Genomic DNA, 57520 nt, shown 5'->3' on the forward strand with positions numbered 1-57520 from the left:
TTGCCCTGCGCACGCCAAACCGCCCGGCACTGCTGGCGCTGTCCCGTCAGGGCGTGCCGCAACTGCGCAGCCACAGCGAAAATCTGTCGGAACGGGGCGCTTACGTGATCCGCCAATTTGGCGAAGGCCGCGACGTGACTCTGCTGGCGACGGGAACCGAGGTCGCGTTGGCGGTCGAGGCGGCAGAGGCGTTGCACGCCGGGGGTGTGAGTGTCGCCGATGTGTCGATGCCCTGTTGGTCGGTCTTCGACCGCCAGACCGCCGAGTATCGCGCCGAGGTGCTGGGCAGCGCGCCCCGGCTGGCGGTCGAGGCGGCCAGCGCCTTTGGCTGGCGCGCTACACCGGGACCGAGGACAATGTGATCGGCATGCCGGGCTTTGGGGCCTCCGCCCCGGCGGAACGGCTGTATTCCGAGTACGGCATCACCGCAGACGCGGTGGTCGCAAAGGCCAAGAGCCTGATCTGATGCCCCTCCGGCAGGTAGTCCTCAAAACTGCCTGCCGCCAATCGGCATCACGCGCCGGCCCTTTGGGACAGTGCAAACGGCATTGCTCTTGTCACGTGCCGGCAAGGCCATTCAGCAACACGGTGGTGGGGCATTGCATCGGTCAAATGTGCCGGTCCGAGCCAGGAGAAAGGCCTCGACGTCCGAGAGCCCTGCTTTTTCCGCTCTGACGAGGCGCCAGTACCGTGATGACGTCGATGGATGGCAACCGGCTGCACCGATCCGCAGTGGAGCTGCAGGCGAGCCGTGTTTCACCAGTCCTTGGAACCCGGAACGATCCACGGGTCATATTCAAGGTCCACTGGCGGCAACGACGTTCGGCAGTTGTTGCACCTGCCAGCGGTCGAGGTCCTTCTGGTAGCCATCAAGGTCGTCGTATGGAACGAGGCTTGGATGCAGGCGGGCGGTATCGTCGCGATCGGGGCCGTAGCGCCAACCGCCCATCAACCGGTCGATGCTCCAGGAGTCATGTTCCGCGCGGGCAAGCGGTTCGAGGTTGTCTCGGACCAGGGCCTCCAGATCACCTGCGCGCGGACCATCGTTGAGTTTGCCCGACAGGCCAAGCGCCTCCAGCTTTGTCTTGCTGTGATCGGCTGCTCGCCGGTTGGCGTTGCGAAAGGTCTCGTCGAGGTCCTCCCACGGCGCGCTCTGTTTCGCGTAGGCCGTGTAGGCCTCGTGAAAGGCGCGGGCGGCACGGTCGAGGCTGCCCAGCAGCATCGTCGCGGTCAGGACGGGTCGGCGCGGTGCGCTTTCGACACCGGCACGCAGCAGGGTCTCGGCCACTTCGGTTTCATGGGCGCGTTCGATCCAGATCGGCGCCCGCGTCACGCGGCCCTGATCCATCGCGCTTTCCAGTGTCAGCGACCGCGTCAGGTCGCCGGAATCGCCGGAGGCGAGGAAAACGCCCGTCAGAGGCGTGCTCTCGGACAGGGTCCGGAGCTGCTCCATCGGGGGGAGGGTCGCGCCGGGACGCCAATCGCACACCGTCCAGTCGATGTAGTCCCGGACCGGGCCAAGCAGGTCGCCGATCTGCGCGTTTGTGCGATCCGGTTCGCGGGAAAAGACCGTGAGCCGGGGGGGCAACAGGCCGGGCACGGGCGAGACCTTCACCAATTGCTCCGACAGGGCCGAAAGCGAGTCGCTCCAGCCGAGGAACACCCAGTGCAGCCTTTCGTGCCCGGCGCGAATGGCATCGAGAAACAGATGGCGCTCGTGGAAAAAGGTCCGCGCGGCCAGCTCTTCGACGTTGAAGGGTTCGAAACGGAAACGCCGGGACGAGGCGAACAACCCCTGACGCACGATCAACTGGCGTTTCAGGCGGCGGCTGGTCACGCGCAGGAAGACGCGGGTCGGTGTCCCGGGGTCGATGTCGCGGTCAAGGCGTGTCGGTTCAAAGCCGCGGAAGGTTTCGACGATGCGCAACAGTTCGAGGTCGGAGGCAAAGACGACAATGGCCCGCGCCGCCATCATGCGGATGTTCTGCCAGCTGCGGCGCTCGTAGATGTCCCCTGTCATCACAATTGTGCCGCGTCCCAGCAGCCGCCGGACCCTTGCAGCATCTTCGCCGGGCGGCAACATGATGGCCATGGGCGCGCCCTCGGCCCGCAGATCGCGCGCCAGTTCAATGGCGTAGGTGTCCCAGCCGACAATCACCGTATGGTCCTTCAGCTGTCTCGCCTGAATCGCTGTCACGATTGGACGCCAAAGCCGTTCGGACAGGGTCACGGCGTAGCCAGCCAGTGCCAATGGAGCCAGCAGGCGCGCCACGCCGACCATCCAGACCGCAAGCGTACTGCCTTGGGTGGCGAGGTCCTCCGGTCCTTCGAGGATGAAGAGCCTGGCGGTCGAATAGGCCGCATCGGAGACAAGCAGGGCAACGTGGCCCGGCCCCTGAGCGGTGTCAAAGGGCGCAAGCAGGAGGTATCCGGCGAACCCCAACGCTGCGGTGACGAGCAGGCAGACCTGTGTCAGGGATACAAAGAACCGGCGGTCCCTGTCGCGTAAACTCATGTCGTCTTCCTTTTCGTTGCCAGGTTGCGAACGCCGGGGTCACGCCCGGAGGAGGGCGCGGTTCATTGCCCGAACTCGCCGCGGAATTCCGCAATCAGCGGCGCACTGCGGCCCATGAAGTCGAAGGCATCGAAGTCGTTCAGCAAGGATGCCCGCGTGCCGGGATCGGCGACGAGGGCGCGGTACAGAGCGCGGGCTTCCTCGTCACGTCCAAGAAAGGCCAGCGCATGTGCCCGCGCGCGTTGGATCCAGTCTGCATCCGGCTGCAATGCAATGGCCTCTGCAGCGGCGGCTTCTGCCTCCGCGTCACGTCCGATCAGGACGCCATAGGTGGCGCGTTGCCCCAGCAGCTCCGCCAGCATTGCATCGGGGTATGCCTCGGCGGAACCTTCCTCGCGAACCTGCTTGGCCAGGGTGGCGGCCTCACCATACAGCGAGAAGGCTTTCGAGAGGTCGCCGCGCGTTCCCTCCAGTTGGGCACTGTCGGTCAGGATCGCCACCAGATCGCGCTTGCCGGTGATGTCGCCCGCATCGCTGACTGTATCGCTTCCGGTGGCCGCGCGGGCGAGGGCCTCTGCCTCGGCCAATGCGGCACGCGCGGCCTCGACATCGTCGAGCGCCAACTGGACGGCGGCAAGGCGCGACAGTCCGGCAATCAGGTCACGCGCGTCATCATCGCCGCTAGTGCGCAGGCGATCCACCAGATCAAAGAGGACGTCCAGCGCCCCCTCGAAATCGCCATAGGCCACGCGCGCGCTGCTGGCCGTCATCTGCACCGATGCCAGTGCCTCGGGGTCGGAAACGCTGCGTGCGGTGTCCTCTGCCTCGTCCAGCATCCGCGCTGCGGTGACCTTGTCGCCGCTCAGTCCCATCGTGCGCCCGATCCGCAGCAGCGCCGATTGCAACGCGGTTTGCGCCGCCTCATCCGATGGATCAGCCGCAGCGAGGGCGCGCCGCTGCTCCAGCTCGGCTTCGAACGCAGAAAGCGCCAGGTCGGTTGTGTCCAGACGCAGAAGGGAGGTGGCGTAACTCGAATAAGCGGCCGCCAGATCGCGTCGCCGCACAGGGTTATCCGGGTCTGCGGCCTGCAGTCGTTCCCGGATGGCAACACTCTCGGCGCGGGCATCGCGGGCTGCCGTCGGGTTGTCCGCTTCTGCGGCCAGAACAGCGATGCGATCATGCGCCAAGGCAAGCTCGTGTTGCCAGCGCAGGTTGTCCGGTGCCAGTTGCACCAGCGCCAGCCGCACGTTCAGGGCGCGCTGCGCCGCATCGAGGGCCCCGGTGCCGTCGCTCATCGACTGCAACGCGGCACCGACCCGTTCCAGAGATGCCGCCAGATCGCGTTGCCAGTCCGCATTCGAAGGATCGAGCGCGACGAGGTCTTCGCGCAGGGTCAGTCCACGCCGGAAGGCGGCCAGCGCGGCCTCGGTCTCTCCCATCTCCTGCCGGATATCTCCGAGCGCGTTCAGCGCCACCGACACGTCGCGCGTCCAGATCGTGTTTTGCGGATCCAGCTCCGAAAGCTCTTGGCGGATCGCCAGGCTGCGTTCGAAGTGTTCCGCCGCCGCGTCCAGATCGTCAGAGGCAAACGCAAGGTCGCCGGCCTTGTTCAGGGCGATGGCAAGGTCGCGTTGCCACAGGGTATTGCCCGGATTGGCCTCCGCAAGCGTGCGCGTGATCTCCAGTTGACGGGCAAAGACCGTCCGCGCGGCGTCGATATCGGCCATGGACCGCAGCAGGTCGCCCATGCGACCAAGCGTGACGGCGAGGTCACGTTGCCGGCTGGTGCTGTCCGGGTCTCCGGCAAGGATCGACGTCCGCAGATCGAGCGCCGCGTCAAGCTGAGCGCGCGCCTCGTCCGTGCGCCCCAGCCGCTGTTGCACGTCGGCGAGATTTTCCATGGAACGGGCAAGGTCTCGCTGCCAATCAATATTGGCGGCATCGCGGGCGGCGATGCGGCGGTTGATCTCCAGAGCCTCGGCCAGCGTGGCATTCGCCGCCTCCAGAGCACCAGTCGCGCCCTGAACCTCGCCCAGTCGATTGAGCCAGCTGGACAGGTCGCGCTGCAATTGCACCGTGTCCGGCTCCGACACCAGAAGCGCCCGCACGATTGAGACGCTCTCCTCGTAGTAGGCTTGCGCCTGGGACAGATCTCCAAGGCCCCGGTTGACGTCGCCGAGCCGTGCCAGCGACACGGCGAGGTCCCTTTGCCATTCGAGGTTGCCGGGGTCGCTTTGCAGCAGGCGGCGATTGATGGTCAGGCCCTGAACATAGGCGTCCCGGGCGCCCGCCAGATCGCCCTGTGCCTCGGCGATGCCGCCAAGTTGATCGAGCGACACCAGCAAGCCGCGCTGCAATTCCGTGTTGCTGGGGGCGTCCGCGGTCAGAGCCATGGTCAGATCGAGGCTTTCGGCATAGGCGCTCTTTGCACCGTCGAGATCGCCAAGTTCTTCCAGCAGCCCGCCGTACAGGCCCAGCGACACCGCAAGATCGTGGCGCGTGTCAATCGACTCCGGCTCGCGGCGGACAGAGGCGCGGCTCAGCGCGACGGTCTCTTCGTAGGTGGAGCGTGCGCCCGAAAGGTCGCCGGTCCGCTGTTGCAATGCGCCAAGCCGGTCGAGCGCCGCCGACATGCCGCGCCGCCACCGCACATCGCCGGGGTTGAGGCTGGACAGCTTGCGCCAACCGGCCAGGCTTTGGGCGTAATTGTCGCGCGCCGTGTCGAGGTCACCCCGAGTCTCGGCAATCGTCGCCAGCCGGTCCAGCGCAAGGGCCTCGTCGCGCTGGTAGGTCTGGTTTGTCGGGTCAGAGGCCACAAGCGCAGAGGCGATGGCAAGCGCTTCGGCATAGGCTGTCTGGGCGGCATCCATATCGCCCTGGGACCGGCGCACATCGCCTTGCATCGTCAGCCGCACCGCCGTGCGTCCGCGCAATTCGTCGTCTTCGGCAAAGCCCTCGGCCAGCGCGGTCTGCAGCGTTTCCACCTCCGAGAGGATCGCCTCGCGCACCGCCAGCGGCAACGCATAGTCCTGAAAGCTTTCGACGATGCCGTAGGACATCGAGTCGGCCACCGTGACCGCGGTGCGCAGCGCCTTTTCGGATTGCGCCTGTGCCCGCAGCGCGATGCCCCTTTGCACCCAGGCAAAACTGCCAAGGGCGGCAACGACCAGCAGGGCCGCGACCGAGGCACCGGCCAGCAGCCGCTGCTGCCGGTTCGACGCGCGGCGGCTCTCGAAAATGAACTGCCGTTGCAGATCGGTCGGGCGCGGTGCCGTCGCCGGTTGTTCAAGAAGCCAGAGCTCCGCGTGTTCCAGATCCTGACCCCGCAGCGGCTGCGCACCCAGCCGCGCGGCCTTGTGCCAGCGGTCCGCCATCTCTGCCAGACGGGTGTGTTCACGCACCCACGCGATGTCGAGGTTCGCCCCGTCCCGAACCCGCTCCAGACTGCGCTGGAAGTCGTCTTCCGGCGTCAGGAAAATGTAATTCAGCTTGGCCAGCGTTTCCGGCACCGATTGCGGATCGACCTGATTGATGACGATCGGGATGATGCGTTTGTTCAGCTCGTTGGCCAGCGACAGTTCCCATGCGCAGACGTCCGATGCCAGCGACGCCGGGCTGATCGCAAAGAGGAACACGTCGGACTCGCGGATCAGAAGCTCCAGCCGGGGCTTCCATTCCTCTGTCGGCAAGATGTCCTCTGTGTCGCGAAAGACCCGCAGGTTCGGGAATTCCGCAAGCCCGGTGCAAATGCGTTCAACCCAAAGGCGGTCCAGCCTTGCATAGGAAACGAAGACCTTTGTCTTGCTGTCGTCCCGGTCGGCGGGTGTGGGTTTCGAACCTGTCACGGCAGAGGTTTCCCGGACATCGCGTTGTCGGACTTGGGCAGGGGAGGGCGGTCGTCCTCTGGGACGTCTTCTGGGTCCGCCATCATGGCAAGAAGTGTCTGGATCTGCTGGCGGTCGAGCTCCTTCACCTGCTCGCTCAGCATCTCGTATGGAACGAGGTCCGGATGGCGTTTGCGGCGGTTGTCCCGCGTCTCGCCGTGGCGCCAGCCGTTGACCACACGGTCGGCGAACCACGATTTGTGTTCTGCCTCGGACAGCGCCTCCAGAAGCGCCGGATCGGGGTCGGGGCGGGCCACCTTGCCCGACAGTGCCGCTTCGACGCTGCCCCGGATTCCCATCGCTTCGAGTTTTGTCTTGGCCCCGTCCGCGGCGCGCCGGTTCGAGGCACGGAAGTTTTCCGGCAGCGTCAGCCATTCGGTCTGCTCTTCCTCGGGGCTCTTGGCAGGTGCCCCCATCGATTCCGCATAGGCGGCGTGGAACCGGCGCGCGATGCGGTCGAACACGTCCGACAAGGCTTCGGTCGAGAAGAACTCGGGCGAGGGGGCGAGGCAGCTGATATCAAGCCCGCCCGGCGCCAGTTGCCTGCGCATCCAGCCAACATTCTCTGCGGTCGGTTGCATCAACAGATACAGCGGTTCCCAGCCCAGCCGGTCGCAGCTGTCCATCACCTCCAACGTCACCCGGCGTTTGTGGCGACCCAGCGCATCCGAGACATAGAACAGGCTCGGCGGTGCATCCGCAAGCACCTGCTCCTGCGCTGAAAACCACGGTGCGTTCGGCGTCCAGTCGACGAAACGCAGGTCGACAAGCTCGTTCAGCGCGGCGAACCTTTGCGCGAACAGCCGCTCCGCCTCGTCGGCCTCGTGCGAAAAGACGGTCAAAAGCGGCCGGTCCAATCCCGGACACCAGCCGATCTTGACGAATTGCAGCATCAGAGCCAGGGCGTCCTCTCCAAAGCCGAGGCAGCACAGGTGGACACGATCAAGCCCGGCTTCGAGGTGCTGTGCAAAGACGTCATGCGTCCGAAAGAACACCCGCGCCGCCAGTTCCGAGGCATTGAAGGCCTGAAAGCCGGTGCCGTCGTCCGTCGCGCTGAAGGCCACATGCGTCAACCGCAGCAGTTCGTCCCCGATGTGGACAAAGCGCAGCGCCGTTTCCACGCCGTCAAAGAGGTCCGAGGCCGAGGCCTCAACGTTGACGCCGTCATCCTGATCCAGCAGCAAAAGCGCCCTTGGCTGCAGGCTCTGCCGCGCGGTCACGGCGAGAAAGTCGTTTTCGTTCAGAACAATGGTTCGTGTCGCCTTGTCCAGAACACGCGGCGCCTTGGCATCCGCGCCGCGCGGCGGCAGCACCTGTACGGTCCACCAATCCTGCCGATGGTTGCGTTCACGCAGGGCGTCGGCCACCGGCGAGGCGCCGTAAATCAGGTCAAAGCGCGACAGCCGCCGCAGCCTCCAGAGGATGTAACCCGGGCGCCATATCTCGCTGAACCGCGAAAAGAAGGCCCACAGCAGGGTGGCCGGTGCCGTGAACCGTGCGATGTTCAGCAGGATGGCAGCGGGGATGCCGTAGGGGCCTTGCGGCCGGATCTCCACCGGGGCGACACCCGCGAACAGTTTGAAGGTGAAAAACACGCCGTCGAGCGAGGATTGCACGACCTGCCACGGACTGCCCGCTTGTGGCAACCAGATCAGCAGGTAGGCGGTGTAACCGAAAACAAAGCTGAGCACGGCCAGCAGAAGCGACCAGTTGCCGGCCATCGCGCGCTTCAGGGATATGCTCCGGTTGCCGCGCTCTCGTTCGGGCCGGTGTGCCGAGATCTCGCCTTGATTTCCTGCGCTCACCGCCGTGGCTCGGACGTCGAACAACCGGTGCCGCCGCCACAGGACGCGACCGTCGCGGACCCCGCCCGCACACGCGACGCCCCGATCGACCGGCGCGTGTTGTCCGATTGCTGGCTGTCCTCGGTTTCGCGTGTCGGTGCGGGCACACCGAGGATCGGGTCATCTGCAGGATCGGTAATCAGGCTGTTGCGCGGCATGTCGAGCTTGCGCAACCGCGCCACCGCCTCGGCCTGGGACATCTCGCCATCCGCGACTTTGGCTTGCAGGCGCACTTTCAGATCGACCTGGGCTTGTTGTTCATCCGTGGGCGGCAAGGCCGGACGGAACTCGGCCAACAGTACGGCGTCCTGCAAAGGAGACGGACCTGAAGCCAGAGATTGTCCGTGAAGGAGGCCATTGGCTGCGACCAATGCCGCAGCGAGCAAAATGCATGACGTGAGAAGTGTCTTCATTTCAATCAAATACCTTACGGACCCGAGGTCGGACTGTAACCAGCCCCCGGTGGCCTTTCAAGGACGTTGCGGCTGCGAATGTCCGGCACTGTCCACAAGCGGCCTGCGGCAAAGGCGGGGCTGCACCTGTCCGGGGCGATCCGCGACGCGCCGCCGTGAAACCGCCTGAGCCATCAAGGGTCGCAACGGCTCTTCATAGGATGGGCCGTGCCTTGGTTTCGTCTCGCGACAGGCTGACTAGGCCTTGGCCAATGCCAATGCGTCCTCCAGCGTCTCGCGGTCTCCGATATGGTTGGCCAACAAGAGGATCAAGCGCGCGTTGTAAGCTGCGCTGTCCTCGTCGCTCAGCCCCTCGTGCGCCGCAATGAGCGCTGCGTAGAAGTCGTCAGGGGCGGCGATGTTGGGTTGCGTGTTCAGCTTGCTGTTCCGTGTCATGGCTCAGTCCTTTGCGCAGGCGTGACGCAGGGCGGCGTGAAAGGCGGTCTCGTCGAAACGTTCCCAGCGCGCCACCACATGCTGATCGGGTCGAACAAGGTAGACGGCGCGCGTCGCCTCTCCCAGATAGCGGGCAGTCAGCGCGCCGCTTGCATCGTCCGAGGCGCTCAGCGCGACACGGCTGACGGTGATACCATCGAGGTTCAGTTCATCCGGCGCCTCTGCGTCGATCGTCAGCAGGGTGAAACGGCCACCGAGCTGACCAAGCAGGTAGCCCTCTCCGACAGGGGCGTCCGGGCAGGGCGATCCGGGGCGCGTCCGGGCAGGACCACCGGGCAAGGCATCGACACCCGTCAGGGACAGGCCGTCATAGGTGCACGGCATACTCAGGCGGCCGGAGTTGACCAGCGGACGGGCAAAGGCATGGTGCTCCGCAAGATCCAGCACCGCGTTGCGGAAGATATGCGAAATCTTGGATTTCGGCGTAATGAAGTCGGTGGAGCGGGTGGAATTGAGGATGTTCTCGTCGGCACCAAAGGCGCGTTCCTCGTGGTAGCTGTCCAGCAGGCGCTCGGGCGCCCGTCCCGACAGGACAAGGCCCATCTTCCACCCGAGGTTGTCGACGTCCTGCATCCCGCTGTTGGCCCCGCGCGCGCCGAAGGGGCTGACCTGATGCGCCGCGTCGCCGGCAAAGATCACCCGTCCATGGCGGAACTGCTTCATCCGGCGGCACTGGAAGGTGTAGATCGAGGTCCAGACGATCTCGTACTCTACCCCCGGCAGCATGGCGTCGAGTCGGCGGCGGACGTTCTCTTCCTTCAACTCCTCCTTGCGGTCGACATTCCAGCCGATCTGGAAATCGATGCGCCATTCGCCGTCGGGCTGCTTGTGCAGCAGGGTCGACGCACCGGATTTGAAATGCGGCTCGAACCAGAACCAGCGTTCGGTCGGGAAGCTCTCGTTCAGCATCTTGATGTCGGCAATGAGGAAACTGTCCTCGAAGACGCGGCCCTCGAAATCCAGCCCCATCATCCTGCGCAGGGGCGAGGAGGCCCCGTCGCAGCCGATCAGCCAGTCGGCCTCGAGCGTGTAGGGGCCATCGGGGGTGTTGACGGTGAGGGAGACGTGGTCGTCCCGCACCTCGACCGAATCCACGTGGTTCTTGCCCCGGATCTCGATGGGTGCGCCCTCGGCCTGCGCCGCGCGGACGCGTTCGACGAGGAAGCGTTCAAAATAGGGCTGTTGCAGGTTGATGAAGGCGGGGAACTTGTGGCCGTCCTCCGGCAAAAGGTTGAATTCGTAAACCTGCCGTGCGTCGTGAAAGACCTTGCCGACGTTCCAGACGACGCCTTTGCCCAGCATGGCCTCGCCCGCGCCGTAGCGGTCGGCGATTTCAAGGCAACGCTTGGCAAAGCAGATGGCGCGCGAGCCCTGTCCGATGCCCTCGTGATCGTCGAGCACCACGCAGGGGATGCCCTGCAGCCCGAGGTCGAGCGCCGTCGCGATGCCGATGGGGCCACCGCCCATGATGACTACAGGATGACGGACGGGCTGGTCCGCATCCTGATCGGCTGCGCGTTCGTAGGGGTAAAGCTTGAAGGCAAGCGGGTAGCGGTCGATCAGCGACATGGTATCCTCCCGGTCGGGGGCTGCGCCCCCGGTTTCCTCCCTGGGGGTACGCCCCCTTGGCACGTCTTTCGCCTTGCCGCGCAGCCCCGTCGGGACGGCGCGCAGGCCGGGGCGGAAGAGCTTTCGACGAAAGCTCTTCACAGGGAAAGGGTCTTCGTCGAAGACCCTTTCGGCGCTCAGCCTTGCAGCGCGGCCCACATGTCCTTGTCGCGCTGCGCGGTCCAGACGCGCGGGGTGTCGATGCCGCGGGCCTCGTCATAGGCGCGGGCGACGTTGAACGGCAGGCAGTGTTCGTAGATCGCGTAGTCCTTGAACTTCGGGTCGCATTCGGCGCGGCAGGCGTCCCACGCCTCTTTCAGCGTGCCGCCGCGGGCGACGACCTTTGCGATCGGCTTGTAGGTCGAGTTGACGAAGTCGGCGGTGGCGGCGATGGCCTTGGCCACCATCTCCTCGCCCACCAGCGCATCGCCGCGGCCCGGTGCGATGGCCTTCGGCTCATAGGCCGCGATGTTCATCAGCGTCTCTTCCCAATCGCCGAAGTGCCCGTCGCCGCAGTAGCAGGCGGAGTGGTATTCGACGATATCGCCGGTGAACATGACCTCTTGGTCGGGCACCCAGATCACCGCGTCTCCGGCGGTATGCGCGCGGCCCAGCGTCATGATGTCGACGCGGCGTTTGCCGAGGTAGACCGTCATGCGGTCGGAGAAGGTGGTGGTCGGACGGGTCAGGCCGGGGATTTCCTCGTGGCCCTGGAACAGGCGCGGGAAGCGGTCGAACTCGCTGTCCCAGTCCTCCTGCCCACGCTCCTCGACCATGGCGGCGGCGACGTCCGACATGATGATCTCGCGCGCGCCATAGGCGGAGGCGCCCAGCACGCGCACCGCGTGGTAATGCGTCAGCACGAGGTGGCTGATCGGCTTGTCCGTCACCGACCGCACGCAGTCGATGACCTTGCGGGCAAGGCGCGGGGTGGCCTGCGCCTCGACGATCATCACGCTGTCGTCGCCGATAATGACGCCGGTGTTGGGATCACCCTCGGCGGTGAAGGCGTAGAGGCCTTCGCCCACTTCGGTGAAGCTGATTTTCTTTTCCGCCATGTCGCCGGCGGAGGCAAAGGCCTTGGTCATGTCGCGTTTCCTTATCGTCGGCCGCGCCCGTTCGCTGGCGCGGAAAGTTGAGTATTTGCGAAGCAGAGAAACAGCTTAGCGTTTGTATGGGTCGTCGAGCGCGGGCAGCACCTTGCCCGTGCAGGCGCCAAAGCCCACGCGGTAGCCATCCCCCAGTGCAGCGCCGCGCAGGGTCAGCGTATCGCCGTCCTCAAGGAAGCTGCGCGTCTCGCCGGTGTCGAGCGTGACCGGCTCCTTGCCGCCCCAGGTGATTTCCAGCAGCGCGCCGCGCTGTGCCTTTTCCGGGCCGGAGATCGTGCCGGAGCCGAGCATGTCGCCGGTCGACATGGGGCAGCCAGAGGTCGTGTGATGTGCCAGCTGCTGCGCCGAGGAGTAGTACATCTCGCGGTAGTTGGTCCGCGAAATTACCGTTTCTGCCTTGCCCTCGGGGGCCAGCCCGACCTCCAGCGCGATGTCATACAGCATGGGCCCCGGTTCCTTCAGGTAGTCCAGCAACGGCCGCTCACGCGCGGGCGTGTCGCAGCGGAAGGGCTCCAGCGCTGCCTTTGGCACGATCCATGGGCTGATCGTCGTGGCCGTCGCCTTGGACTGGAATGGCCCGAGCGGTTGATACTCCCAGGCCTGGATGTCGCGCGCCGACCAGTCGTTCAAAAGCACGTAGCCAAAGATCATCTCGTCGGCCTCGGCCACCGTGACCGGACCTTCGGACGGCACACCCACGATGGCTCCCATCTCCAGTTCCAGGTCGAAGCGCTTGCAGGGCGCAAAAACCGGCAATTCGGCATCCGGCGCTTTCAGCTGGCCCCAGGGGCGGCGCACGTCCGTGCCCGACACCACAACCGAGGACGCCCGCCCGTTGTAGCCAACCGGGATCGACAACCAGTTCGGCGGCAGCGCGTTCTCCGGCCCCCGGAACATGGTGCCGACGTTGGTGGCATGGTGCTTGCCAGCGTAGAAATCGGTATATTCTGCGACCGTGAAAGGCATCATCATCTCGGTGCCCGCCATGGGGACGAGGTAGTCGACCAGCCCCGGTGCATCCGCTGCGCCTTCTGCCAGCATCTCCGTGACCGTGGCCCGGAACGCCGCCCAAGCCGCCGGTCCGAGCGACATGAACTCCGTCCAGTCACCGTAGAAGAAGATTTCTTCCTCGTCCTCCATCTGGATCAGCCCGTCCTGCTCCAGACGGGTCACGTCGAGGATCATGTCCCCGATGGCCACACCGCAATGCGGCTCGCCGTCCTCGCTGCGGAAACTTCCGCAGGGCAGGTTGTTCAGGGGGAAATCACAGTCGGGGGCATTCGCCGCCTCGACCCAGCTGCGCATCAGGGGCATGGGAACTCCGCTCTTCGTGCTTCTTCTTGGTCCAAATCCTCCGGGGTCCGGGGCAGCGCCCCGGTCCGGCTGCGAACGCAGGACAGACCTACTTCTTCCCGGGCGTGCCGTCGAACTTCTTCTCGAGGCTGTCCCAGCAGTCGATGTAATCGTCCTGCAGCGGCGCCTCCTGACCGGCAAAGCGGGTCAGGTGTTGCGGGAACCGCGTCTCGAACATGAAGGACATGGTGTTGTCCAGCTTCTCGGCCTTCAGGTCGGCGTTGGACGCGCCTTCGAACGCGTTCCGGTCCGGTCCGTGCGGCAACATCATGTTGTGCAGCGACATGCCCCCGGGGACGAACCCCTGCGGCTTCGCATCGTACTGGCCGTAGATGTTGCCCATCAGCTCGGACATGATGTTCTTGTGATACCACGGCGGACGGAAGGTGTTCTCGGCCACCATCCAGCGCTCGCGGAACAGCACGAAGTCGATGTTCGCCGTACCGGGATGCCCCGAGGGCGCGGTCAGAACGGTAAAGATCGACGGATCGGGGTGGTCGAACAGGATCGCCCCGACCGGGCAATAGGTGCGCAGGTCATATTTGTACGGCGCGTAGTTGCCGTGCCAGGCCACCACGTCCAACGGTGATTGGCCGATCTGCGTCTCGTGGAACTGGCCGCACCACTTCACCGTCAGCGTCGAGGGCACCTCGCGGTCCTCGTAGGCCGCCACGGGGGCCTTGAAGTCGCGCGGGTTGGCCATGCAGTTGGCCCCGATCGGACCACGCCCGGGAAGCTCGAACTTCTGGCCGTAGTTCTCGCAGACAAAGCCGCGACACGGTCCTTCCAGAACCTCGACCCGATAGACGAGACCGCGCGGGATAATCGCGATTTCCTTTGGTTCGATGTCGATCACGCCGAGCTCGGTGCAGAACCGCAGGCGGCCTTCTTGCGGGACCACAAGCAACTCGCTGTCCGCGCTGAAGAAATAGCTGTCCACCATGCTCTCGGTCACGAGGTAGATATGCGACGCCATGCCGACCTGGGTGTTCACATCCCCCGCCGTGGTCATGGTGCGCATGCCGGTCAGCCAGGTCAGCCCCTCCTCGGTATAGGGCACCGGGTCCCAGCGGTACTGGCCCAGCGAGGTCACATCCGGCACGACATTGGGCGCAGACTGCCAATACGGCAGGTCGATGCGGGTATACCGCGTGGAATGCTTGACCGACGGGCGGATGCGATAACACCACGTGCGTTCCGGCGGGTTGGCGGTAAAGGCGGTGCCGGACAGCTGCTCGCCATAGAGGCCGTAGTTGCATTTCTGTGGGCTGTTCATCCCCTGCGGCAAGGCGTCCCGCAGCGCCTCCGTCTCGAAATCATTGCCAAACCCGGGCATGTAGCCCTCGTGTGTCCCCACCGTATGCGGCGCGCGGATCATGCCTGCGGGCAATTCGTGACGTGTCATGCGTCGGCCTCCCTCCGGACGGTTGCATCGGATTCGCAACAGGCAACAGTATTCGTTGCACATGCAATGAAGTCAAGGCGGAGGATGAGACCACGGCGTTGCAAACTGCGATGCCGCCCTGCATGTTGGATCGTACGACCGCCGGGAGTTCGACGTGACCACAGCCACCAATGCCTTCTCCGTACAGACGGCGGCGCGGTCGTGATGCTGTCTGCACGGCTGCGTATGCGCCACTTCCGGACGTTCCTCGCGCTGTGGGAGCATGGCTCGCTCACCGCCGCCGCAAAGGCGATGAACACGGCGCAGCCCGCTCTGTCGCGCAGCCTGCGCGAGATGGAGGCCGAGATCGGCGTGCCGCTGTTCGAACGCACCTCGCGCGGCATGACGCCCACCCCCGAGGGTGCTGTCCTGCACCGGCATCTGACCGCCGGGATGGCACAGATCGAAAGCGGCGTGGCGCAGGCCAGCGGCGCGCGGCAGGCCGAGACCCTGGCGCTGGGCATGTTGCCCAATGCCGCGCGGCTGCTGGTGCCCGCCGCGCTGAAGCGGTTCAAGCGCGATTTCCCGGACGTGACGGTCAGCATCTACTGGGCCAGCGTACCGGAGCTGATCGACCTGCTGCGCCGGGGACAGGTGGATTTCCTCGCCAGCCGCCTCGTGTCCATCGAACAGCTGGCAGGCGTGTTGTTCGAACATCTCTACGATGAACCGCTGATCTTTGCCGCGCGGGCCGGGCACCCGTTGGCCGCCGCAGAACAGGTCTCGCTGGCCGAGATCGACGCCTACACGGTGGTCGTGCCCTTGTCCGGCACCATCATTCGCACCGAACTCGACCGGTTCCTCTTCGCGCGCGGCGCGCAGATTTTCCGCAACCGCGTAGAGACCGTCTCGTTTGAATTTGCCCGCGCCTATATGGCGATGGAGGACGCGGTGCTCTTTCTGCCGCGCGGTTCGATCCTGACAGAGCTGCAAAGCGGCGCGGCGGTGCAACTGGCGCTGCCGGTGGACGATCTGACCGGCTCGGTTGGTCTGTCCTACATTGCCGACCGCCCGCTGTCCGAAGCGGCGCGCCGGCTGGCGGACCACCTGCGCGCGGTCGCCGCCGAGATCCGCCAGCCATAACAAATCCGGTATATCTCAGACCGATTCATTATTTCCCGGCCTCCCTCCCGCGTGTCATGTTTGGGTCAACGTCGTGGCCGGAAGAGGAGCCCCCACGGCGGAACGGCCCCGACAGAGCGCGGACAACCGCGCCTTGGGGCGAGGGGAGGGATCAGACCATGGCAAAACCAAAGAACATCCTGTTCATCATGTTCGACCAGCTGCGCTGGGATTACCTGTCCTGCTACGGCCACCCGCATCTGCACACGCCGAACATCGACCGTCTGGCATCCCGGGGTGTCCGCTTTGACCGCGCGACGATCCAATCGCCACTGTGCGGGCCATCCCGCATGTCGACCTACACCGGGCGGTATGTCTCCAGCCACGGCGCGTGCTGGAACAATGTCCCGCTAAACGTGGGCGAGCGCACCATGGGCGACTACCTGCGCGCGCAGGGGATGGGCTGCTGGCTGGTCGGCAAGACCCACATGATGGCCGACGCCGAGGGCATGGCCCGTCTGGGCATCGAGGCCGACAGCGTGATCGGCGCGCGCGTTTCGGAATGCGGCTTTGACGTGTTCGAACGCGACGACGGGATGCGCCCCGAGGGACCTGAGGGCTTCTACGACGAGGGCGGCGCGCTCGCCTATAACGACTACCTGCGTGGCAAGGGCTACGACAGCGACAACCCGTGGCACGACTACGCGAATTCTTCGATCGACGATGACGGCAACGTGCTGTCCGGCTGGTTCCTGAAGAACTCCGACCTGCCCGCCAATATTGCCGAAAACGACAGCGAAACCCCCTACCTGACCCGGCGCGGCATGGAATTCATCGAAGGGCAGGGGGATCAGCCGTGGTGCTGCCACCTGTCCTACATAAAGCCCCACTGGCCCTACATCGTCCCCGCGCCCTACCACGAGTTGTACGGCCCCGAACACTTCCTGCCGCCCGTCCGGTCCGAGGCCGAGACATCCGGCCACCCGGTCTATACCGCCATGCAGAAGGCCCCCGTCTGTCGCGCCTTTTCCCGCGATGACGTGCGCGACAAGGTGCTGCGCGCCTACATGGGCCTTATCAAGCAATGCGACGACCAGATGGGCGTTCTGTTCGACTGGCTGGACCGGACGGGCCGGATGCAGGACACGCTGATCGTGGTCACCTCCGATCACGGCGACTACATGGGCGATCACTGGATGGGGGAGAAGACCTTCTTCCACGAGACATCGGTCAAGGTGCCGATGATCGTCTACGATCCCTCGCCCGAGGCCGACGCCACGCGCGGCACCGTCTGCGATACGCCGGTGGAATGCATCGACCTGCTGCCGACCTTCCTCGACGTGGCGGGCGGTGACAGCCGTGCCGTGGATCACATTCTCGAAGGCCGCAGCCTGTTGCCATACCTGCGCGGGCAGACGCCGCAGCCCAAGGACTACGTCGTCTGCGAATACGACTTTTCCATGCGGCCCGTGGCCGATGCGTTGGGGCTGAGCACAGCCGAGGCGCGCGGCTTCATGATCGCGGACAGCGACTGGAAGATGATCCACTTCGAAGGCGGCTTCCGCCCCATGCTGTTCGACCTGAAAAACGACCCGCTGGAACTGGTGGATCTGGGCGACAGCGCCGAACACGCCGAGGTGATCGACCGCCTGTCTGCCGCGCTGGACACGTGGTCGCGCCGCCCCTCGCAGCGCGTCACCATCTCGAACGACACGTTGCTGGCCATTCGCAAGAAACCCAGCACCAAGGGCGTGATGATCGGCATCGTGGACGAGGATGACACCGCCGCTGAACTCACCGCCAAGTACCGCAACCGCAAGGCGCAGGACCGCCGCGCGGTGAAGGCACCCGTATAGGAAGCCCCGCGCCGGGCACCCGCGGGGAGGCGGGGACCGGCACGGGCACAGGACACAAGGGAGGAGAACCAATGTCCATTCGCATGACCTTCGTCGCCGCCGCCGCGGCGGCTCTGATCGCCGGCACCGCCAGCGCGCAGGCCAACCTGACCGTCGAAACCTCGGGCGGGGGCGCGTCCAACCATGTCGCCAACGCAACGCTGGGCGAACTGGCGGGCGCGGCGGGCGTTGCCAACTTTCAGGTGCTGGACGATCAGGTTCTGACCAACAGCCTGCTGAACGTCGCCAACGGACAGTCCGACATCGCCGCTACGCCGTTCATCCTGCCGTTCCTGATGTCCAGGGGCGCAGGCCCCTACGCCAGCCTTGGCAAGGAGAAAGGCGCAGAGCTGGCGGAGGGCGTCGCGGTGCTGTTCACCTACGGTTTCGGCGGCATGAGCCTTTACTCCTTCGATTCCTCGCCGGTCAAAGGCTGGGGCGACATCGCGGGCAAGAAGATCCTCAACGGCCCACCGCAGGGCGCGGCGCTGGCCAACGGGCGTGCCATGATCGAACTGACCACCGGCCTGAAGGACGGCGAAGGCTACACCGGCGTGCAGGTCGACTGGGGGCAGGCGGTCAAGACCATGACCGACGGGTCCGTCGATGCCATGGTGCTGCCGGTCTACATGCCCGACCCGCGCATGACGCAGGCCTCGGCGGCGGGCAACATGACGCTCTACTCCGTGCCGAAAGAGGTCTACGAGGGTGAGGCCATGCAGAAGTACCTCACCAGCCCGGGCACGGGCGCGTTCGAGGTCGACATCGCCTCGGTGACGCTGCCGGATTCGATCAAGGTCTCCTCCGAGGACGGCACCTTCCGCAGCCCCGCCACCGTTGGCGGTAACGTGGTGCGCAAGGACATGGACGAAGAGTTGGCCTATCAGCTGACCAAGCTCTACCTCGACAACCTCGATGCCTTTGCCTCGAAATCCCCGATCATGAAGTTCGTGGCACTTGGTGCGGTGGACCCGAAGGTCACCGGCATGTGCGGGGCCAACCCGCTGAAATACCATCCCGGTGCCGTGCGCGCCTACACCGAGGCGGGCCTGACCCTGCCCGAGTGCGCGCTGCCCTGACCTGACGCCACCGGGCCCGCATCCCCTGCGGGCCCGACCGCCCAAAGCCCTCACGCCAGATTCAAAACGGTGCCTCTCATGAGCAGCGACACACCCCTCGTCATCAAGGTGCCCCTCGGGCGCAAGATCGCCTACTGGCTGGCGCTCCTGCTGGTGGTCGTGGGGCTGGTCAACGCCATGCCGGGCATTCCGGGGCTGGACGATCTGGCAAAGGACATCACCGGCAACGCGGGCTTCATCATCCGCAAATTTCCCTACCAGTATTTCTACCCCTTCGTCTTTGTCCTGATGATGGCGATCGTGGTCACCACCCATTCCATCTGGCGCGACTGGTCCGACCGTCGGCCCGAACGGCGCTACCTCGGACTGGCGCTCGACCTGGCCCTCATCACCATGACGCTGGTGCTGACCCTCACCTACCTCAACGAGATCCCCGCCGTCTGCCTCACCGACCAGTTTACCGGTGACCGGGCCGAGATCATCGCCCGCGCGCTGGAAATCGAGGCCGAGAATGCCTCGCTCTTTGGCCTGCCCGCGCCGACCACCGTGGACGACCCCGACTGTCTGAACTCCATCGGTGGCGGGCTTGTTCTGGTGGTGGCGCTCGCCGTGGTGGTCTTCCTCGCGTACAACGTAAAGGTCTGGGGCCTGCCGCTGGTCATGGTCGCCATCGTCGTCGCCAGCTGGACCATGTTCACCGTGCTGATGTGGTACATCTTCGGCGCGGACGACATGTCGAAATACCTCGTGACCAAGCTCGGCGGCGAGCCGCGCACGCTGGCGGACGGTTACCCGCGCCTGCTGGATGCGCTCACCAGCACCTCCAGCGGCTTCTTCGGGCGCTTCCTCGACATCATCGTGAACGAGATCTTCCCCTACCTCGTCCTCGGCTCCCTCTTCGGCGCATCGGCGGGCGGGCAGTCGCTCATCAAGCTGGCCTTCCGCTGGACGCGCAAGCTGAACGGCGGCCCGGCCCATGCGGCAATCGTCTCTTCGGCCCTGTTCGGCACGATCTCTGGCGGGCCGGTGACCAACGTGCTGTCCACCGGCGTGCTGACCATCCCGATGATGCTGAAGCGCGGGTTTTCCAAGGTCTTCGCCGGAGGCGTCGAGGCCGCCGCGTCCTCGGGTGGGTCGATCATGCCGCCGGTGATGGGCGTCGCCGCCTTTGTGCTCGCCGCCATGACCGCCACGCCCTACAGCCAGGTCATCATCGCCGCGATTATCCCCGCGGCGGCCTATTTCCTCTGCCTCTTCCTCTCGGTGGTGTTCCAGTCGCGCAAGCAGGGCATCAAGGCCATCGGAGAGCTGACCCCCGACATGCATATCGACCGGCAGGACAAGCTCAACCTCATGATGATCTTCGGGCCGATCCTGCTGATCCTCGTCCTTCTGCTGACGAAAAAGGAAGCCGTCGGTTGCGGCCTGCTTGGCCCGCTGCTGGGCGCGACCCGCACCATCACCGATGGCACGTGCCAGGTCGAAAGCCTGTCGTGGCTCCTGTCCACCTACCGCAACGCGGCCGGAGACGTGGGCAGCGCGGGCTGGTGGTCGGTGATCCTGCTGCTGGGCCTGCTGTTCCTCGACCCCGAAGTCCGCAAGCGCCCGCGCAAGATCATCGACGGCCTCAGCGACGCCGGCGTGACCATGTCGACGCTCTACCTGATGTTCCTCGCCGTCTCGATCATCGACTTCTGCCTCAAGTTTACCGGCCTGCCGTTCTACATCTCGGTCGACGTGCTGACATGGCTCAAGGGGCTGGGCCTCGGCAGCGGCGGCTCGCTTTACTTCCAGCTGCTGGCGCTGACCGTGACCATGTTGCTGGCGGTACTGCTGGGCATGGGAATGCCCGCCGTGCCCGCATTCATCAACGTGGCGTTGCTGATGGGGCCGGTGCTGGGCGGGCTGGGCCTGTCGATCTTTACCGCCAACATGTTCATCTTCTACTACGCTGTCGCCTCGGCCATCACGCCCCCCGTTGCGGTCGCGGCCTTTGCCGCCGCGTCGATCACGCGGGCCGATCCCATGGCCACGGGCTTTTCGGCGGTGAAATCCGGCATGGTGATGTTCGTCATTCCCTTCGTCTTTGCACTCTACCCGGAACTGCTGCTGATCCCGGCAGCGGTGATCGACCCGTCCTCCAGCGGCGCGCAGGTGACCTACCTGCCGGGCTACGACGGGCAGGTCCACATCGCCGCGCTGGTCTGGGTGATCCTGCGCGTGCTCGTCGCACTTTACCTCGTCGCCAGCGCGCTGGCGCGTTTCGACGCCACGCGCCTGCCCACGTGGGAGCTGACACTGCGGATCGTGCTCGCCGTTCTGCTGCTGTCGCGCACGCCGATCGTGGCTGTTCTGGCGCTGGCGGCGGCGGCGGTCTGCATCGGGTGGCACCATTGGCAGGCAAAGCCCCGGCCGCAGATCGCCTGAACGGGTTGGACAGTCGCCGCACAATCATGCACGCTTCCATCATGACCCTGCCGACCAAAGGCATCGTCCCACGTCCGCTTCCGGTGCAGTGATGGAGGCGGACAAGCCGTAGAGGGCGGCCCGGGACGACAACGGCGGCAGGCACAGACCTTGGGAGGGGGCGATGACGGACGACACCATCGACACGGGGGCGATCACCCACAAGCAACGCGAAACTGCGGAGCGCCTGCAACAGCTGTCCTTGCGGCTGATGACGGCGCTGTCACGGCGCAAGGCCCCGAACCCGGGGATCGAGGCGCCGGGCCCGGACCTCTATGCGAAATCCGCCGTCGCCTGGTGGGAGCAGATGCTGACCAACCCGGCGCGCGCCGTGGGGCATGGCGTGGGCTTCTGGGAAAACTCGATGAAGGCCTGGGTCGGCGCGATCCAGCATTCCGCCGACGGTCCCGGCACCTCCAAGGACAAGCGCTTTGCCGATGCCGACTGGCAGGACAACCCCTGGCTTGACTATCTGAAACGCCAGTACAAGGTCACCTCCAGCGCCATGCGGCAGGCGGTGGCCGACCTCGACACGCTGCCCGAAACCGACAAGCGCCGCCTGCGCTATTTCACCGACCAGATCGCCAACCTGATGGCGCCGAACAACTTCCTCGGCTCCAACCCCGAAGCCTTGCGCCGCGCTCTGGAGACCGACGGCGAAAGCCTGCTGAAGGGGCTGGAAAACCTCGTCACCGATCTGGAGGCCAACAACGGCGAGCTGCTGGTGAAGCTGGTGGACGACAGCGCCTTTTCGGTGGGCGACAACATCGCCACCGCGCCCGGTCAGGTGGTCCTGCGCACAAAGATGATGGAGCTGATCCAATACGCGCCCACCACCGAAGACGTGCACGCCGTTCCCATCGTCATCTTCCCGCCTTGGATCAACAAGTTCTACATCCTCGACCTCAAGCCGCAGAACAGCATGATCCGCTGGTTGGTGGATCGTGGTCATACCGTCTTTGTCGTGTCCTGGGTGAACCCGGACGAGTCGTTGAAGGACGCAGGGCTCGAAGATTACATCACCGACGGCTTCCTCGCCGCGATCGAGGCCGCCAAGGAGATCACCGGCGAGCAGCAGATCAATGCCGTCGGCTACTGCATCGCGGGCACGACCCTGTCGCTGACGCTGTCCTACCTCAAGCAGATCGGTGACACCTCGATCAACTCCGCCACGCTGTTCACCGCGCTGACGGATTTCTCGGATCAGGGCGAGTTCACGCCCTTCCTGCAAGAGGACTTCGTCGACGGGATCGACGTGCAGGTCAGCCGCTCCGGCCTGCTGCCCGCGCGGGTCATGTCGCGCACCATGTCCTTCCTGCGGTCGAACGATCTCGTCTACGGTCCGGCGATCAAATCCTACATGATGGGCGAGACACCCCCCGCGTTTGACCTGCTGTTCTGGAACGGCGACAGCACCAACCTGCCGGGCAACATGACCATGCAGTACCTGCGTGGCCTGTGCCGGGCGAATGCCTTTGCCGAGGGGCATTTCGACCTGATGGGCCGCACGCTGAAGCTGTCCGAGGTCGATGTGCCGCTGATGGCCATCACCGCCGAAACCGACCACATCGCGGCGTGGAAGGACTGCTACCGCGGCGTTCAAAAGATGGGATCGAGCGACAAGACCTTTGTCCTGTCGCAGTCGGGCCACATCGCCGGGATCGTCAACCCGCCCTCCAAGGGCAAATACGGTCATTACACCAACCCCGACCTGAGCCTCCCCGCCGCCGACTGGCGTGCCGGGGCGGACTTCCACGAGGGGTCGTGGTGGCCGCTGTGGGACGCCTGGCTGAAGCCCCGCGCGGGCGAGCTGGTCCCGGCACGCAAACCCGCCGAAACCGACCTCGGCCCCGCGCCGGGCACCTACGTAAAGGTCAAGGCGGCGTAGATGTCCCTGTTCATCTGGTGAACGTCGCGGTTCCGGTCTTGGACAGGCCGGAACCCCCGCCACTAGGTTGCCCTGAAAAGGGAGGACATCATGGCCACATGCGCGCTCGCCTATCTTGGCGTCCGGTCGGACAAGCTCGATGACTGGGCCGGGTTCGCCGGTGGCCTTCTGGGCATGCAGACCATCGACAAGGGCGGCAAATCGCTGGCCTTCCGCATGGACGACAAGGCGCAGCGGCTCGTTGTCTCGGACGAAGAGGGCGAAACGCTGGCCTTCATGGGGTTCGAGGTCTCGGACCGGTCCGACCTCGACATGTATGCCGCGCGTCTGGACGCGGCGGGCGTCACCGTCCACGCCGGTGACCGCGCCCTTGCGGACCGCCGCCTCGTCACGGATCTCATCTGGTTCGAGGACCCGATGGGCAACCGCGTCGAACTGGTCCACGCGCCGATGATCGCCGCCGATCCCTTTGTTCCCGGTCGTCCCATTCAGGGCTTCAAGACAGGACCGATGGGCATGGGCCATGCCGTCCTTCATGTGCAGGACATCGACGTCATGATGCCCTTCTACCGCGACACTCTGGACTTTGCCGTTTCTGATTACGGGATGACACCCTACGGGCTGTACTTCTTTCACCTCAACGGGCGGCACCACAGCTTTGCCATGGTCGGTTCCGGCCAGCGCGGATTTCATCACTTCATGGTGGAATACGACACGCTGGACGATGTGGGGCAGGGCTATGACATCGCCAACTACAGCGACCGCGTCGCCTATACGCTGGGGCGGCACACGAACGACTGGATGACCTCCTTCTATGCGCAGACGCCCTCGGGGTTCTTTGTCGAGAACGGCTGGGGCGGGCGGGTGATCGACCCTGCGACTTGGGAACCGCACGAGACCTTCTGCGGTCCCAGTTTCTGGGGCCACGACCGCCGCTACCTGCCCAAAGACAGCGCATTGCGCCGATCCATGCGCGAGATGGCACTGGAAACCGGGCGTCAGGGGCTGCGCGCCGATCCGGTTGCGGACTGCCCATGGCTTTATTCGGAACTGGTGCGGCAGGGCCGCTGACCCCTCGGCCTGGCGTTCACGCCATGAACGCTCCGCTTGACAGCCGCCCCCGCAGACCCTCGAGTGCCATGGGGAGGAACGCGCATGCCCGTCTACAATCCCGTCCGCGCGCTGGATCGCGGCCTGACGATCCTGCAGATCGTCAACGAACACGACGGCATCCGCACGCAAGAGATCGCCGACCGCGCGGGCCTGTCGCGCCCCACGGTTTTTCGCCTGTTGGAAACCCTTCAGGCGCGCGGCTTCGTCAGCCAGTCCGCCTCCAGCGGGGGCTGGCATCCGACGCTCTTGTGCAACCTGCTCAGCTCCGGTTTCGTCGACAAATCCCGCGTCGGGCAGATCGCCACGCCCGAGATGATGGCGCTGGGCCGCGAGGTTCTGTGGCCGGTTGACCTCGTGACGCTCGACGGCGACGCCATGCAGGTGCGCGAAACCACGCATAAATTCTCGCCCTTCTCCTTCGACCTCGGGATGGTCGGGCGGCGCATGCCGATCCTGCACACGGCGGGCGGTCACGCCCACATCGCCTTTTGCCCCGACGACGAACGCGAGGTGATCTTCGATATGCTGCGCAAATCCGGCCTGCCCGAGAACGCGCTGATCCACGATCCGCGCAGGGTGGCCGAAATACTCGACCGCACCCGCGCCCGCGGTTTCGGCTTCCGCACCGAGGGATACCGCAACCACACCCACTCGATCTCCTTCCCGATCATGGAGGGGGCGCGCGTCCTGGCGACCCTCTCGGTGATATGCCTGAAATCGGCGATTTCCTTCGACGATATGGTCCGCAATTTCGCGCCGCGCCTGCGCGAGACATGTGAACGGATCAGCAAGGCCATGGCCGAACAGGATGGGCCGTTCACACAGTGAACGCGCAGCGCAAAACGGGCGCTCTCGTCCGCCGACGCGGGCTAACACTCCGCAACACGAAAGGCGCGGGACCCATCGGGACAATCAAAGGCCGCGCAAGAGGGGATGAGGAATGGCCAAGGTTCCGGCAGAAATGCCCGTCGTCATCATCGGGGCAGGGCCGACGGGGCTGACCACCGGGCTGTTGCTGGCGGCCTACGGTGTCCGCTCGGTCATCCTCGAACGCGCCGAGGCGCCGCTGGACATTCCGCGCGCCATCGTTCTGGACGACGAAGGGGCGCGCGTGCTTCAGATCTTTGGCGCGGACAAGACCTACGTGGCCCGGACCATCGTCGGCAACGGGGCGGAATATGTCGACGATACGGGCCGCCAGTTCGGCCGCGTCGGCGCGGGGCCCGAAACCTACGGCTTTCCGAAACGGCACTTCATCGACCAGCCCGAGATGGAAGCCGCCCTGCGCGCCTGCCTTTCCGACACCGACCTCTGCACGCTGCATTTCTCGACCGAGGTCCGGTCGACCGAGGAACACGCCGACCACGTGGCCGTGACCTTCACCGATGCCAGCGGCGCAGAGCACAGCCTGCGGGCGCAATACGTCGTGGCCGCTGACGGCGGGCGCAGCCCGACGCGCGAACGGTTGGGCATCGCCATGCTGGGGTCCACATACGAACAGGACTGGATCGTCATCGACACCCGCAACGATCCCGATCAGGGCGATTTCTCGCATTTCTACTGCTCCAACGCGCGGCCCCATGTGTCGATCCCCGCACCGAACGGCGGGCGGCGGTACGAGTTCATGCTGCTCCCCGGTGAAACCCACGCCGAGGTGCTGGCCGAAGGTTTCGTCGAAACGCTGCTGGAGCCGTTCCGCGCCATCACCCCCGCCGACATCATCCGCAAGACCATCTACACCTTCCACGCCCGCATCGCCGAGCGTTGGCGGGACGGTCGTGTCCTTCTGGCGGGCGACGCCGCACATCTGACGCCGCCCTTTGCAGGGCAGGGGATGAACGCAGGACTGCGTGACGCCGCCAATGTCAGCTGGAAACTCGCCTGCGTGCTGAACGGTGGTGCCGCGCCCGACATGCTCGACAGCTACTTTCAGGAACGGCGTGAACCCGCATGGGCGATGATTCAGCTGGCGGTCATCATGGGCGACATCGTCATGCCCATCGACGGCGACCGCCTCGCCTTCCGCGAGCAGTTGATGAAGACCCTCGCCCCGTTCCCGGCGGTGCAGGATTACCTGCTGCACATGCGCTTCAAGCCGCGCCCGAAGTTCGACACCGGGCTGTTCCTCGGCCTCGGCGACAGCGCTTTCGAAGGGGCCATCGTCGGCGAGATGATCCCGCAGCCGGACATCGTCCTGAATGGGCAGTCCATGAAACTGGATGCCGCGCTGGGCCACGGCTTTGCACTGATCGCGCAGGACGGGGCGGGGGCAGAGGCCCTGGCTGTGCTGCCGGACAACGACTTCCTCGGCCTGCCGCTGGGCCGCGCGTACCTACCGTTCCGGGACTCCGCGGACGCGATGCCCGCCGCGCAATGCGACGACCCGCGCGCCAGACTGCTGCGCGCCCACCGCGACGAAATCCTGCTGATCCGGCCGGACCGCTACTGCGCCGCCGCCTTTGCCCCCGCCGATCTGCGCGCGGGTCTCGACCGCTACCGGGCTCTTCTGTCCAACTGACAGGCGACGCCCCAACCCAAAGCAACCTCAAGGAGGGCCACCCATGCGCCTCGTTTCCTTCACCCGCCCCGATGGCACCGCATCCTACGGAACCACCGATGGCACCACGATCCACGATGCCGGGGCCGTGCTGCCCTACGCCGACCTGCGCGCGGTCCTCGCCGCCGGGGCCACCGGCGAGCTGGCGGGCAAGGGCACAGCACTGGCCATGTCCGACGTGACGCTCCTGTCACCCGTTCCCAACCCGGACAAGATCCTCTGCATCGGCCTCAACTACATGAGCCACATCAAGGAAACCGGCCGCGACAAGCCCGCCTATCCATCGATCTTCAACCGCTACCCGTCCTCCATCCTCGGCCACAACGTGCCGCTGGTTCGCCCGAAAGTGTCGAAGGAATTCGACTACGAGGGCGAGCTGGCCGTGGTCATCGGCAGGACCTGCCGCCATGTCGCCGAGGCCGACGCATGGGACGTGGTCGCGGGCTATTCCTGCTTCAACGATGGGTCGGTCCGCGACTTCCAGCGCCACACCTCGCAGTTCTGGCCAGGCAAGAGCTTCGAGGCCTCGGGGTCGATGGGTCCATGGCTGATCACGCCCGACGAGGTGGGCGACATCACGCAGCAGACCCTCATCACCCGCATCAACGGCAAGGTGGAACAGCAGGCCGGGATCGACGATCTCGCGCTCTCGATCCCCGAGATCATCGCCTATGCTTCCACCGTCATCACGCTGCTGCCCGGTGACATCATCGCCACCGGCACTCCGGGTGGCGTCGGAAAGTTCCGCGATCCGCAGCTGTACCTCGAACCCGGCATGACCGCCGAGATCGAGATCACCGGCGTCGGCACGCTGGTCAACGGCGTCGTCGACGAGGCCTGACCCGGCCCCCTTTCCGGCTGGGCGATCTCCCGCCCAGCCGGTCGCCGACCGTCGCATTGGCTTGCGGCTTCGGCCCGAACCTGATTAAGACGCAGCGGATGTGCCACAGGGAGTACGGGCCAAAGGATGCTGGACGAAAGGGATATCTCTTCCCGGGAGGCCCTCTCAAACGGTTGGCGCGTGATCCGCGAGGCCCTGCCGGCCTTCTGGAAACTCTATGCCGTCTCCGTGGTCTGCATGGTCGGCGTCGCCTTCTTTACCGGGGCACTGGCCAATTCCACGAAATCCATCGTCAACGGGGTGTTTGTCAACGACACCCCCGGTGCTGCCGTCCGCGTGGCCCTGCTGGTGATCGGCGTCTCCGCGGCGAAAAGCCTGTTCACCTATGGCGCGGCCCTGATCGGCGCGATCTTCAACCGCTCGATCTCGATCCGCTACCAGAAGGAACTCTTCGAGCACCTCCTGAAGCAGGACGTGGCCTACCTTGCCAAGGAACACCCGCCGCGCCAGATGTCCCTGCTGATGCAGATCGGACGCGCCTCGGGCCGTGTCGTCATGGGCATCTGCAACAAGGCGGTGGTCGAAGTCCTGACCCTGATTGCGCTGCTGTGGGTCATGATCCTGCAGGACCCGATGATGACGTTGCTGTGCGGCCTCGTCTTCCCGGTGATCTTCGGCCTCGTGTCGATCCTGTCGCAAAAGATCCGCCGCGCGACGAAACACGAGCTGAAACTCGCGGGCCGCTATTTCCAGGTCGGGGCCGAAATCTTTGACGGCATCAAGACCGTCAAGAGCTTCCAGATGGAGGACGCCTCCGTCGAACGCTTCAACGCCGCCGTCGACAAGATGGAAAAGCGCACGATGCAGGTTGCCCGCATCAGCGCCACGACGACCCCGATGATGGAATTGCTCGGCGGCCTCGTGATCGGGCTTTTCGTGATGTACGGCGCGTGGCAGACCATCGACGGCGGCCGCACGCCGGGCGAATTCGCCGCCTTCATCACCGCTTTCCTGATGGCCTACCAACCGGCGGAACGCCTGTCGAAACTCTGGGTCGAAATGCAGAAACAGATGGTCCTCGTGACGCAGATGTATTCCGTGCTCGACCGCGAACCGATCGAGATGCGCTATGGCACCGCCGATCTGCCCGCAGACCGGACACCGGAAATCGCCTTGAAGGACGTGTCCTTCGACTATGGCGACGATGCCCCCGCCCTGCGCGACGTGAACACTGTCATTGCGCCCGGCGCACGGGTGGCGGTGGTGGGGTCCTCCGGCGCAGGCAAGACGACGCTGATCGACATCCTCCAGCGGTTCTACGACCCGCAACTGGGCGCGGTCACGCTGGACGGCACCGACCTGCGCCAGATCAGCCACGAAGCGCTGCACCGCTCCATCGCCTTCATCTCGCAGGACGTGTTCCTGTTCGATGGCACAATTGCGCAGAACATCGCGGACGGGAACCCCGACGCCACGCGCGCGCAGATCGCCGAGGCCGCCGAACGGGCCTGCCTGAATGAGCTGATCGCATCGCTGCCTGCCGGTCTCGACAGCCCCGTGGGGCCCAACGGCAGCGCCCTGTCCGGTGGCCAGCGCCAGCGCCTTGCCATTGCGCGCGGCATCGTCAAACACGCCCGTATCTATATCTTCGACGAGGTCACCAGCGCGCTCGACCCGCAGAACGAACGCGCCGTGATGGCCTCGGTGATCGACGCGCTTCAGGGGGCCACGCTGATCTTCGTCACGCACCGACCCTCGACGCTGGCCTATGTCGAAAAGGTCATGGTCATGTCCGAAGGCCGCCTGATCGCCTGCGACACGCCCGAGGCCCTGTCGCGCACCAATGCGGCCTTCCGCAGCCTGTTCGGAGAGGTGGCACAAGATGTCTGATCTGCCGAACGATCCGACCGCGCCCAAGGCGCTCTCCAGCGCCGAAGCGCTCAGCTATGGCAAACGGCTCCTGCGCGAGGTCGTGCCGCAGCGCTGGAAACTGATCCTGCTGACCCTGCTCAGCATCATCGGCGTCGCGGGCTTTACCGGTGCGCTGGCCAACTCGACAAAGCTGATCGTCGACGACGTCTTTGGCGCGGGCAATCAGGGGGCGGCGCTGCGCGTGGCGCTCATCATTGTCGGGGTCGCCGTCGGCAAGAGCTTCTTCCAGTACATCACCGAAGTGCTGAAGGTCATGCTGATGCGCTCTGTCGCGGTGGTTTATCAAAAGCGCCTGTTCGCCAACGTGATCCGGCAGGAGCTGGGGTATTTCAACGCGCAGCACTCTTCGGTGCAGATGGTCATGGTGCAGATGCTGGGGCAATCCACCGGCGTGATGGTGTCCGACGTCTGCAACCGGCTTGTGGTCGAAGTCCTCACGGTCGCGGCGCTGTTTACCGTCATGCTGTTGCAGGACCCGCTGCTGACTCTGATCTGCAGCCTGATCGTGCCGCTGATCCTCTGGCTTGTCTCGGCTCTCTCAAAACGCATCCGCGAGATCGCCAGCGCCGACGCGGGCCTTGCGGCGCAGTTCTTCAGCGTCGGCGTCGAGGTCCTGCGCGGCATCAAGACGGTGAAAAGCTTCCAGATGGAGCGCAAGTCTGTTGCGCGTTTCAATGCCTCGATGGAGGCGCTGGAGGAACGCGGCCTGCAATTCGCGCGCATCACCGCCTCGACGATTCCTATCATGGAATTCCTCGGCGGCGTGGTCATCGGGGCCTTCGTCATCTTCGCATCGTGGCAGATTGCCACCACCGACCGCACGGCGGGCGAACTGACCGCCTTCATCACTGCCTTCCTGATGGCCTACCAACCGGCCGAACGGCTCTCGGCGGTCTGGGTCGAAGTGCAGAAAAGCCTCGTTTTCGTGCGCCAGATGTACAACCTTCTGGACCGGGCGCCGCTGGAAAAACCCTACGGCGACAAGGTTCTGGACGAGGTTCAGCCCTCCGTCCACCTGCAGGACGTGTCCTTCAGCTACGGCGGCGACGCGCCGGCGCTGCGCAATGTCACGCTCGACATCGCGGCGGGCGAACGCATTGCGGTGGTCGGCCCCTCGGGCGCGGGCAAAAGCACGCTGATCGACATCCTCCAGCGCTTCTACGACCCGCAGGAGGGCACCGTCTCCATCGGCGGCATCGACCTGCGCGACGTCTCGCGCGAGTCGCTCCATGCCTCCATCGCTCTGATCTCGCAGGACGTGTTCCTGTTTGACGGCACGCTGGCGGAAAACATCGCGCATGGCCGCCCCGGCGCGACCCGCGCCGAACTCGAGGCCGCCGCCCGCATCGCCCAGCTCGACTCGCTCATCGCCCGGATGCCCGAAGGTCTAGACAGCCAGATCGGCCCGAATGGCAACGCCCTGTCGGGTGGCCAGCGCCAGCGTCTGTCCATCGCGCGTGGCGTTGCCAAACGCGCAAAGGTATATATCTTCGACGAAGTCACCAGCGCGCTGGACGGGGCCAACGAACGCGCCGTCATGTCGGCACTGGTGTCCGAACTCAAGGGCGCGACGTTGATTTTCGTCACGCACCGGGCATCGACCTTTGACTACGTCGACCGCGTCGCCGTCCTGTCCGAAGGCCACCTCGCAGGCTTCGACAGGCCCGAAGCCCTGTCGCAGGATAACGCCGCCTATCAGGCCCTGTTCCACGAGCCCGACCCGGATTGATCCGGGCCTAGCTAATGCGTGCGGCCAGCCCGTCGAGGATGGCGCATTCCGGCGCGTCGTCGCCGTGGCACTTGCCGATCAAATCCTCCAACTGCGCCTCCAGGTCCTGCAGCTGCCGGATCTTGTCGCGTACCGTGTCGAGGTTCTGCACCGCCAGCGCCCGCACGTCGCGGCTTGCGCGGTCCGGGTCTGCGTTCAGTTCCAGCAGACGGCGGCATTCGTCCAGCCCGAACCCCAGATGCCGCGCCTGCGCCAGCATCTGCAACTGCGCCACCTGCCGCGCACCAAAGTCGCGATAGCCGTTCCCGGCCCGCGCGGCCTGCACCAGACCGATGTCCTCGTAATAGCGGATCGTCTTGACCGACAGTCCCGTGGCCTTCGCGGCCTCTCCGATGTTCATGACGCACCTCCTTGCCCAACCATTAAATCCTCCACTCGCTGGAGGGTAAAGCCCCCCATGATGCCCTGTGGAATCGCGCCCCTTTCCTCCTCCCGCCCCATCCGCTAAGGACGGCGCGACCAATTCTCTGATCGGGGCCCAGGCACATGAAATTCACCCTCTCCTGGCTGAAGGAACATCTCGACACCACCGCGTCGGTCGATGAGATCGCCGAGGCGCTGACCGACCTCGGGCTCGAGGTCGAGGAAGTGGTGAACCCCGCCGCGAAACTCTCGGCCTTTACGCTGGCCAAGGTGATCCACGCCGAACAGCATCCCGACGCCGACCGCCTGCGTGTCTGCAAGGTCATGACCGACGAGGGCGAAAAGCAGATCGTCTGCGGCGCGCCCAACGCGCGCGAAGGCATCACAGTGGTTCTGGCCAAGCCCGGCGACTACGTCCCCGGCATCGACGTGACCCTCTCCGTGGGCAACATCCGCGGCGTGGAATCGCACGGCATGATGGCGTCCGAGCGCGAGCTTGAACTCAGCGACGAACACAACGGCATCATCGAACTGCCCTCGGGCGAGGTCGGCCAGAAGTTCACCGATTGGCTGGCGCAGAACGACCCGGCCAAGGTCGATCCCGTCATCGACATCGCCATCACGCCCAACCGCCAGGACGCGCTGGGCGTGCATGGCGTCGCCCGCGATCTGGCCGCCCGTGGCCTTGGCACCCTGAAACCGCTCAAGGAAGCCGCCGTCCCCGGCAACTTCCCGTGCCCCATCGACGTCACCATCGACGCGGACGCCGCCACCGACGGCTGCGAGGTCTTTGCCGGTCGCCTGATCCGTGGCGTCAAGAACGGCCCCAGCCCGGCGTGGTTGCAGGACCGCCTGCGCGCCATCGGCCTGCGCCCGATCTCGGCGCTGGTCGACGTGACCAACTTCTTCACCTACGACCGCAACCGCCCGCTGCACGTCTTTGACGCCGACAAGGTGCAGGGCAACCTGCGCGTCCACCGCGCCCCCGAAGGCGCGACGCTGGTCGGTCTCGATGACAAGACCTACACCTTCCCCGGCGGACAGGTTGTGATCTCGGACGACAACGGCATCGAATCCATCGGCGGCATCATGGGCGGCCTCGCCACCGGTGCGACCTTCGACACCACCAACGTCTTCCTCGAAGCCGCCGTCTGGGACCGCATCCAGATCGCCCACACGGGCCGCGCCTTGAAGATCAACTCCGACGCGCGCTACCGCAACGAACGCGGCATCGACCCCGAGTACAACATGCAGGCGATGCAGGACGCGACGCAGATGATCCTCGATCTCTGCGGCGGCGAGGCCTCCGACATCGTCGTCGCCGGACAGGTCCCCGACACCGCCCGCGCCTACAAACTCGACCCGGCCCGCGTGATCTCCCTCGTCGGCATGGACATCCCCGAATCCGAGCAGCGCCAGACCCTGACCCGCCTCGGCTTCCGCATGGAGGGCAACCTGGCCCATGTGCCCTCGTGGCGCCCCGACGTGCTGGGTGAGGCCGACCTGGTCGAGGAAGTCGCCCGCATCGCCTCCCTGACGAAACTCAAGGGCCAGCCCCTGCCGCGCATGGCGGGCGTGCCGAAACAGATCCTCTCGCCGCTGCAAAAGCGCGAGCAGATCGCGCGCCGCACCGTGGCCGCGCTGGGTTACAACGAATGCGTGACCTACAGCTTCATCGACAGCGAGGCAGCCTCGCTGTTCGGTGGCGGCGATGACGCCACCATGCTGGCGAACCCGATTTCCTCCGACATGTCGCACATGCGCCCGCAGCTGTTGCCGGGCCTGCTGCGCGCCGCCGCACGCAATCAGGCACGCGGTTTCGCCGATCTTGCCCTGTTCGAAGTGGGCGCCGCCTTCCACGGCGGCGAACCCGAGGAACAGGCGCAGCAGATCGCCGGTATCCTCATCGGACGCACCGGACCAAAGGACGTGCACGGTGCTTCGCGCCCCGTCGACCTGTATGACGCCAAGGCCGACGCCGAGGCCGTCCTCGCCGCCATCGGCGCGCCTGCCAAGATGCAGATCATGCGCGGCGGCGAAGGCTGGTGGCACCCGGGCCGTCACGGCCGCTTCTGCCTTGGCCCGAAAAAGGTCCTCGGCACCTTCGGCGAGCTGCACCCCAAAGTGCTGGCCGCGATGGACATCAAAGGCCCTGCCGTGGCCTTCGTCATCCACCCCGCCGAGGTTCCGCTGCCACGCAAGGCCGGCGCGACCCGCCCGGCGCTGGTGCTGAACGACCTGCAACCGGTCGAGCGTGACTTTGCCTTCGTCGTCGACGCGAATGTCGAGGCGCTGACCGCCGTGAACGCCGCCGCAGGCGCGGACAAGGCGCTGATCGCCGACGTGCGCGTCTTTGACGAGTTCATCGGCGGCTCGCTCGGCGAGGGCAAGAAATCCCTCGCCCTGACCGTCCGCCTCCAGCCCGTCGACGCGACGCTGAAGGAAAAGGACATCGAGGCCGTCGCCGCCAAGATCGTCGAAAAGGTCACCAAGGCCACCGGCGGGACGCTGCGTGGCTGAGGATCGCGGTCCCCGTATCCGGCCCTACGGCATCGCGTGGTGGGGCTGGGTGCTGGGGATCAACCTTGCATGGCCGCTGGCCCTGTCGGCGCTGATCCGGCTGGGGCCACTGGCCGACAGCGCCTACCGCCCCGCAGCAGTGCTCACCTGCGTGCTGATCCTGTTCACCGCCAATCAGGTGATGGGGCGGCTGATCGGCGGGGCAGGGGTCATCTGGGTGCTTTCGGGCCTGAACCTCGCGGCATACCTGGCCGTCGGCAGCATCGCCTTTCTGCCCGCCTTGCCCGAACTACCCGGCGCGGTCACCACCCTAATGCAATGAGAAAGGGGCCCGCAAAGGCCCCTTTTGCTTTCTATAGCAACCGCTTACTTGCGGCCAAAGTCCGCCTTGGTCACGACGCCATCGCCGTCCTTGTCCATCCCCGCGATCCAGCTGGCCGCGTTGGTCAGGAACTCTTCGCGGCTGACCTTGCCGTCCTTGTCGGTGTCGTTCACCTCCAGCTTCATGCCATTGGCCGCCGCCATCGCGCCGCCGCCTTGCCCGTGTCCCGCGTTTTCCGCCATGTCATTCGCGCGGGCTTCGTCGAAAGGCACGTATTCCCCGGCGTCGAGGAACCCGTCCTCGTTGGAGTCAAAGCTGGCAAACACGTCCGAGCGCCGCTCGGCGGCTTCTTCGGCAGAGACCGCGCCATCGCCATTCAGGTCCCAGTTCTCGATGAAATGCGCGCCGGGGTTGCCCTGCTGGGCAAAGACCGGGGCGGCAAGCAAGGCTGCGACAAGTGCGAGAGAGAGCGTTTTCATATTTCTTCCATTCATGTTTGCGTTGCGATGGACATATAACGCATCTGGAATGTATATCCGTCGCGACAGGCTGACGCAGGGGGGCAAGTCGGGGCCTCCCCGCCCTGCGCGTGCCTCACCCGGCTGCGATTTCGTCATAAGCCGCCAAGGCCTTGCCCGCGTACATCAGCCCCGGCCCGCCGGACATCTGGATCGCCGTTCCCAACGCTTCGGCCAGTTCCTCCCGCGTGACGCCTGCCCGATGACACGCGCCCGCGTGGCTGATGATGCAATCCTCGCAGCGCAGGGCGACGGAAATCCCCAGCGCGATCAACTCCTTCTGCTTCAGCGACAGGGCGCCATCCGCGCTGGCGGCCTTTTCCAGCGACACGAACCCGGCAAAAGTATCGGGCACCGCCTTGCGCAGGGCGCGCAGGTTGTTGCGGGTCTCGGCAAACTTCTCTGTATAGGACATATTCCGTACTCCTTATGCGTCTGGCCCTGATGACCACGCCGCGCAAGGCCGCGCCTTGATCCGGATCATGTCGCCGCGACGCAGCATCCGTGACGCCGCGGCACGGACGACGGCACAGATGACGACACGGGCGGCGGTAAAACGCCGCCGGTCTATACGTATGCGACATTAAACATGTTGAAAATTAACCCGCATCGGACTAGCAGACATCAGCCTGAATAGAGCGCTTTCTTAGGAGTTTTCTGGCAAGGCCAAAGACAATAGTCGGATGTATCCGGCGCAAAGACGACAGGCCTTGATGACAGAGACCACGACCACCCCCCGCACCGCCCGCGAATGGCTGAAGATTCTCGCGCAGTACCGCGAACCCTCGACCGGGCGCAGCCTGTTCGAACTGGCCGTGACGCTGGTGCCCTTCCTCGCGATCTGGGCGCTCGCCTGGGCTGCGCTGTCGGTCAGCCCGTGGATTTCGCTGGCGCTGGCGGCACTGAACGGGGCGTTTCTCGTGCGGCTGTTCATCATCCAGCATGACTGCGGTCACGGGTCCTACCTGTCGAACCGCTTCGCGCAGGACTGGCTGGGGCGCGCGCTGGGCGTGCTGACCCTGACCCCCTACGACGTCTGGAAGCGTACCCACGCCATCCACCACGCCCACCACGGTGACCTCGAGGCACGCGGAATCGGTGACGTGACCACGCTCACTGTCGAGGAATACCGCGCGCGTTCCCCCATGGGTCGTCTGATCTATCGCCTCTACCGCCATCCGGTGACGCTGTTCGTCGTCGGCCCGGCCTACATGTTCCTGCTGCAACACCGCCTGCCGGTCTGGCTGATGCGGTCTGGCTGGCGCTACTGGGCGTCCTCCATGGGCACTAACGTCGGCATGGCGATCATTCTCGGCCTCATCCTCTACTTCGGCGGCTGGGCGCCGGTGCTGTGGATCTACCTGCCGACCGCCGTCATGGCGGCCTCGATCGGCGTCTGGCTGTTCTACGTCCAGCACCAGTTCGAGGACACGCATTGGTCCAAGGACCCGGAATGGCAGCTGCACCACGCCGCGCTCGAAGGCAGCTCGCACTACGTCCTGCCGCAGCCGCTGCGCTGGCTGTCGGGCAACATCGGCATCCACCACGTGCATCACCTGTATTCGCGCATCCCGTTCTACCGCCTGCCCGAGGTCATCCGTCACCACGCCGAACTGGCAGAGGCGCAGCGCATGACCATCCGCGATAGCCTCAAGACGGTGAAACTGCATCTCTGGGACGAGGCGCAGGGCAAGCTTCTCTCCTTCGCCGAGGCCCGCAGCCGTTACGGCATCGCGTAAACCCCAAAATCCCGAACCAATCCGCAAAGCGCGTCGTGCCACAGGGCAGGGCGCGCTTTTCACATGCGCGGCCACGATGTCTCGTCGAGAAATCGCTCCCGCCCCGGTCGCACCCGGGCCTTAAACGGCAAAGGCCCCGCCGGATCAGCGGGGCCTTTACGAGGCACGTCCCTGGGTCAGGACGATCCGTTACGGATTACAGCAGGCGGCGCGCAATCACCTGTGCCTGAATCTCTGCGGCACCCTCAAAGATGTTCAGGATGCGCGCGTCACACAGGATGCGCGACACGGTGTATTCCAGCGCAAAGCCGTTGCCCCCATGGATCTGCAACGCGTTGTCCGCCGCCGCCCAGGCGACCCGCGCCCCCAGCAGCTTCGCCATCCCGGCCTCAAGGTCGCAGCGGCGGCCCTCGTCCTTTTCACGCGCCGAGAAGTAGCTCAGCTGGCGTGCGATCATGATCTCGACCGCCATCATCGCCAGCTTGCCGGAGACGCGCGGGAAGGCAATCAGCGACTTGCCGAACTGCTTGCGGTCCTGCGCGTACTTCATGCCCACGTCCAGCGCCGCCTGCGCCACACCAATCGCCCGCGCCGCCGTCTGGATACGCGCCGATTCAAACGTCTCCATCAGCTGCTTGAAGCCCTTGCCTTCCTCGCCGCCCAGCAGGTTCTCGCCCTTGACCTTGAACCCGTCAAAGCCCAGCTCGTATTCCTTCATGCCGCGATAGCCCAGAACCTCGATCTCTCCACCGGTCATGCCCGGGGTGGGGAAGGGGTTCTCGTCGGTGCCCGGCGTCTTCTCGGCAATGAACATCGACAGACCCTTGTAGTCGTCCGTCGACGGATCGGTGCGTGCCAGCAGCGTCATGATATGCGTGCGCGCAGCGTGGGTGATCCAGGTCTTGTTGCCGGTGATCTCGTAGTCGCCATCGGCGTTCTTCACCGCCCGCGTCCGCAGCGAGCCGAGGTCCGACCCGGTGTTCGGCTCGGTGAACACGGCCGTCGGCAGCACCTCGCCCGAGGCCAGCTTGGGCAGCCACTTCGCCTTCTGCTCGTCCGTACCGCCCGCGATGATCAGCTCGGCCGCGATCTCGGACCGCGTGCCCAGCGAGCCCACGCCGATATAGCCGCGCGACAGCTCCTCGGACACCACGCACATCGACGCCTTCGACAGGCCAAAGCCGCCGTGCTCCTCGGGGATGGTCAGACCGAAGACACCCATCTCGGCCAGTTCCTCGATGATCTCCATCGGGATCAGCTCGTCCTTCAGGTGCCACTCGTGGGCGTGCGGCTCCACCTTGTCCACAGCATAGCGGCGGAACTGCTCGCGGATCATCTCCAGCTCTTCGTCGAGGCCGGTCTTGCCCACGGTGATCTCGGCCGAACGCTCTTCCATCAGCTGCACAAGGCGCGTGCGTGCGGCCTGCGTGTTGGCGGACATCGACAGCTTGATGATGTTCTCATTCGCCAGCGGCTGTGCATCCGCCGGGGTCAGGCCCAGGTCCGTCAGGCGGATGATCTCGCCCTGGTTCATCTGGATGCCGCCCATGATCTGCGCGAGGTATTCGCCAAAGGCGATCTGCAGGATCAGCTGTTCGACCTCGCCAAAGGTCCCCTCGGCAGTCAGGCGCTCGGCCCAGCCATGCATCTGACGCAGCGATTCGACGTAGGTGGCAAGCCAGGCGAGGCCGTGCGCCGCCGTCTGGTTGTCCTCGACGGCACGGGCCGACACCCGTCCATCGACGCTCACCGTCTCGCGCACGCGCGCCTTGGCCGCGTCCAGAACGGCTTCGACCGGGGCGATGGTCGCGCCGGTCAGTGTCAGCAGGTCGGGCAGGATCACGTTACCGAGGCCCAGGTCTTGTCCATCATGCGCCATGACTCGTCTCCTTGAATTCAGGTTGGCCCCGGTCCTAACCATTTTGCAACCGCAGCGCAACAAAAATACCGTAGCCATGTCTGGCTTGTTCATTTCTTGCGCGGCAACTTTGTGCGGGTGCAGCGATAAGGGGCGTGATAGGCCTATGTTATGACCCTTCTGCCGGAACTTTCACCCCTCCTCCTTGTCGCAGCCCTGGCCATCGGATTCGGGGCAGGGGTGGTCAAGGGTATGGTCGGTTTCGCCATGCCGATGATCCTGATTTCGGCGTTGTCGTCCTTCATGCCGCCCGAGGTGGCGCTGGCAGGGCTGATCCTGCCGACGCTGGTCACCAACGGGATGCAGGCGCTGCGGCAGGGCTTTGCCGCAGCCTGGCAGTCGGTCAAACGCTTCCGCCTGTTCCTCGGGGTCGGGCTGGTCTTCATGCTGGCCTCGTCGCAACTGGTGGCGGTGCTGCCCTCGCATATCCTGCTGCTCTGCATCGGCGGTCCGGTGGTCCTGTTTGCGCTGACCCAGCTGGCGGGCTGGCAGTTGCGCATCGCGCCCGGCACCCGCACCATGGCCGAGGCAGGGATCGGCGCCTTTGCCGGATTCATCGGCGGCATGTCCGGCGTCTGGGGGCCGCCCACGGTCGCCTATCTCACGGCGCTCGGCACCGAGAAAAAGGAACAGATGCGCGTGCAGGGCGTCATCTACGGCCTTGGCGCGGTGGCCCTGACCGGGGCGCATGTCACCTCGGGTATCCTGAACGCGCAGACAGCGTCGTTCTCGGCCATGCTGCTGCCCACGGCCATCGCGGGGATGCTGGTGGGCAACCGCATCCAGGACCGCATCGACCAGGTGGCGTTTCGCCGCGCGACCCTGTTTGTGCTGCTCATCGCGGGCTTGAACCTTGTCCGTCGGGGGCTAACCTGAGCGTCATGGACGCCACCCCGCAGCTTGTGAAAACCCTCGTCGACGCCGAGCTTGCCGCGCACCCCCGCGACAGCCAGGCCGACCGCATGCTGATCGAGGACTTCACCCGCCTGCGCGCCCGCCACCGTGCCATCACCGTGAACATCCCCGGCGGCCACACGCAGACCGGCATTCTCGTCACCCGCTCCAATGGAGCCTACACGCTGGTCTACATGCCAGAGGTTGCGCTGTTTTCGCTCTGTGTCGATTCCATGTTCGGCCCGGTAGATATCGGTGTCCATGGTCCGGCGCTGGCCTGCTTTTCCTCGATCTGACGTCGATTCACCAATCGGTATTTCCGCTGCGGGTTCAAATTCCCGCAATTGGGCGCAAATCTCAATTACGGAAAAACATGGTGGATAAGTAATTAACGGGCGGCAGCGGTCAAATCCCCTTGATCCCCACAGTCGCCCGCCTGCCATCATTTATCAACTATCCAAAAGGGGTTGCACCGCAGGGCCATCCGACAAGGCATTGGTATTCCTGACCTTGACTTTGCGTAAGTGACGGGAAATTGTTCGACTCAGCGACATGTCGGCCGATTTTTCCAATTTGTCGCGACAGAGTGTGGGGAATCGGCTTTAATTCGCGGTACTGACTTATTTTTGGAGATTACTCATGAAATCGATCAAGCTCGTGGCTGCTGCTGCCCTCGCCCTTTCCTCCGTCGCCACCACCGCATTCGCTGGTCCGCCGGACATCACCTCGCCGTCCTGCGAAAGCCACCGCAAGAAGGGCCTCGCCGTGTATGACGTCTGCTTCACCGGCGGCTACCCCTACCGCACCGGCGGCTATTCCGCGCTGGCCTGCAAGGACCCGTACAAGGGCGCACGTTTCGTGACCTACAAGCCGTTCCTCGGCAAGAAGCGCACCGTGCTGACCTGCACCTACAACTGATCGGCCCCGATCCGGTCAAGCGCCCCGGTCCCTCCGGCCGGGGCGTTTCCGTTTCCGCTAGACCAGTCGCACAGGCCGCCGCTGCCGTCCCCACGTCCCCGGCGGCCCGTCGAACACCCCGGCCAGCCGCGTTCCGCAGGTGGTACACCCGCCAAAGTCGTCCAGCCCCCAGTCCGACAGCGCGTACCAGTCGCGCCCGATCACCATGATCCCGCAGCCGGGGCAGTAGGTGGATTGCGCCGCCTTGTGGTGGACATTGCCGACATGGACGTGGTGCAGCCCCGCCCGCAGCCCGATCTCGCGGGCGCGCAACAGCGTTTCCACCGGCGTCGCGGGCGTGTCCATCATGCGAAAATCCGGGTGGAAGGCGCTGAAATGCACCGGCACGTCCGGCCCGCAGGCCTCGGCCACCCATTGCGTCAGCGCCTCCAGTTCCGCGTCCGAATCGTTCTGGCCGGGGATCAGCAGCACCGTCAGTTCCACCCAGCAGTCGGTCTCGCGCACGGCATATTGGATCGTCTCCAGCACGGGGGCCAGCGACGCGCCCGTCAGCGAGCGGTAGAACCCCTCGGAAAACCCCTTGAGGTCGATGTTCGCCGCGTCCATCGCGTCAAAGAACACCCGGCGCGGGGCATCGTGGATATACCCCGCCGTCACCGCCACGGTCTTTACCCCGACCGAGCGGCAGGCCGCCGCCGTATCCAGCGCATATTCGTAAAAGATCACCGGATCGTTGTAGGTAAACGCGACCGAGGCACAGCCGCCATTCACAGCGGCCCGCGCGATCATCTCGGGCGTGGCCTTGGCCGAGGCCGCGTCGACCTCGCGACTCTTCGACGTCTCGTGGTTCTGGCAGAACTTGCAGGCCAGGTTGCACCCCGCCGTGCCAAAGGACAGCACCGGCGTGCCGGGCAGGAAGTGGTTCAGCGGCTTCTTCTCGATCGGGTCGATGCAGAACCCGGTGGACCGCCCGTAGGTGTCCAGAACGATCTCGTCACCCACCCGCTGCCGCACGAAACACATGCCCCGCTGCCCGTCGCGCAGGGCGCATTCGCGCGGGCACAGGATGCACTTCAGCCGCCCGTCCTGCATGACCTCCTGCAATGCGACCACGCTCTTTCCTTCCCCGCCAAATCGCGCGACCATCATGGCAGGTGAGGGGAATATGACAATGACCGGCACACTCCGAGAGCCCGCCGTCGCGGGCCGCTTCTATCCCGAGGGGCCGCAGGGCCTCGCCACGCAGGTGGGCGCGCTGCTGCGCGCCTCGCCCAGCTTTGCCTCGCCCCCCAGTGCCGTGATCTCTCCCCACGCAGGCTACGCCTACAGCGGTGCGCTCACCGCCCGCGCGCTGGGGGCTGCCCGCGACGCGAACCCCGACACCATCGTCGTCCTCTCCCCCTCGCATCGTCACCCCTTCGACGGCATCGCCGCGCCGTCGCAGGATGCTTTCAGACTGCCGAACGGCACCGTCCCCATGGACACCGCCGCCCGCGATGCCCTGATCGCCGCCGACCTTGCCCATATCGAGGACGCCGCCCACGATCAGGAACATGGCGTCGAGGTTCAGCTGCCCTTCCTGCACGCGCTCTTTCCCGCCACTCCCGTTCAGGCGCTGGTCCTTGGCCGCGTCTCCACGCAACAGATCGCGCAGGCCGTCGACCTGCTCGCCGCGCGCCGGAAAACCCTCTTCGTCCTCTCCAGCGACCTCAGCCATTTCCTGCCGCTGGACGACGCCCGCGCCACCGACCTCAACACCGCCCGGCGCATCGAGACCGGCGAAGGTCCCACCCTCAGACCGCAAGAAGCCTGCGGCGCCCGCGCCATCGCCGGATACTTCGCGTCTGAGCACGCGCAGGGATGCCGCCCCACGCGCCTCGCCATGGCGAACTCGGAATCCGTGACAAACGACGCCACCCGCACCGTGGGCTACGGCGCATGGGCGATCACGCCGGGGAAGGGCGACACGATGGACGCGGGCCAGCGCGCCCAGCTGCTGCGCCTCGCCCGGCAGGTGCTGACCTCGCGCCTGTCCAGGGGCAAACCGCCCCATATCGACACCGCCAGCTTCCCCGCGCCGCTGCAAACCCACGCCGCCTGTTTCGTGACGCTGGAACAACAAGGCCGCCTGCGCGGCTGCATCGGCTCGCTGGCAGCACACCGCCCGCTGGTCGAGGATGTGGCGACGAACGTGCAGAAAGCCGCCTTCGAAGACCCGCGCTTCCGTCCCCTCCAGCCGGAGGAACTCGACCGGACCACGCTGAAAATCGCCCTCCTGACGCCCTCGCGCCGCATGTCATTTACCTCGCAAGAGGACCTCGAATCCCAACTCACGCCCCACCGCGACGGGCTGATCCTGCGCGACGGTCGCCACGCGGGCACCTTCCTGCCCATGGTCTGGGAAAAGCTCGACACGCCCCACGCCTTCGTCGAGGCGCTGAAGGTGAAGGCCGGGCTGCCCCGCAATCACTGGTCCGACACGCTGACCATCGACCGCTTCCACGCCGAAAGCTTCTCGGACGCGTGACACCCGGCGCCTCTGCGCTACCTATGCGCGAGGAGGGTCCGCCATGCACGCCATCATTTACGACTGCGAATTCCTCACCGCGCCCGGTGCGCCGCAACGATTCTGGTGCGGTCCCAAAGACCCGGACCCCGTGGTCGCGCAACTTGGCCTCGTCCGGCTCGATACCACGACCGGAGAGATCACCGACCAACTGCGCCTGCACATACTGCCGCTGGACCGCCACGGCCAGCGCATCCCGCTCGACCCTCTGTTTACCCGCCTGACAGGCATCACCGAGGACACGCTGCAAACCGAGGGTCTCTCCCTGCCGGATGCCCTCACCCGCACCGCCTCCTTCGCGGGCGAGGATACCCTCTGGTCCTGGGGTAAGGACGAATTCAACCTGCTCGCCATCAGTTGCTACGTCCAAGGGATCACCCCACCGCTGCCCGCCACCCGATTCCGCAACGCCTGCGACCTGCTGCTGGCCGCCGGAATGCCGCTGGCCGACCTGCACCAGACCCGCAGCAACACGCTCCCGGAGTATTACGACCTGACCATCCCCGACGCCCGTGGCCACGACGCGCTGGGCGATGCGCTCATGGTCGCCCATGTCCTGCGCCACCTGATCGCGGAGGGCCGCCTGACAGCGACTGATTTTAGGTGATCCACAAACGAAAAGACCCGCCAGCGGCGGGTCGTTTCATCATTTGGGATGAGAGGGGATGGTGGAGCCTAGGGGGATCGAACCCCTGACCTCTACAATGCCATTGTAGCGCTCTCCCAGCTGAGCTAAGGCCCCGTTTTCCGGTCTTTGCATCCAGGCCCGAAGGCGTCGGAAGCGTCATCCCTGGGCGGCACCATCGGCGCCGTGCGGGGGTGATTACGCCCTGCGTCCCGGGGGATCAAGCACAAAATCACCCCGCCCACGGATTTTTTCCACACGTCCCTGCGGCCACGAAAAAGGGGCCCCGAAAGGCCCCCGATTCGTCAGCGTCCTGCGACGATCAGTTGTCGTCGTCGTCGCCCGCCACGTCCGTGATATCGTCGAGCGAGACGTTATCGTCATCCTCGTCGTCGTCCAGAACATCATCGTCGTCCAGATCGACATCGACATCATCATCGTCCAGCAGATCGACGTCGTCATCCGCCTCGCGGGCCTTCGACTTGTTGGCCGCATCGGCAGCATCCGCCGCGATCAGGCTCTTCTTGCCGGTGTCAAGGTTGACGACCTCGCCCGTGTAGGGGCTGACGATCGGCACTCGGTTCAGGTCGTAAAAGCGCTTGCCGGTGGTCGGGCAGACGCGCTTGGTGCCCCATTCTTCCTTCGGCATGGGTGATCCCCTCTTTATGGCGGGACCGGCGCGGCCCCCGTCGACAATCTTAGCCCCCTGCCATAAGACCGGAATGAAGTCAAAGCCTTTGGGGGGAGAGACCGTCATATGGGCCAGATCCGCCTTGCTGGCAACCCCGAGATCGCCGTCACCCTGCGCCGTTCCGCCCGCGCGCGGCGTTTGTCCCTGCGAATCTCGCAGCTGGACGGGCGCGTTACCCTGACCCTGCCGAAATCCGTGCCCGAAAAAGAAGGCATGGCCTTCCTGCGGTCAAAGGAAAGCTGGCTGCGCCGTCACCTCACCGCGCAGGGCGCGCCGGTGGACGTGGGGCTGGGCGCGCGCATTCCGATCGAGGGCGACCTCTACGAAGTGGTAGCAGGGCAGGGGCGATCCGTCCGCATCACCGACGGGCAGGTCCATGTCCCCGGCGACCCCGACCGCGTCGCCTCGCGCCTCGCCGGGTTCCTCAAGACGCTGGCCCGCGACCGCCTCGCCACCGCCTCTGACCGCTACGCCGCACGCCTTGGCAAGCCCTATACCCGGCTTACCCTGCGCGACCCGCGGTCCCGCTGGGGGTCCTGTACCTCTGATGGCGGGCTGATGTATTCCTGGCGGCTGGTGCTGGGCCACCCCGCCGTGCTCGACTACGTCGCCGCCCACGAGGTCGCCCACCTGCGCCACATGAACCACTCGCAACACTTCTGGGACGAGGTCGAACGCCTCTACGGCGACTGGCGCAGCCCCCGCAAATGGCTGAAGGACCACGGCAACGAGCTGCATCGCTACAGGTTCGACTGACATAGCCCGTTTCCCGCCGCCAGCCGTCTAAGCGCCCAAGGCCGCACAAACCACCTGCGCCAGAACGCTTGACGCGCCCCGCATTTGTGATCACATGATCCCCATGCTGACCGCCAAGCCCGAGATCACCACCTCCGCCCATGACCGCGTCTATCGCGGTCTGCGCACCCGCATCATGCATGGGCAGATCCCGCCCGGGCAGGCGCTGACCCTGCGCGGCCTGGGCAAGGAATTCGACTGCTCCATGACTCCCGCCCGCGAGGCGGTGAACCGGCTGGTGGCCGAAGGGGCGCTGTCCATGTCCTCCTCCGGCCGCGTGGCCACGCCGGAACTCAGCAATGAACGGATCGAGGAACTGGCCGCCCTGCGCGCCCTGATCGAGGTCGAGCTGGCCTCCCGCGCTCTGCCGCGCGCCCATATGGCGCTGATCGAACGCCTCCAGACGATCAATTCCAACATCGCGGACGTGGTCTCGAACCGCGACGCGGTGGGCTACATCCGCACCAACCTCGAATTCCACCGCACGCTCTACCTGCGCGCACAGGCGCCCGCGATGCTTGCCATGTGCGAAACCGTTTGGCTGCAACTCGGGCCGACCATGCGCGCGCTCTACACGCGCCTGCGCCGTTCCGAGCCGCCGCAGTATCACCGCCTCATCATCGCCGCGCTCAAGGCCGGGGACGAACCTGGCCTGCGCCTCGCCGTGCGGTCAGACGTGACGCAGGGGTTGAAAATGATCGCCGACCGCCAGTAAGCGCACAGTACGCTCAGGGTTGCGTTCCGGCGCGGATGGGCGCTAACCAGCGGGCAAGGAACGCGAAAAGGCCCCGCCATGCCGACAGCCCGACACCCCCGCCATCAGGTCGCCATCAAGTTCGCGCTGCTTCTGGCGCTGCTCGTGGGCTACTTCGGTTACCTCTGGTGGCGCTTCGACGCCGCCACCGGAGCGGTCACCGCAGGACTGACATGGGCCTTCTTCGTGCTGTGTACGCCCATCGCCGACGCCGGTTTCCTGCTGGATTTCCCGTTGCGGGTCCTGTTCGGCATCCGCATGGTGGTCTCCGAACTGGCAGTCTGGGCCCTGGCCTTCGCCATCACCGGCAGCACATATGCCCTCGCTCCGCATTACTTCGACACCACGGTCCTCACGCGGCTGTTCCACCAGATCCTCTCGACGCCATGGCCCTACTGGGGCATCACCGTGCTGTCCGCCGCCGGGACCTTCCTGTCGGTGCGCATCGGTGACGAGCTGATGGACGTCCTGCACCACCGGGACCGGACGTTTTTCCATTCCCACGCGTTCAAGCGGGAACTGCTGATGATTGCGTCCTTCGTGGTCATCGCCGTCGCCTATTACCGGCTTATCGCGGCGCTGGGACTGGAAACGATCCTCTAGGGTTCCGGGTCAGAATGGCAGCTTCGATGCGATGACTGCCTGCCGAAAACTGTCCCATGCGCCGGGCAGGAGCGTCTCGATCTCCTCGATCCGCATCGTTTCGCCCTGCGCGTCCAGCGCCGTTTCCACGCCGTCGATGAGGCACAGATAGGCGACCGGTTCCAGACGGCCATGCCCGACAAGGCACGGGGCCGCGTCCGGCCCCAGCGTGCGCACGCCGACCTCCTGCCGGACAAGCGCGGCAACGGCATTGCGCCCCGCCACCTGCGGAGGTTCCAGCCGCAGCCTCACCGTCTCGGTCCCAGTGCGCGCCAGCCAAAGCCCGCGAGCGGCCCCAGCAGTGCGACCGGTCTCAGGGCCACATCGCATTCCGCGATGCCCTCCAGCCGGTCCCGGTCGAAATCCGGGCGCAGCGCGACCTCCCAGCGGTCGGACAGCGGCGCAGCATACAAAGCCGGCGCGGCAAGGCCAAAGACCTCCCCGGTAAGCGCCGGGTCCCCGAATCCGAATATCCCGTTCAGCCGCAACCGTTCGATCCGCACCTTGCCAAGACTCTCCGACATCAGGCGCGGCACCTCACGCAGCATCCGAAGGGTCCTCTTGCCGCTTCGCCGCGTCGCGCGCGGCCCCGGCATCGGGCTGCTCTGATCCTGCGTCCTGCGCTCCTCCGAACTGTCGGTGACCGTGACCCAGGGCAACATCCTCCCCATGACCCGAAGCCGTACCAACAGGCGCGGCACCGGGTCCGAGCAGGCCCGCACCGACACCCGCATCGGCAGCACCAGCGCAAGAAGCGCTGCGGCACTCACCGCCGCCAGTAGACAGGTCAGCCCCCACAGGACCACGGCCAAAACGTCTTCAGCCAGTCACCGGCGGAGGCGTCGTCCGCCGGTCCAGCGCCTTGTTGGCGACCTTCGCCGCCGTCTCGACGATCGAGGACGTGGTGCCCTTCACCTCTTCGACCCGCGCGCCGTTCGCGTCGATGATGATCGCGCCCAGCGGCTTGATCCCGCCGCCCGCACCAGTGCCGCCGCGCTCGCCCATGGTGCCGCCGGACTGCCCGCCCGCGCCGAAACCAAATCCGAAACTCACGATGGGAATCACCGTTGCGCCATCACGTTCGATGGGTTCCCCCAGCACGTTGCGCGCACTCAACAGCCGGTCGAGTTCCTCGACCGTGCTTTTCAGCAACTTGTCCACGTCTTGCATCGCCCAGTCTCCTTTCATGGAGTATCCGGGGGCAAACTGGCCTCTGGAAAGGCGACTCGCTTTGACATGGCGCATTTTCAGCGCCGAAAAGTCGCGGGAAGGCTGCGAAACCGGCCTCAGGCCGCCAGCCCGCGCGCACCCATGTTCAGGAACTTCGCCCGCCGCGCCTGCACCAGTTCGGCGCCCTTGCTGCCGTCCAGCTCCTTCAGCATCGCCGCGATGGCCTCGCCGACCGAGGCGATCACCGTCGCCCGGTCACGATGCGCCCCGCCGCGCGGTTCCTTGATGATGCGGTCACAGACGCCCAGCGTCTGCAAATCCTGCGCCGTCAGCCGCAGCGCCTCGGCGGCCTCGCGCATCCGCCCGCCATCCTTCCACAGGATCGACGCGCAGCCCTCGGGCGAGATCACCGAGTAGACGGAATGCTCCAGCATCGCCACGCGGTTCGCCGTGGCAAAGGCCACCGCGCCGCCGGACCCGCCTTCGCCCGTCACGACCGCCACCAGCGGCACCTTGATCTGAAGGCATTTCTCGGTCGAGCGCGCAATCGCCTCCGACTGGCCGCGCTCTTCCGCGCCCTTGCCCGGATAGGCCCCGGGCGTGTCGATCAGCGTCACCACCGGCAGGCCGAAGCGGTCCGCCATGTCCATCAGGCGCACCGCCTTGCGATAGCCTTCGGGCCGCGCCATGCCAAAATTGTGCTCGATGCGCGAGGTCGTGTCGTGGCCCTTCTCGTGCCCGATCACGACCACGGGCGTATCGTTGAACCGCGCAAGGCCGCCCATCACCGCCTGGTCATCGGCAAAGTTCCGGTCGCCGGCCAGCGGCGTGTACTCGGTGAACAGCGCGTCGATGTAATCGCGGCAATGCGGGCGCTCGGGATGGCGCGCCACCTGGCACTTCCGCCAGGGCGTCAGCTTCGAATACAGGTCGGTCAGCAGGGCGTCGGCCTTCTTGTCCAGCGCCTTCGCCTCGGACTCGATGTCCATCTCGGCATTGGCCCGCGCCATGGCGCGCAGCTCCTCCGCCTTGCCTTCGATCTCTGCCAGCGGCTTCTCGAAATCGAGGTAATGTGCCATCGAAACACCTCCTTGCGTTTGGGCGCTATATGGCGTGCGCTGCGACCAAACGCAACAAAGCAAGATTTGTCCGGTCGCCTCGGGGCAGGGTTGTGCCGAGCAAGGAGTTGGTCATGAACGTTTACGAGTCCCGCCTGCGCCGGGTGCACCAGTACATCTGGGACAATCCCGCAGGCGACCTGTCGCTGGATGCGCTGGCGGATGTGGCGGCGCTGTCGCGCTTTCACTTCCACCGCGTCTACCAGGCGCTGACCGGGGAAACCGCTGCCCAAGCGGTGCGCCGCCTGCGGCTGCACCGGGCGGCCTATGCCCTGACACGCTGCACGGGGTCCGTCGCGCAGATCGCGGCAGAGGTCGGCTACGACAACCCGGACAGCTTCAAACGCGCCTTCCGTGCTCAATACGGCGCAACCCCGGCGGCCTTCCGCAAGGCCGGGATCGCGGACCTGCAAACCCTGCACATCAGTATCGGAGAGCCCAACATGTACCCCACCGAAATCCGCGCGCTGCCCGCCCTGCGCCTCGCCACCCTGCCGCATCGCGGCGCCTACCATCAGATTGGCCGCGCCTTCACCGACCTCGGCACGATCTTCACCGCCCGCAACCTCTGGGCACCGGGCATGGCGCTGGTCGGCCTCTACTACGACGCTCCCGGCGACGTCCCCGAAGAAGACCTCCGTTCCGCCGCGGGCGTCACCGTCGACGAGGCCTTCGACATGCCCGACGACCTGACCGAAGTCCGCTACCCCGCCGGACAGACGCTGATCCTGACGGTCAAAGGCCCCTACACCACGCTCCCCGCCGCCTGGCAGACGCTCTACGCCAGCGTCCTGCCCGCCAGCGACCAACTTCCCGGCAACGATCTGCCCTACGAATTCTACCTCAACAATCCGCAGGACACCGCGCCCGAAGACCTCCTCACGGAAATCCGCGTCCTCCTCGCGGCCTGACACCGCCCTGAGTCCGGTTCCGCCCCTGCTTCTTTGGTTTTGCAAATACCCTCGGGGGAGCCTGCCGCAGGCAGGCGGGGGCAGAGCCCCAAGGCGCGGGCCCCGGCCCGCGCCAATGGCTGTCCGTCCAGATCCGGTCCGATCATTACCCCACCAGCAACACGGGCACCATGGCCGCCACCAACAGTGCCGCCATGCCCCGGTTGAACCAGCGCAACCGCACCGGGTCCGCCAGCCAGCGCCGTATCCCCGTGCCGAACCCGGTCCATGTCAGCGCAGACAGAACCCCGAGCACCGCGAAACTGCCCGCGATCCACAAGACACCCGACAGATCCCGCCCCGGCGCATAAAGCGCGATGGCCCCCAACGCCATGGACCAGGCCTTGGGGTTCACCCACTGGAACGCCGCCGCCTGAAGAAAACTCAGCGGCCGCGCCTGCGCCTCGGCCTGCTGCACCTCGCCCGCCGTGGCGATCTTCCACGCAAGATACAGCATGTAGACCACGGCCACGGCCCTCAGCACATCGTGCAACACGGGCCAGACTTCGAAAACCCGCATCACCCCCAGCCCCACCGGCACCACCATCAAGGGAAACCCCAGCGCCACCCCCGACAGGTGCGGCACCGACCGCCGCAAGCCAAAATTCGCCCCCGAGGCCACCAGCATCAGGTTGTTCGGTCCGGGCGTGAACAGTGTCACGGCGCAAAAGCCCGAAAGGGCAAGAAGCAGATCATGTGTCATGCCGCCTCTTATGCAGCGTCAGACACAACATGAAATTGCATTTCGCGTGGCTATCAGCCTATATCTGCAATCCATGAGCGATATGGATCAAATCGACCGCAGGATATTGCGCGAACTCCGTGCGGATGGACGCCTGTCCAATCTCGCCCTTTCGGAACGCATAGGCCTCTCGCCCTCGGCCTGCCTGCGCCGTGTACAGGCGCTCGAGAAATCCGGCACCATCTCCGGCTACCGCGCCGTGGTGTCCCCCGAGAAAACCGGCACCGGCTTCACCGCCTACCTCGCCGTGGGCCTCAACCAGCACACCAAGGCGTCTCAGAAGGCCTTCGAACTGGCGATGGAGGCCGCGCCGCAGGTGGTGGAATGCCACAACATAACCGGCACGGTGGAATACCTCCTGCGCGTCGAAGTGGCCGACCTGACAGCCTACAAGCACTTCCACACCGAGATCCTCGGAGCCCTGCCGCAGGTGGATCGGCTGACCACCTACGTCGTCATGGGATCACCCAAGGACCTGCGCGCCTGAAGCTGTTTCGCCTTGGCTGCGCCAAGGCGACCGGGGCGCGGCCTGACGCCCGCGCCCCGTTGGAGGCTCTGCCTCCAAACCTCCGAGGGTATTTTTATCAAGATGAAGCAGTAAGCGCTCCTTGCCCTTCATCTTGATCCAAATACCCTCGGGGGAGGGCGCCGTAGGCGACCGGGGGCAGAGCCCCCACTGCACCTTTTCCTCATAAGAAATGTCAGCCCAGCCGCACGCCCAGCGTTTCCAGCCGCGCCATCAGCCTCGGGTCTTGCGTCTCGCCCAGCACCACGTCGCGGTCTTCCTTGCGGCCGAACTGGACGCAGCCGCCCAAGGCGGGCGAGGCAAAGCCCGGCGCATGGCCGCCGCGCCGCAGCCGGGCCATCATCGCCGCATTGAACCGGTCGCAGCCTTCCTGCGCGGCCTCCACCTCGGCCCCGGGCCGAAGGTCCAGAAGCGTGCCCGACACCAGCGCCATCATCACCGCCTGGAACGAATGCATCGGGTCCGCGCCAATGGCATCCATGCAGGTGCCGAACGTGGCATCGCCTCCGGCTGTCAGTTCCTGCAATCCGTCAGCCACCCGCTCGTCCAGCCCGCGTTTCAACTGGCCGTAGACGCTGGGGTGCGTGCCCAGCTGCAGTTCCTCGTCCCAAGGGACCACCCGCATGCCCCGCATGTGCCCGACCAGCGCCTGCGCCGTTGCCCCCGGCGCGCCGCGATGGAACAGGTCGTTCCGGAACGTGCGGCGGTGCAGCAGGTCGCGCGCCGTCTCGCCCCAGCCCTCGTCGACCGCCTGCCGCAGAAAGGCGACGCCCTCGTCCTCCAGGAACAGCGCGTCCATATGCTCGGCCAGAACCGCAGGGCCGGCGAACTCCATCTTGGCCTCGGCCAGCGGCCCGGCGATCTCTTCCAGCCAGATGCCGGTGCCAAAGTCCGACGCGATCTCATGCGCCAGGAAATGATCCGGCGCGGTCTTCAGCTTTTCCCACAGCACCCGCGCCTGCGGAGCCATGTCGCCCATCTGCTTCAGCCACTCTTCGACCCCGGCCCGCGCCGCCGCAAAGGGCCGCTCGCCGCGCCCCCTCGGAGCCCGCCGGAAGATCTGCCGAATCGGCGCCGCCGCCGCCCAGCCCGCCGCCGCGTTGTAGCCGAAGTAGGTCACCGACCCGGTGGCCATCCAGCCGTTCAGCACCTGCACGATCTCGCCGCGCACCTCGGGCGGCACCCAGGCCCAGACCCCATGCGCAGCCGCGAAATCGAACCGTTCCGACGTCCCCGCCGCCACCATCTCGGCAAAGGACCCCTCGCGCACCTCGATGTTCGTCAGCCCGACCTCTCGGATCAGCCGGTTCGCCATGACGATGTGTTCGGGCATGAAGTCATAGCCCACGAACTCCGCCTGCGGATAACAGGCCGCCAAGGCGATCAGCGTCATGGCCGACCCGCAGCCCAGTTCCAGGAACCGGAACCGCCCCGAAGGCGAGGGGCAGGCGCGGTTGGCGAACAGCATGCTCTGCTGCCAGCGCCACGGGTTGATCTCGACCTGCACCGCGTCGATGTAGGCGCTGTCGGTGGGGTAGCCCTGCGACCAATCGGACATGTCTCTATCCCTTATGCAAATGCGATACCGATGCGGGCGAGCCGCTCGAACAATTCCGGCGCCGATCCGCGCCCGGCCAGCGCCTCGCGGTGCGCCTCGTCGGGGAATTGCAGACAGGTCCCCGTGACCGGTGACACCAGCCCCGGCAGATGCCCGCTGTCGCGCCCGCGCACCAGCATCACCGCGTTGAACCGGTCACAGCCGTCCTGCGCGGCGGCCACCTGATCCTCCGGGCGCACGTCCAGCAGATGCCCAGACACCAGCGCCATCAGGGTCACCTGGAACGCCTGCAGGGTCTCCATGTTCAGCCCATCCATCACCGCGCCAAAAGTCCCGCCCTCGGAGGCCAGCCCCATGACCCGCGCTGCCAGATCCTCGGGCAGGGGTTGCCGCAGCCGCCGGTACACGCCCAGATGCGTGCCCATCCGCACCTCCATGTCCCATGGGATCACCCTCAGGTCGCGCATCGCCGCCACCATCCCGGACCCGGGCAGCCCCGGCGTGCCGCGATGGTACAGATCCTTGCGGAAGTACCGCCCGTGCAGCAGGTCGCGCGCCGTCTCTCCCCAGCCTTCGGCCACGGCACGGCGCAGCAGCTCCATGTCCTCCTCGGTCAGGAAGGGTGCGTCCAGATGCTCGGCCAGCACGGATGGCCCGGCGTAGCCCATCTTGGCCCCGTCCAGCACCGCCAGTACCTGCTCCAGCCACAGCCCCGTGCCATGCGGGTTGCCCAACTCGTGCATGATGAACCCGTCCGACGACGCCTTCATCGTCGACCAATGGTTGCGCACCATGGGTTGCCTGTCGCCCGTCCGCTCCAGCCAAGCCGTCACCGCCGCCCGCGCGGGACCAAAGCGGTCATGCGCAGGCCCCGGCGGGGTCTGGCGAAAGATCTGCCGGATCGGCTCGGACGCCGACCAGCCCGCTGCCGTGTTGTAGCCGAGGTACAGCAGCGCCCCCGGCGCCAGCCACGCCGCCAGCACCTGCTGCAATTCGGCGCGGACCGCCTCGGGCACCCAGCTCCAGACGCCATGCCCGGCGGCGTAGTCATACGGCACCTCGGGTGGCGTCGCGGCCATCTCGCCGAAACTGCCCTCGTGCACGCGGGCATTGCCCAGACCCGCCTCGGCGATGATCTCGTTCGCCATATGCACCGGCTCGGGCATGAAGTCGTAGCCGTCGAACTGCCCCCAGGGATAGGCCGCCGCCAGCGCCGTCATGGTGGTCGCCGTGCCGCACCCAAGGTCCACGAACCGGAACGGCGCCGACGGGTCCGGGCCATCGCGCCCAGCAAACCGCACCGCCTGCTTCCAGCGCCAGGGCGAGATCGCGGGCTGGATGGCATCGACGTAGACCGCGTCAGTCGGGTAGCCCCGGTTCCAGTCGGACATGTCTTTGGTCCCCCGCGCAGATGGTCTTGCTGTTAATCTTGGTAAATCAATTCTGGCCAAGGTGCGGAGAAGTTGACCGAAAGGCAAGGGCGGGCTTTCCGGACCTCTCGCACCGCCAAAAACACATCACTTTCACGGGATCGTGATCGGCGAAATCGGTGCCGCAATGCAGCATCGCGCAAATCCCGGAGGCCCGGCGCAAAATGCCCGGAAACGCCGTTAACAAAGATTGCCAACCGGCCGGTTTACCCCCGAAAAACGGCCGGGAATCACACCTTTAAATTGAATGCGGAGCGCCATTGACGCTCCGCTCTCTCCGGTCTCGGAGAATTTACTTCCCGTCTGGCGCAGCCCCGGAAACTTCAAAAGTTTCCGCCCCGAAGTCTTTCAAAGACTTCGGCGCCACCCGGTACAGAGGTCTTACATCGACGCGATCAGGTCCGCCTGCTTCACGATCACCTCGGCCTGCTTCATCGATGCGATGTCGATCAGTTTGCCCTTGTAGGTCGTGGCGCCTTCGCCACGCGCCTTTGCCGCTTCCATCGCTTCGAGGATCGCGCGGGCATCGGCCACGGCCTCGTCGGTAGGGGTAAAGACCTCGTTGGCCAGCGCCACCTGCTTGGGGTGGATCGCCCATTTGCCCACCATACCCAAAGTGGCCGAGCGCAGCGCCTGCGCGCGGAACCCTTCGTCGTCGCTGAAGTCGCCAAACGGCCCGTCGACCGGCAGCACGCCATGGGTGCGGCAGGCGGCGACGATGGCGGTCTGCGCCCAGTGCCACGGGTCGGACCAATGCTTAACCCCTTGATGCAGCATGTAATAGTTTTCCTGCGTGCCGCCGATGCCGGTGGTCGCCATGCCCATGGAGGCCGCGAAATCCGCCGCACCGAGGCTCATCGCCTCCATGCGCGGGGAGGCCGCCGCGATCTCTTCCACATGGGCGATGCCCGCTGCGCTCTCGATGATGACCTCGAAGCGGATCGGCTTCGTGCGGCCCTTGGCGCGCTCGATCGCCGTCACCAGCGCGTCGACGGCGTAGATGTCACCGGCGCAGCCCACCTTGGGGATCATGATGCGGTCGATGCGCTCGCCGCCCTGTTCCAGCAGGTCCACCACGTCGCGATACCACCATGCCGTGTCCAACCCGTTGATCCGCACCGACAGGGTCTTCTGCCCCCAGTCGATGTCGTTGATCGCCTGGATCGCATTGGCGCGGGCGGTCTCCTTGTCCGAAGGTGCAACGGAATCTTCAAGGTCGATGTTGATAACGTCGGCAGCAGAGGTGGCCATCTTCTCGAACAGCGCGGTGCGCGAGGCCGGGCCAAACAACTGGCAGCGATTCGGAACGGCGGGCGAGGGGGGCTGAAGGCGGAACGACATTGGGTTTTCTCCCATTGAGTAAGGAAATTGCGTCTTTGTCGGGTGCTTGGTTATAAAATTGCCGAATGCTGCGCAAGCGAAATGCGTGTGCCGCGGTATGCGGTTTGGTGCAGCCATAAGCTCTGACTGCATAAATCTTCGCCGAAAAGGCACCGATGCCGCAGAATCTTGCGGCATTGCAGCATCACACGAAGGAATCGGGAGCCTTTTGTCCAAGGCTTCGCTCAACATGGTCTCGACTTCGACAGGAGACCGCAATGATCCAGACCCCGTACCTTCTCTTCCTGGGCGACGCGCCCGACGCTCTGGCCGCCAAGGTCGCACAGGGCATCCGCGACTGGCGCCCGGACAACTGCGTCGGACAATACCGCATGGAGGGCTGCAAGGCCGACATGAAACTGCCCGACATGACGCTGGAAGAGGCCAAGGCAGCGGGCGCGAAAACCCTCGTGATCGGCGTTGCGAACCGCGGCGGGGTGATCTCCCAGGCGTGGAAGAAGGTTCTGGTCCAGGCGCTCGAGGAAGGCTTTGACCTCGCCTCCGGCCTGCACAACCTGTTGCGCGACGAACCCGATCTGGTCGCCGTCGCCGAGGCCTGCGGTCGCAGCCTGCACGACGTGCGTGTCCCCGAGGTCGACTATCCCATCGCCGACGGCACGAAGCGCCGCGGCAAGCGCGTGCTGGCCGTGGGCACCGACTGCTCGGTCGGCAAGATGTATACCGCCCTGTGTCTGGAAAAATCCATGCACGAAAAGGGGATGAAGGGCGCCTTCCGCGCCACCGGCCAGACCGGCATCCTGATTACCGGCAATGGCGTGCCGCTCGATGCGGTGGTGGCGGACTTCATGGCCGGGTCGATCGAATGGCTGACGCCCCACAACGATGATGACCACTGGGACATCATCGAAGGGCAGGGCAGCCTGTTCCACGTCTCCTACTCGGGGGTGACGCTGGCGCTGATTCACGGCGGCCAGCCCGACGCGCTGATCCTCTGCCACGAACCCACACGCGCCCACATGCGTGGCCTGCCGGGCTACCAGTTGCCCAGCATCGAGGCCGTGCGCGACATGTCCCTCGCCCTTGCACAGGTCGCCAACCCGGGGTGCAAGGTCGTCGGCGTCTCGATCAACACCCAGCACATGGGTGAGGACGAGGCCCGCGCCTACTGCGCCGATGTCGAAGCCCGCCTTGGCCTGCCGACCGTCGATCCTTTCCGCCACGGAGCCGACCGCCTGGCGGACGCTTTGGCGGCGTATTGACCGGAACCGGCCCGTTGCATTGCATTGCGCGGCGGGCCAGGTCTTGAGTATTTGGACCAAGAAGAAGCAGGGGCGTGGCATGATCGAAGTAAACCGGGACGTATTCCGGCTGGCAGAGGCTTTCACCATCTCGCGCGGCTCGCGGACCGAGGCGCAGGTGCTGACGGTCACCGTGACGCGTGACGGCGTGACGGGGCAGGGGGAATGCGTTCCTTACGCCCGCTACGGCGAGACGCTCGACAGCGTGACCGCCGAGATCCTGGGCCTGCCTGCCGGTATCACCCGCGCCGCCCTGCAACAGGCCTTGCCCGCAGGTGCGGCCCGCAATGCCTTGGACTGCGCGCTGTGGGATCTGGAGGCAAAGCAGGCGGGCCGCCCCGCCTGGGACCTCGCCGGGCTGCACGTCCCGGGGCCGGAGATCACCGCCTACACCCTGTCGCTCGACACGCCCGAGAACATGGAGGCGGCGGCCCGCAAGCATGCCCACCGGCCCCTGTTGAAGATCAAGCTCGGGACCCCCGATGACATGCCCCGCCTTGAAGCGGTCCGACGCGGCGCCCCCGACGCCCGCATCATCGTCGACGCCAACGAGGGCTGGTCGGCGGCGGTCTACGCCGACCTCTGCCCGCACCTCCTGCGTCTTGGCGTGGCGCTGGTGGAACAGCCCTTGCCTGCCGGGGACGATGACGCGCTGATCGGCATGGACCGCCCCGTGCCGCTCTGTGCCGACGAATCCTGCCACGACCGCGCCTCGCTGCCCGCCCTCCAGGGCAAGTACGACGTGGTGAACATCAAGCTCGACAAGACCGGCGGCCTGACCGAGGCGCTGGCCCTGCGCGACGCCGCCCGCGCCGAAGGCTACGGCATCATGGTC

The 57520-nt window shown here is 65.7% G+C and carries 48 protein-coding genes, 1 tRNA gene and 2 pseudogenes (2 of these 51 only partly in view); 27 read left to right on the forward strand and 24 right to left on the reverse strand.

What is annotated here, in order from left to right; translation table 11 throughout:
• A pseudogene (gene tkt, locus ACP16H_RS09545) lies at positions 1–466 on the forward strand (transketolase); it begins 1521 nt to the left of the window's first position.
• A gap of 330 nt (positions 467–796) precedes the next feature.
• On the opposite strand, the gene ACP16H_RS09550 reads toward tkt, so the two are convergent.
• The 9 genes and pseudogenes from ACP16H_RS09550 to hmgA all read right to left on the reverse strand — a co-directional run bounded on the left by ACP16H_RS09550 (position 797) and on the right by hmgA (position 14626).
• A complete protein-coding gene (locus tag ACP16H_RS09550; RefSeq protein WP_425072054.1) occupies positions 797–2515 on the reverse strand; it encodes a RyR domain-containing protein in 1719 nt (572 codons plus the stop codon).
• 1817 nt (positions 2516–4332) lie between these two features.
• Positions 4333–6360: pseudogene (locus ACP16H_RS09555) on the reverse strand (TIR domain-containing protein); the annotation flags it as partial.
• Positions 6357–8120: a RyR domain-containing protein gene (locus ACP16H_RS09560; RefSeq protein WP_425072055.1), complete on the reverse strand. Its 1764-nt coding sequence runs from the start codon at positions 8118–8120 to the stop codon at positions 6357–6359. The gene ACP16H_RS09560 and the pseudogene ACP16H_RS09555, both read right to left, overlap by 4 nt.
• An 80-nt stretch (positions 8121–8200) precedes the next feature.
• Positions 8201–8539: a hypothetical protein gene (locus ACP16H_RS09565; RefSeq protein ID WP_425072056.1), complete on the reverse strand. Its 339-nt coding sequence runs from the start codon at positions 8537–8539 to the stop codon at positions 8201–8203.
• A 354-nt stretch (positions 8540–8893) separates the two neighbouring features.
• The gene (locus ACP16H_RS09570; protein WP_425072057.1) at positions 8894–9091 is read right to left on the reverse strand and encodes a DUF2783 domain-containing protein; all 198 of its coding nucleotides are present in this window, start codon (positions 9089–9091) and stop codon (positions 8894–8896) included.
• Between the two features lie 3 nt (positions 9092–9094).
• Positions 9095–10720 (reverse strand): FAD-dependent oxidoreductase, encoded by a 1626-nt coding sequence (locus ACP16H_RS09575; RefSeq protein WP_425072058.1) that lies wholly within the window; start codon positions 10718–10720, stop codon positions 9095–9097.
• Positions 10721–10896: 176 nt separating this feature from the next.
• Positions 10897–11847, reverse strand: a complete 951-nt coding sequence (locus ACP16H_RS09580) for an MBL fold metallo-hydrolase (RefSeq protein WP_425072059.1) — start codon at positions 11845–11847, stop codon at positions 10897–10899.
• A gap of 75 nt (positions 11848–11922) precedes the next feature.
• Complete coding sequence (gene fahA / locus ACP16H_RS09585) at positions 11923–13182, reverse strand: fumarylacetoacetase (protein WP_425072060.1); 1260 nt, start codon at positions 13180–13182, stop codon at positions 11923–11925.
• Positions 13183–13270: 88 nt separating this feature from the next.
• Positions 13271–14626, reverse strand: a complete 1356-nt coding sequence (gene hmgA, locus ACP16H_RS09590) for a homogentisate 1,2-dioxygenase (RefSeq protein WP_425072061.1) — start codon at positions 14624–14626, stop codon at positions 13271–13273.
• 204 nt (positions 14627–14830) lie between these two features.
• On the opposite strand from hmgA, the gene ACP16H_RS09595 reads away from it, so the two are divergent.
• From ACP16H_RS09595 to ACP16H_RS09645, 11 genes are all read left to right on the forward strand, one after another.
• Positions 14831–15748, forward strand: a complete 918-nt coding sequence (locus ACP16H_RS09595) for a LysR substrate-binding domain-containing protein (protein WP_425072062.1) — start codon at positions 14831–14833, stop codon at positions 15746–15748.
• A gap of 158 nt (positions 15749–15906) precedes the next feature.
• On the forward strand, positions 15907–17583 hold the full coding sequence (locus ACP16H_RS09600) for a sulfatase-like hydrolase/transferase (RefSeq protein ID WP_425072063.1): 1677 nt from the start codon (positions 15907–15909) through the stop codon (positions 17581–17583).
• A 71-nt stretch (positions 17584–17654) separates the two neighbouring features.
• Entirely contained in the window at positions 17655–18701 is a 1047-nt protein-coding gene (locus tag ACP16H_RS09605) for a TAXI family TRAP transporter solute-binding subunit (RefSeq protein WP_425072064.1), read from the forward strand.
• A gap of 78 nt (positions 18702–18779) precedes the next feature.
• A complete protein-coding gene (locus ACP16H_RS09610) occupies positions 18780–21128 on the forward strand; it encodes a TRAP transporter fused permease subunit (RefSeq protein WP_425072065.1) in 2349 nt (782 codons plus the stop codon).
• Between the two features lie 163 nt (positions 21129–21291).
• Positions 21292–23055 carry a PHA/PHB synthase family protein gene (locus ACP16H_RS09615; protein WP_425072066.1) on the forward strand — a complete coding sequence of 588 codons (1764 nt, stop codon included), beginning with the start codon at positions 21292–21294 and terminating at the stop codon, positions 23053–23055.
• A gap of 90 nt (positions 23056–23145) precedes the next feature.
• Positions 23146–24126 (forward strand): VOC family protein, encoded by a 981-nt coding sequence (locus tag ACP16H_RS09620; RefSeq protein WP_425072067.1) that lies wholly within the window; start codon positions 23146–23148, stop codon positions 24124–24126.
• An 84-nt stretch (positions 24127–24210) separates the two neighbouring features.
• The gene (locus ACP16H_RS09625; RefSeq protein ID WP_425072068.1) at positions 24211–24996 is read left to right on the forward strand and encodes a helix-turn-helix domain-containing protein; all 786 of its coding nucleotides are present in this window, start codon (positions 24211–24213) and stop codon (positions 24994–24996) included.
• Positions 24997–25108: 112 nt separating this feature from the next.
• Entirely contained in the window at positions 25109–26686 is a 1578-nt protein-coding gene (locus tag ACP16H_RS09630; protein ID WP_425072069.1) for a bifunctional 3-(3-hydroxy-phenyl)propionate/3-hydroxycinnamic acid hydroxylase, read from the forward strand.
• 43 nt (positions 26687–26729) lie between these two features.
• A complete protein-coding gene (locus ACP16H_RS09635) occupies positions 26730–27566 on the forward strand; it encodes a fumarylacetoacetate hydrolase family protein (RefSeq protein ID WP_425072070.1) in 837 nt (278 codons plus the stop codon).
• Positions 27567–27692: 126 nt separating this feature from the next.
• A complete protein-coding gene (locus ACP16H_RS09640; RefSeq protein ID WP_425072071.1) occupies positions 27693–29456 on the forward strand; it encodes an ABC transporter ATP-binding protein in 1764 nt (587 codons plus the stop codon).
• Complete coding sequence (locus ACP16H_RS09645) at positions 29449–31227, forward strand: ABC transporter ATP-binding protein (RefSeq protein ID WP_425072072.1); 1779 nt, start codon at positions 29449–29451, stop codon at positions 31225–31227. Before ACP16H_RS09640 ends, ACP16H_RS09645 begins: the two co-directional genes overlap by 8 nt.
• 7 nt (positions 31228–31234) lie before the next feature.
• Here ACP16H_RS09645 and ACP16H_RS09650 read toward each other — a convergent pair whose 3' ends face one another.
• Entirely contained in the window at positions 31235–31627 is a 393-nt protein-coding gene (locus tag ACP16H_RS09650) for a MerR family transcriptional regulator (protein ID WP_425072073.1), read from the reverse strand.
• Positions 31628–31773: 146 nt separating this feature from the next.
• Here ACP16H_RS09650 and pheT point away from each other — a divergent pair, with 146 nt between their 5' ends.
• Together pheT and ACP16H_RS09660 are read left to right on the forward strand one after the other, a co-directional pair.
• Positions 31774–34170, forward strand: a complete 2397-nt coding sequence (gene pheT / locus ACP16H_RS09655; RefSeq protein ID WP_425072074.1) for a phenylalanine--tRNA ligase subunit beta — start codon at positions 31774–31776, stop codon at positions 34168–34170.
• Complete coding sequence (locus ACP16H_RS09660; RefSeq protein ID WP_425072075.1) at positions 34163–34492, forward strand: hypothetical protein; 330 nt, start codon at positions 34163–34165, stop codon at positions 34490–34492. The genes pheT and ACP16H_RS09660 overlap by 8 nt, the downstream gene beginning before the upstream one ends.
• A gap of 44 nt (positions 34493–34536) precedes the next feature.
• Here ACP16H_RS09660 and ACP16H_RS09665 read toward each other — a convergent pair whose 3' ends face one another.
• Both ACP16H_RS09665 and ACP16H_RS09670 read right to left on the reverse strand, forming a co-directional pair.
• Positions 34537–34971: an EF-hand domain-containing protein gene (locus tag ACP16H_RS09665; RefSeq protein ID WP_425072076.1), complete on the reverse strand. Its 435-nt coding sequence runs from the start codon at positions 34969–34971 to the stop codon at positions 34537–34539.
• A gap of 115 nt (positions 34972–35086) precedes the next feature.
• Positions 35087–35425, reverse strand: coding sequence for a carboxymuconolactone decarboxylase family protein (locus tag ACP16H_RS09670; protein WP_425072077.1), 339 nt, complete (start codon positions 35423–35425; stop codon positions 35087–35089).
• 298 nt (positions 35426–35723) lie between these two features.
• Between ACP16H_RS09670 and ACP16H_RS09675 the strand changes: the two genes are divergently transcribed.
• Positions 35724–36749, forward strand: coding sequence for a fatty acid desaturase (locus ACP16H_RS09675; RefSeq protein ID WP_425072078.1), 1026 nt, complete (start codon positions 35724–35726; stop codon positions 36747–36749).
• Between the two features lie 196 nt (positions 36750–36945).
• On the opposite strand, the gene ACP16H_RS09680 is transcribed toward ACP16H_RS09675, so the two are convergent.
• On the reverse strand, positions 36946–38628 hold the full coding sequence (locus tag ACP16H_RS09680; RefSeq protein ID WP_425072079.1) for an acyl-CoA dehydrogenase family protein: 1683 nt from the start codon (positions 38626–38628) through the stop codon (positions 36946–36948).
• Between the two features lie 150 nt (positions 38629–38778).
• Here ACP16H_RS09680 and ACP16H_RS09685 point away from each other — a divergent pair, with 150 nt between their 5' ends.
• The 3 genes from ACP16H_RS09685 to ACP16H_RS09695 all read left to right on the forward strand — a co-directional run bounded on the left by ACP16H_RS09685 (position 38779) and on the right by ACP16H_RS09695 (position 40479).
• Positions 38779–39543: a sulfite exporter TauE/SafE family protein gene (locus ACP16H_RS09685; RefSeq protein ID WP_425072080.1), complete on the forward strand. Its 765-nt coding sequence runs from the start codon at positions 38779–38781 to the stop codon at positions 39541–39543.
• 5 nt (positions 39544–39548) lie between these two features.
• Positions 39549–39857 (forward strand): hypothetical protein, encoded by a 309-nt coding sequence (locus tag ACP16H_RS09690; RefSeq protein ID WP_425072081.1) that lies wholly within the window; start codon positions 39549–39551, stop codon positions 39855–39857.
• Between the two features lie 343 nt (positions 39858–40200).
• Complete coding sequence (locus tag ACP16H_RS09695; RefSeq protein ID WP_425072082.1) at positions 40201–40479, forward strand: hypothetical protein; 279 nt, start codon at positions 40201–40203, stop codon at positions 40477–40479.
• A gap of 57 nt (positions 40480–40536) precedes the next feature.
• Here the strand turns inward: ACP16H_RS09695 and amrS are convergent, their stop codons facing one another.
• Positions 40537–41592 (reverse strand): AmmeMemoRadiSam system radical SAM enzyme, encoded by a 1056-nt coding sequence (gene amrS / locus ACP16H_RS09700; RefSeq protein WP_425072083.1) that lies wholly within the window; start codon positions 41590–41592, stop codon positions 40537–40539.
• A 58-nt stretch (positions 41593–41650) separates the two neighbouring features.
• Between amrS and amrB the strand changes: the two genes are divergently transcribed.
• Entirely contained in the window at positions 41651–43006 is a 1356-nt protein-coding gene (gene amrB / locus ACP16H_RS09705; protein ID WP_425072084.1) for an AmmeMemoRadiSam system protein B, read from the forward strand.
• A gap of 43 nt (positions 43007–43049) precedes the next feature.
• Complete coding sequence (locus ACP16H_RS09710) at positions 43050–43652, forward strand: exonuclease (protein WP_425072085.1); 603 nt, start codon at positions 43050–43052, stop codon at positions 43650–43652.
• Positions 43653–43711: 59 nt separating this feature from the next.
• Here the strand turns inward: ACP16H_RS09710 and ACP16H_RS09715 are convergent.
• Positions 43712–43787 (reverse strand) — tRNA-Ala (locus ACP16H_RS09715).
• Positions 43788–43992: 205 nt separating this feature from the next.
• Positions 43993–44319: a TIGR02300 family protein gene (locus tag ACP16H_RS09720; protein ID WP_425072086.1), complete on the reverse strand. Its 327-nt coding sequence runs from the start codon at positions 44317–44319 to the stop codon at positions 43993–43995.
• Between the two features lie 108 nt (positions 44320–44427).
• Between ACP16H_RS09720 and ACP16H_RS09725 the strand changes: the two genes are divergently transcribed.
• The 3 genes from ACP16H_RS09725 to ACP16H_RS09735 all read left to right on the forward strand — a co-directional run bounded on the left by ACP16H_RS09725 (position 44428) and on the right by ACP16H_RS09735 (position 46513).
• A complete protein-coding gene (locus tag ACP16H_RS09725) occupies positions 44428–45117 on the forward strand; it encodes a M48 family metallopeptidase (RefSeq protein WP_425072087.1) in 690 nt (229 codons plus the stop codon).
• A 94-nt stretch (positions 45118–45211) separates the two neighbouring features.
• Positions 45212–45871, forward strand: a complete 660-nt coding sequence (locus ACP16H_RS09730) for a GntR family transcriptional regulator (RefSeq protein ID WP_425072088.1) — start codon at positions 45212–45214, stop codon at positions 45869–45871.
• Positions 45872–45949: 78 nt separating this feature from the next.
• Positions 45950–46513 (forward strand): hypothetical protein, encoded by a 564-nt coding sequence (locus ACP16H_RS09735; RefSeq protein WP_425072089.1) that lies wholly within the window; start codon positions 45950–45952, stop codon positions 46511–46513.
• Positions 46514–46522: 9 nt separating this feature from the next.
• Here the strand turns inward: ACP16H_RS09735 and ACP16H_RS09740 are convergent, their stop codons facing one another.
• From ACP16H_RS09740 to ACP16H_RS09755, 4 genes are all read right to left on the reverse strand, one after another.
• Positions 46523–46804, reverse strand: coding sequence for a hypothetical protein (locus tag ACP16H_RS09740; RefSeq protein ID WP_425072090.1), 282 nt, complete (start codon positions 46802–46804; stop codon positions 46523–46525).
• Positions 46801–47358 carry a DUF2953 domain-containing protein gene (locus ACP16H_RS09745; RefSeq protein WP_425072251.1) on the reverse strand — a complete coding sequence of 186 codons (558 nt, stop codon included), beginning with the start codon at positions 47356–47358 and terminating at the stop codon, positions 46801–46803. The genes ACP16H_RS09740 and ACP16H_RS09745 overlap by 4 nt, the downstream gene beginning before the upstream one ends.
• A gap of 13 nt (positions 47359–47371) precedes the next feature.
• A complete protein-coding gene (locus ACP16H_RS09750) occupies positions 47372–47722 on the reverse strand; it encodes a spore germination protein GerW family protein (protein ID WP_425072091.1) in 351 nt (116 codons plus the stop codon).
• 116 nt (positions 47723–47838) lie between these two features.
• Positions 47839–48801: an acetyl-CoA carboxylase carboxyltransferase subunit alpha gene (locus ACP16H_RS09755; RefSeq protein ID WP_425072092.1), complete on the reverse strand. Its 963-nt coding sequence runs from the start codon at positions 48799–48801 to the stop codon at positions 47839–47841.
• Positions 48802–48914: 113 nt separating this feature from the next.
• On the opposite strand from ACP16H_RS09755, the gene ACP16H_RS09760 reads away from it, so the two are divergent.
• A complete protein-coding gene (locus ACP16H_RS09760; protein ID WP_425072093.1) occupies positions 48915–49751 on the forward strand; it encodes an AraC family transcriptional regulator in 837 nt (278 codons plus the stop codon).
• A 145-nt stretch (positions 49752–49896) separates the two neighbouring features.
• Here the strand turns inward: ACP16H_RS09760 and ACP16H_RS09765 are convergent, their stop codons facing one another.
• Positions 49897–50493 (reverse strand): LysE family translocator, encoded by a 597-nt coding sequence (locus tag ACP16H_RS09765; RefSeq protein ID WP_425072094.1) that lies wholly within the window; start codon positions 50491–50493, stop codon positions 49897–49899.
• Positions 50494–50566: 73 nt separating this feature from the next.
• Here ACP16H_RS09765 and ACP16H_RS09770 point away from each other — a divergent pair, with 73 nt between their 5' ends.
• Entirely contained in the window at positions 50567–51019 is a 453-nt protein-coding gene (locus tag ACP16H_RS09770) for an Lrp/AsnC family transcriptional regulator (protein ID WP_425072252.1), read from the forward strand.
• Between the two features lie 214 nt (positions 51020–51233).
• On the opposite strand, the gene ACP16H_RS09775 is transcribed toward ACP16H_RS09770, so the two are convergent.
• From ACP16H_RS09775 to ACP16H_RS09785, 3 genes are all read right to left on the reverse strand, one after another.
• The gene (locus ACP16H_RS09775; RefSeq protein ID WP_425072095.1) at positions 51234–52616 is read right to left on the reverse strand and encodes a methyltransferase regulatory domain-containing protein; all 1383 of its coding nucleotides are present in this window, start codon (positions 52614–52616) and stop codon (positions 51234–51236) included.
• An 11-nt stretch (positions 52617–52627) separates the two neighbouring features.
• Complete coding sequence (locus ACP16H_RS09780) at positions 52628–54007, reverse strand: methyltransferase regulatory domain-containing protein (protein WP_425072096.1); 1380 nt, start codon at positions 54005–54007, stop codon at positions 52628–52630.
• Positions 54008–54427: 420 nt separating this feature from the next.
• On the reverse strand, positions 54428–55387 hold the full coding sequence (locus ACP16H_RS09785; protein WP_425072097.1) for an L-malyl-CoA/beta-methylmalyl-CoA lyase: 960 nt from the start codon (positions 55385–55387) through the stop codon (positions 54428–54430).
• A 257-nt stretch (positions 55388–55644) separates the two neighbouring features.
• On the opposite strand from ACP16H_RS09785, the gene dgcN reads away from it, so the two are divergent.
• Positions 55645–56646 (forward strand): N-acetyltransferase DgcN, encoded by a 1002-nt coding sequence (gene dgcN / locus ACP16H_RS09790; RefSeq protein ID WP_425072098.1) that lies wholly within the window; start codon positions 55645–55647, stop codon positions 56644–56646.
• A 79-nt stretch (positions 56647–56725) separates the two neighbouring features.
• Positions 56726–57520 carry the 5' portion of an N-acetyl-D-Glu racemase DgcA gene (dgcA, locus tag ACP16H_RS09795; protein WP_425072099.1) on the forward strand. Its footprint extends 168 nt past the window's final position, so 795 of the gene's 963 nt are visible here — the first part of the coding sequence; its start codon is at positions 56726–56728; the stop codon falls past the right edge of the window.

The organism is Sagittula sp. S175, from assembly GCF_049800975.1.
In the GTDB taxonomy this organism is placed as follows: Bacteria; Pseudomonadota; Alphaproteobacteria; order Rhodobacterales; family Rhodobacteraceae; genus Sagittula.

Excerpts from the sequence above, each read along its gene's own strand:
- ACP16H_RS09550 (WP_425072054.1), bottom strand. The coding sequence starts at position 2,515 with ATGAGTTTACGCGACAGGGACCGCCGGTTCTTTGTATCCCTGACACAG.
- ACP16H_RS09560 (WP_425072055.1), bottom strand. The coding sequence starts at position 8,120 with ATGGCCGGCAACTGGTCGCTTCTGCTGGCCGTGCTCAGCTTTGTTTTC.
- ACP16H_RS09570 (WP_425072057.1), bottom strand. The coding sequence starts at position 9,091 with ATGACACGGAACAGCAAGCTGAACACGCAACCCAACATCGCCGCCCCT.
- ACP16H_RS09575 (WP_425072058.1), bottom strand. The coding sequence starts at position 10,720 with ATGTCGCTGATCGACCGCTACCCGCTTGCCTTCAAGCTTTACCCCTAC.
- ACP16H_RS09580 (WP_425072059.1), bottom strand. The coding sequence starts at position 11,847 with ATGACCAAGGCCTTTGCCTCCGCCGGCGACATGGCGGAAAAGAAAATC.
- fahA (WP_425072060.1), bottom strand. The coding sequence starts at position 13,182 with ATGCCCCTGATGCGCAGCTGGGTCGAGGCGGCGAATGCCCCCGACTGT.
- hmgA (WP_425072061.1), bottom strand. The coding sequence starts at position 14,626 with ATGACACGTCACGAATTGCCCGCAGGCATGATCCGCGCGCCGCATACG.
- ACP16H_RS09595 (WP_425072062.1), top strand. The coding sequence starts at position 14,831 with ATGCTGTCTGCACGGCTGCGTATGCGCCACTTCCGGACGTTCCTCGCG.
- ACP16H_RS09600 (WP_425072063.1), top strand. The coding sequence starts at position 15,907 with ATGGCAAAACCAAAGAACATCCTGTTCATCATGTTCGACCAGCTGCGC.
- ACP16H_RS09605 (WP_425072064.1), top strand. The coding sequence starts at position 17,655 with ATGTCCATTCGCATGACCTTCGTCGCCGCCGCCGCGGCGGCTCTGATC.
- ACP16H_RS09610 (WP_425072065.1), top strand. The coding sequence starts at position 18,780 with ATGAGCAGCGACACACCCCTCGTCATCAAGGTGCCCCTCGGGCGCAAG.
- ACP16H_RS09615 (WP_425072066.1), top strand. The coding sequence starts at position 21,292 with ATGACGGACGACACCATCGACACGGGGGCGATCACCCACAAGCAACGC.
- ACP16H_RS09620 (WP_425072067.1), top strand. The coding sequence starts at position 23,146 with ATGGCCACATGCGCGCTCGCCTATCTTGGCGTCCGGTCGGACAAGCTC.
- ACP16H_RS09625 (WP_425072068.1), top strand. The coding sequence starts at position 24,211 with ATGCCCGTCTACAATCCCGTCCGCGCGCTGGATCGCGGCCTGACGATC.
- ACP16H_RS09630 (WP_425072069.1), top strand. The coding sequence starts at position 25,109 with ATGGCCAAGGTTCCGGCAGAAATGCCCGTCGTCATCATCGGGGCAGGG.
- ACP16H_RS09635 (WP_425072070.1), top strand. The coding sequence starts at position 26,730 with ATGCGCCTCGTTTCCTTCACCCGCCCCGATGGCACCGCATCCTACGGA.
- ACP16H_RS09640 (WP_425072071.1), top strand. The coding sequence starts at position 27,693 with ATGCTGGACGAAAGGGATATCTCTTCCCGGGAGGCCCTCTCAAACGGT.
- ACP16H_RS09645 (WP_425072072.1), top strand. The coding sequence starts at position 29,449 with ATGTCTGATCTGCCGAACGATCCGACCGCGCCCAAGGCGCTCTCCAGC.
- ACP16H_RS09650 (WP_425072073.1), bottom strand. The coding sequence starts at position 31,627 with ATGAACATCGGAGAGGCCGCGAAGGCCACGGGACTGTCGGTCAAGACG.
- pheT (WP_425072074.1), top strand. The coding sequence starts at position 31,774 with ATGAAATTCACCCTCTCCTGGCTGAAGGAACATCTCGACACCACCGCG.
- ACP16H_RS09665 (WP_425072076.1), bottom strand. The coding sequence starts at position 34,971 with ATGAAAACGCTCTCTCTCGCACTTGTCGCAGCCTTGCTTGCCGCCCCG.
- ACP16H_RS09670 (WP_425072077.1), bottom strand. The coding sequence starts at position 35,425 with ATGTCCTATACAGAGAAGTTTGCCGAGACCCGCAACAACCTGCGCGCC.
- ACP16H_RS09675 (WP_425072078.1), top strand. The coding sequence starts at position 35,724 with ATGACAGAGACCACGACCACCCCCCGCACCGCCCGCGAATGGCTGAAG.
- ACP16H_RS09680 (WP_425072079.1), bottom strand. The coding sequence starts at position 38,628 with ATGGCGCATGATGGACAAGACCTGGGCCTCGGTAACGTGATCCTGCCC.
- ACP16H_RS09685 (WP_425072080.1), top strand. The coding sequence starts at position 38,779 with ATGACCCTTCTGCCGGAACTTTCACCCCTCCTCCTTGTCGCAGCCCTG.
- ACP16H_RS09690 (WP_425072081.1), top strand. The coding sequence starts at position 39,549 with ATGGACGCCACCCCGCAGCTTGTGAAAACCCTCGTCGACGCCGAGCTT.
- ACP16H_RS09695 (WP_425072082.1), top strand. The coding sequence starts at position 40,201 with ATGAAATCGATCAAGCTCGTGGCTGCTGCTGCCCTCGCCCTTTCCTCC.
- amrB (WP_425072084.1), top strand. The coding sequence starts at position 41,651 with ATGACCGGCACACTCCGAGAGCCCGCCGTCGCGGGCCGCTTCTATCCC.
- ACP16H_RS09710 (WP_425072085.1), top strand. The coding sequence starts at position 43,050 with ATGCACGCCATCATTTACGACTGCGAATTCCTCACCGCGCCCGGTGCG.
- ACP16H_RS09720 (WP_425072086.1), bottom strand. The coding sequence starts at position 44,319 with ATGCCGAAGGAAGAATGGGGCACCAAGCGCGTCTGCCCGACCACCGGC.
- ACP16H_RS09725 (WP_425072087.1), top strand. The coding sequence starts at position 44,428 with ATGGGCCAGATCCGCCTTGCTGGCAACCCCGAGATCGCCGTCACCCTG.
- ACP16H_RS09730 (WP_425072088.1), top strand. The coding sequence starts at position 45,212 with ATGATCCCCATGCTGACCGCCAAGCCCGAGATCACCACCTCCGCCCAT.
- ACP16H_RS09735 (WP_425072089.1), top strand. The coding sequence starts at position 45,950 with ATGCCGACAGCCCGACACCCCCGCCATCAGGTCGCCATCAAGTTCGCG.
- ACP16H_RS09750 (WP_425072091.1), bottom strand. The coding sequence starts at position 47,722 with ATGCAAGACGTGGACAAGTTGCTGAAAAGCACGGTCGAGGAACTCGAC.
- ACP16H_RS09755 (WP_425072092.1), bottom strand. The coding sequence starts at position 48,801 with ATGGCACATTACCTCGATTTCGAGAAGCCGCTGGCAGAGATCGAAGGC.
- ACP16H_RS09760 (WP_425072093.1), top strand. The coding sequence starts at position 48,915 with ATGAACGTTTACGAGTCCCGCCTGCGCCGGGTGCACCAGTACATCTGG.
- ACP16H_RS09765 (WP_425072094.1), bottom strand. The coding sequence starts at position 50,493 with ATGACACATGATCTGCTTCTTGCCCTTTCGGGCTTTTGCGCCGTGACA.
- ACP16H_RS09770 (WP_425072252.1), top strand. The coding sequence starts at position 50,567 with ATGAGCGATATGGATCAAATCGACCGCAGGATATTGCGCGAACTCCGT.
- ACP16H_RS09775 (WP_425072095.1), bottom strand. The coding sequence starts at position 52,616 with ATGTCCGATTGGTCGCAGGGCTACCCCACCGACAGCGCCTACATCGAC.
- ACP16H_RS09780 (WP_425072096.1), bottom strand. The coding sequence starts at position 54,007 with ATGTCCGACTGGAACCGGGGCTACCCGACTGACGCGGTCTACGTCGAT.
- ACP16H_RS09785 (WP_425072097.1), bottom strand. The coding sequence starts at position 55,387 with ATGTCGTTCCGCCTTCAGCCCCCCTCGCCCGCCGTTCCGAATCGCTGC.
- dgcN (WP_425072098.1), top strand. The coding sequence starts at position 55,645 with ATGATCCAGACCCCGTACCTTCTCTTCCTGGGCGACGCGCCCGACGCT.